Source organism: Vibrio sp. 2092 (assembly GCF_033339635.1).
In the GTDB taxonomy this organism is placed as follows: Bacteria; Pseudomonadota; Gammaproteobacteria; order Enterobacterales; family Vibrionaceae; genus Vibrio; species Vibrio alginolyticus.
Window position 1 is genome coordinate 1 of record NZ_JAWOUY010000030.1, and the last position, 48,329, is coordinate 48,329.

A 48,329-nucleotide genomic window follows, 5' to 3' on the forward strand; every position below is an offset into this window, starting at 1 on the left:
AGTGAGTTTAAAAGCGAGGGAGTAATCGCGCTGAGTTCTTTTAGTTGTTGATTTCATAACACTCTCCAATTTTGGGGTGGAAAGTGTCAACCTTATTTAGGACGGCACATCAAATACAAAAAAAGCGAGCTCAATGGCTCGCTTTTTTTATTTGATTCGTTTGCTTATTCCGCAGAAGTCTTCTTACTGACAAAACCTAGCTTCTTACCAATCCATGCGAGTAAGATCATTGAAACCATGATCGCAAAGAAGTTTGAGCCTGCTTCTGGGTATTGCGCTTTAATAAACGCAGAGTGACCAAACGCACCTACGAAGAAGCACGCCAAGCCAACTAATGGGATATCTTCTGATACCGGATTATTTAGGTACTCTTGGTAAAGAGCTTGTACAGCCAGTACGAGTGCAATCAATGGGAAGATTGAAAAAGACACTTCACTCATGGTCAACCATGACAACAAAGCATCACCACACATACCTGCAACCAGTGCCAAAATCAGCGTTTTCTTTTCAGATTTATTTCCATTCGACATTATTCTATCCCGCCTTTTAATCGGTTACGTTCACGTTCTTTGCGATACCAATAGGCCCCTTTGGCTATCATTCGCAATTGCATGATCAATCGCTCGGCGAGTTCATCGCGCTCACGTCGATCTAAATCTAAAGCTTCAGCCCCCGAACTGAAAACCAAAGTCACAGACGCTTCTGCTTGAGTATACGCCTCTTCTCTGGTCACGCCGGTGCTCATTAAATACTCGGTTAATTCTGCCGCAAAATGCTGGATTTCTCGAGCAACAGCGGTACGAAATTCAGCAGAAGTGCCGGAGCGCTCACGCAACAACAAACGAAAAACGTTCGGACTACTTTCAATGAATTCCATAAAGGTTTCGACCGAGGTACGAATTACGCTACCTTCTTTCACAATACGTTGACGCGCCTGACGCATCAGTTGACGTAGTAGCAAACCGCCTTCATCGACCATGGTTAAGCCTAGCTCATCCATATCTTTGAAGTGACGGTAAAAAGAAGTCGGTGCAATCCCTGCCTCTCGGGCGACTTCTCGCAAGCTAAGGCTGGAAAAGCTGCGATCCGCACTTAACTGACTAAATGCCGCATCGATCAATGATCGACGTGTCTTCTCTTTTTGCTGTGCGCGGATTCCCATCGATTTCATTCTTAACTTGCTCTTTTTCTGTAGGGTACAAGAGCCTCAATATAACGCAATTTGCTCCTACGGAGAAAGATATGTTGCTTCGCTCGCTCTGAGCGCCGAGAACGTTACTATTGGCATGCATCTAATTGCAATGCTCTCGATGCAATTTATAGACATACAACATACCAAATCACCCTTTTGGTCGATTCTGCGTGATCACTTCCACTCTCTAACAGGCATTACGTGTACCAATAGAGTAAATGAGTTAAAATCGCGCTAAAGCAATGTTAAGCAAATATAACAAGGAAGGCATCATGGCGCATGTTAATCACTATGACGTGATCGTAATCGGTAGTGGCCCTGGCGGAGAAGGGGCTGCAATGGGATTAACCAAAGCGGGACTGAATGTTGCCATTGTCGAGAAAGAAAGCAGTGTCGGCGGCGGTTGTACTCACTGGGGTACCATTCCATCAAAAGCACTGCGTCATGCCGTTAGCCGCATCATCGAATTTAATAGCAACCCGCTATTTTGTCGAAACAACACCAGCGTTCATGCAACATTTTCTGACATTTTAGGTCATGCTAAATCGGTCATTGATAAGCAAACTCGACTTCGTCAGGGCTTTTATGACCGTAACTCATGCACACTTTTGTTCGGAACCGCGCGATTTATCGATAACTACTCAATTGCAGTGATGCAAAGCGACGGTACAGAAGAAATCTATTCTGCGGATAAGTTTGTCATCGCGACGGGTTCTCGCCCGTATCAGCCTAACGACGTAGATTTCTTGCATGAGCGCATCTACGACAGTGATTCCATTTTGAGCCTGAAACACGACCCTCGCCATATCATCATTTACGGTGCGGGCGTTATCGGTTGTGAATACGCTTCTATCTTCCGCGGCCTTGGAGTGAAAACCGACCTTATCAATACCCGCGACCGCTTGTTGGAGTTTTTGGATAACGAAGTGTCAGATGCGCTGTCTTACCACTTCTGGAACAGCGGTGTAGTAATTCGTAATGATGAGACCTATGAAAAAATCGAAGGCACAGAAGATGGCGTGATTATTCACCTACAATCTGGCAAGAAGATGAAGGCAGACTGCTTGTTGTATGCGAATGGTCGAACAGGTAACACCGATAAGTTGAATTTGGGTGCAGTGGGTCTGGAAGCGGACTCTCGCGGACAACTAAAAGTAAACCGTAACTACCAAACCGATATCGAACACATTTACGCTGTAGGCGATGTCATCGGTTACCCTAGCCTTGCAAGCGCCGCTTATGACCAAGGGCGATTTGTCGCACAAGCCATTACGAAAGGTCAGGCAGAAAACTACCTGATTGATGATATTCCAACGGGTATCTACACCATCCCAGAGATTAGCTCTGTGGGTAAAACCGAGCAAGAGCTAACAGCTGCGAAAGTACCGTATGAAGTAGGACGCTCTTCGTTCAAGCATCTAGCTCGTGCACAGATCGCAGGGAAAGACATCGGCAGCTTGAAGATATTGTTCCATCGTGAAACCAAAGAAATTTTAGGGATTCACTGCTTTGGCGAACGTGCTGCGGAAATTATCCACATCGGTCAAGCCATTATGGAGCAAAAAGGCTCAGCGAATACCATCGAGTATTTCGTCAATACCACCTTCAACTATCCAACAATGGCCGAAGCGTATCGTGTCGCTGCGTTGAATGGTTTGAACCGCTTGTTCTAATCTATGCTTCTTGATAGCAGACAGAAAAACAGCAGGCTTGGACCTGCTGTTTTTATATCAACATTGTGTTAGGAAGGTATCCTTGTGCCATTGGTAGAGAAAGATAACCCCTAAACCAATACCCCGCATCAACATAAAGCTCATCATTGCAAACCACAGCGCGTGATTTTCCCACTCGGCGAATAAGTAAAAGACAACGAAGAAACTGCTGGTCGCGACAAACATACTATTGCGCATGTCTTTGCCTTTGGTTGCACCGACAAAAATGCCATCCAATAGAAAGCACCACATCGACGCAAGTGGCATCACCACCAGCCAAGGTAGATACACCGCTGCTTGCTGTTGTACCACCTCAATTGAAGTGATCATGGCGATCAACTGCGATCCCGCCAAACCAAAGAGCGCGGTCAGTCCTAAGCAAATAACCAAACTCCAAAAGAAAGTGCCGACAAGCGATGCACTCAATTGTTGCCTATCTTTGGCACCAATCGCCTTCCCGACCATGGCCTCGATTGCGTAAGCAAAGCCATCCATGCCATACGAGATAATCATCAGGAAGCTCATCAGAACCGCATTTGCAGCGACAACCTCATCACCAAAGCTCGCACCTTGGAACGTCATAAAGCTAAAAGCCGCTTGCAGACACAAAGAGCGCAAGAAAATATCGCGATTCAATTTCACGAAGCGCCCTAACCCATGCTGAGTGTCAGCAAGTAATTGCTTGGGTGACGGCAACTGACGTGCTTGCCATGTCTTCCACACGCAGACCAAACCAAACGCCATGCCTGAGTAATCAGCAATCACGGATGCAAGCGCAGCACCTTCAACTTTCCAACCTAAGCCCATCACAAATAACAAATCGAGAGCGATGTTGGTGACATTGGTGATGATCACCATCCACATTGGTGCTTTGGAATTTTGCGTTCCGAGCAGCCACCCCAACAACACAAAATTCATTAGGGCTGCGGGGGCACTCCACACACGGATAGAGAAATATTGCATGCCGTAGTGTTTTACCTCTGCGCTGGCGTCACTCCAGCCAAAGATCAAATCAGCTATCGGGGTATGGGCAATAAGGAAGACTAACGCAAACAGCAGCGCCATAAGTGAGCCTTGCATAAACACCAAGGCAAGTTGCTTTCGGTCTTCACCCCCATAGGACTGCGCCGCCAACCCAGTAGTCGACATACGCAAAAAACCAAGCAGCCAAAACGTCACGCTGATCATGGTGCTGCCCAACGCAACACCACCCAAATACCAAGCGTGGTCTAGATGACCAATCACCGCAGCATCGACCAAACCGAGCAATGGAACAGTAATATTCGACAGCACCATAGGTATCGCTAAAGCTAAGACTTGGCGATGAACTTTTGGGTTAGATAAAGGAGAGAAGATTGAATTTGTCACAGGCACCTCATCAGTAAGATCGACGAGTGTACCTGAGCGCTTAACGACTAGCCAATTACCACTTGATGTGAACGAGGACTGGCGTGAGGCGATGCTTCAACATTGGAATCTTATTAAGCCAACGCTGCCAAGCTTTCCAACGAGAACAGAATCTATCGAATGGCGAGAAAGCTTTCACCCATTGTGCCCATGGTAACCATTGCAATATCTGTGCTGCAGGCGCTTCAAAGCCATGAGCATAACGATCAGAGCCAAGCTTTTGCCCCCACTTGGTTTCCGTTAAATCTCCTGCCAGCACCATACACAGTTCAGCAGAAACAAAATGTCGACCCAAGGTTTGAATAAATTTCGCGACTTGGCGCTCTGTGCAATCGAGCAGTGCCATTTCACATAAAATGAGTACTGGTGCTTGCTCTGGAATGGCTAACGTCTCTAGCCACGACATTTCATCCACACTGCCACAGCGATGTTCATAGCGTTCATTTTTGTGGAACAAGCGCTGACGCCATACCAAATTTTCCGTCACATCCAACTCTATCCAATGGCAGCGTCCATTATCCAAACGATAAAAGCGGGTATCCAGCCCCGCTCCGACATTGATTATCCAAGCATCGGGATACTGCTGTAAGAAGTGACTAACCTGCTGGTCACAAAGCTGAGTCAGCGTCACGTGCAGCAATTGCTTCTGCGCAATATCACCACTCAAACAGTCCGGCGCCATCTTACAGCTCAAACACGCTTTAGCAGCTATCGGATCGTACACCAAGCCATTGTCGACCATGCTTTCACGGCTACGCAATAACAGTGGCTTTAATAAATGGTTAGGAACTTGATGTTTAGACTGAGACATGGGCATTTCCTGCGCCAGAGAGAAAACATAGACATTAATAAAGATGATAATGAATATCAATTACATTATCAAGCTTATAAATTGGTCAAAAAAAACAAGGTTAAGATGATGAGCAAGCTTTTGGAGGAAGTAGAAAAAGAGAAAAGACAAAACAGCCCAGATCAACTGGGCTGCTTAAATACACTTACATCCAATCGGTATTACGAATAATACCAACGGCTAAACCTTCAATCGTAAGGTGCTGAGACGTTAAGTCCACTTGAATTGGGGCAAACTCTTCATTCTCAGCATGCAGTAATATGGTTGAACCTTTGCGCTCCAAACGCTTCACAGTCACATCATCATCAACACGCGCAACGACAACTTGACCGTCTCTCACGTCTTGGGTTTTATGCACCGCGAGCAAATCGCCATCCATAATCCCGATGTCTTTCATACTCTCGCCATTTACACGAAGTAAGAAATCCGCTTGCGGTTTGAACATCGCAGGATCGACTTGGTAGTGCGCCTCTACGTGCTCTTGAGCCAGAATTGGCTCACCCGCTGCAACTTGACCAATCAATGGCAAACCCTGCTCATCATTGGCTGCGTCTTCAAGCAGGATACGAATCCCACGAGAAGCGCCTGGAATAATTTCAATTGCTTGCTTACGAGCAAGCGCTTTTAGGTGTTCCTCTGCGGCATTCGCAGAGCGGAAGCCAAGCTCACGCGCAATCTCTGCACGAGTTGGTGGCATTCCGGTGTCATCGATTTTACTTTTAATCAAATCGAAGACTTGTTGTTGGCGTGGCGTTAACGGCTTCATGTCTCACCTGTCTTTTTATACAGTTAACTGTGAGTATATCCAGTAAATGCTCAAATGAAAACCCAATTGGTTGTTTTTTAATTTATTTGTGGAGAGCTTTCAGCTTACCGATTAAGTTCATTCTTTATTCGTTTAAAACACCGACTTTTCAGTTAATCAAGTCAAAGCAATAACTTAGGGGTTCGACTAATTTACAGCCAATAAAATTAAAAGGTTTGACCAGTTTCTGGTATCCTTGCAGCGCTTAAATTTTATCGCCTAGGCTTATTTCTATTGCCGTACTCATCTCTTTTTATAGAGAAGACATGCAAAGCGGAAACTGAAATAAGGTTAGGCCTGTTTGAATACCTATTGAGGCTGTGAACTTTATGTCTTCTGGACAATCATTTTCACGTTCATTACTAAAACTACCTTTATCGGTACTGGTAAAGGGCACCACAATCCCGTCGAACCCGATTGAAGATCTGAACATCGACCTAACTAAACCGATTGTATATGCCCTGCCGTTCCGCTCGAACGTGGATTTGCTGACACTGCAAAAACAAGCCATGAGCCTTGGTCTACCCGACCCGCTCAGCCCGCTGGAAATCAATGGCAAAACGCTGAACCGTTTCGTCTTTATCGCTGCGCGTCCAACTGTGATGAACAACGATAATGATGTCCCAACCGATTCTGTTTCTCTGTTCACTGACTTACTGGAACTGCACAAGCTGGATAGTGAGTTGGATGTTCAAATGATCCCTGCAACCGTGCTTTGGGGTCGTAAGCCAGGTAAAGAAGAGAACCAAAAGCCTTACCTTCAACCGATGAATGGTCCGCAAAAAGCCAAAGCAGTAATGGCGGCGGGACGCGACTGCTTAGTTCGCTTTAGTCCCGTGGTATCTCTGCGTTATATGGCAGACTCTCACGGTACCGACAGCGCAATTGCGCACAAACTGGCTCGCGTGGCGCGTATCCACTTCTCACGCCAGAAACTGGCTGCTTCAGGCCCAAACCTGCCACAACGCCAAGTGTTGTTTGCTCGTTTACTAAAATCTCCAGCTATTGAACTGGCGATTGCTGACGAAGCCAAGAGCAAAAACATCTCGATTGATAAGGCACGTAAAGAAGCCCACGACATCATGGATGAAATCGCTGCCGACTTCTCCTATAGTCTGGTGAAAAACGGCGACCGCATCCTGAGTTGGTTATGGACAAGACTATACCAAGGTTTGCACATCAATAACGCCTCGACTGTGCGTCGTTTAGCGCAAGACGGCCACGAAATTGTGTACGTTCCGTGTCACCGTAGTCACATGGACTACCTGCTGTTGTCTTATGTTTTATACCATGAAGGCATGGTGCCTCCGCACATTGCGGCAGGCATTAACTTGAACTTCTTCCCGGCCGGTCCGCTTTTCCGTCGTGGTGGGGCGTTCTTTATTCGTCGTAGTTTTAAAGGCAACAAACTGTACTCAACCATTTTCCGTGAGTATCTAGCTGAGCTGTTTGCCAAAGGCTATTCAGTCGAGTACTTCAGTGAGGGTGGTCGTTCACGTACAGGTCGCTTACTGCAAGCGAAAACGGGTATGCTGGCTATGACCATCCAAGCAATGCTACGTGGTTTAAACCGCCCAGTAACGCTAGTGCCGGTCTACATCGGCTACGAGCACGTAATGGAAGTGGGCACTTACGCGAAAGAGCTGCGTGGCAAACGCAAAGAGAAAGAAAACGCAGGGCTTGTACTGCGTACTCTGCGTAAACTGCGTAACTTTGGTTTGGGCTATGTGAACTTCGGTGAGCCAATTCAGCTCAACCAGTACTTGAACGAGCATGCTCCTGAGTGGACGAAAGACATCGACAGCATGGGTGGTAACAAACCACAATGGATGAATCCTGTGGTGAACGACCTTGCTAATAAGATGATGACGCACATCAACGATGCGGCGGCGGCAAACGCGTTGACCTTGTGTGCAACCGCACTGCTTGCTTCTCGTCAACGTGCACTTTCTCGTGACTCGCTGATCAATCAGATTGAGTGTTACTTAAAGCTACTCAAAAATAACCCGTACTCAAGCACCTCCACTATCCCTATCGAAAGTGCTGAGGAGTTGGTCGATCATGCAATTTCGCTTGATAAGTTCGTGATTGAAAGCGATAGCATGGGTGACATCATTTCGCTGGACCGTAGCCAATCGATCCTGATGACTTACTATCGCAACAACATCATTCACTTGTTCGCTCTGCCGTCATTAATTGCCCAAATGCTCATTCGTCAGCGCAACCTTTCGGTAGCCAAGATTCAAGCGAATGTCGCGCAAATCTACCCATTCTTGAAGAAAGAGCTGTTCTTAAGTTACCAAGAAGACGAGTTGGATGAATTGGTCGTTAAAACACTGCATGAATTTGCCGATCAGAAAATGATTAGTCTTGATGGTGATAAGCTGGAAATCAATCAATCGAACAACCAGCCTTTGGTTCTGCTAGGTCGTACGATAACTGAAACGCTGCAACGCTACTCTATCGCGATGAACTTGCTTGTTGCTTACCCTGAGCTGGGTAAATCGGACCTAGAGCAGAAGAGCCAAGATATTGCTCAGCGCCTAGGGCGTTTGCACGGTATTAATGCGCCAGAATTCTTCGATAAAGGTGTGTTTACCGCCATGTTCAATACGCTCAAACAGCAAAAATACCTCGATAACGATGGTAACTGTGACACGAAGAAAACGCAGCAATTTGCACGACTACTGTTCACTCTGCTTTATCCAGAAGTGAAACTGACGATCGAAGAGAGTATTCACCAACTTCGGTCGTAACCGTTTTACCTTCTTCCAATAAGAAAAAAGGCATCCAATCGGATGCCTTTTTCTATTTCTTCGCTTACCAAAATGCGACCAGTAACCCTATCGCTATCACCATGCCAACATAATTGTTGTTAAGGAAAGCCTTAAAGCACAACTCACGCTCACGGTGACGAATTAAGTGCTGCTGATAAACAAACAACGACGCTGCAATCAAAAGGGTCCAGTAGTAACTTTGTCCCAATTGGTAGAACAGCCCTAACCAAACCAACATCGCGAGTGTAATCAGTTGCAACACACCAATAATAAGCTTGTCATGACGACCAAACAGAATTGCCGTCGATTTAATGCCAATCTTTAGATCATCATCTCGGTCTACCATCGCATATTGAGTGTCGTACGCAATGGTCCACAAAGCGTTAATGAGGAACAAAAACCAAACAATCAATGGTAATTCCCCAGTTTGTGCAGCCCACGCCATTGGAATCGCCCAGCTAAAAGCCAAGCCTAAAAATAGCTGTGGAATATGAGTGTAACGCTTCATAAATGGATAGATGAACGCCAACACAATGCCAGCGAAGGATAGCTGAATCGTCAGCGGGTTCATGGTCAGCACTAACAAAAACGAGCTGATACCCAAAACCAAAAATAATCCAATCGCTTCTTTTGCTGTCACTTTCCCTGATGGCAGTGGACGTTGCTTAGTACGCTTTACATGGCCGTCGACTTTGCGATCTGCAAAATCATTAATCACGCACCCCGCACTACGCATTAGGAATACCCCCAATACAAATACGATGAATACATCCCAACTTGGCATCCCTTGGGCTGAGATAATTAGCGCCCAAATCGTTGGCCACATCAGTAACAGTGAACCAATCGGGCGATCCATGCGCATCAGTTGCCAATATGCTTTGGCTTTTTCTGCGGACATTTACACTGTCTCCTTAGCGTAAACTGGTGAATTAGATAAGAATAACTCGGCGACTAGCATCGGTTTGTGATTCATCCACAACCTTGAGCGTCGCGCTAACAAACGTCCTTCTGGTACGGCTACCCATCCCATTTGCAAAGAGTCCCGCTCAACGTTATCTGCGCTGAACACAGTTAGTCCTAATGGGATATCCCCTTGTTGAGCCAAATCATACTGCTGATCAACTAAGGTTGAGCGAGGAATCAATGTCCGCCCAATAACCCAGTTATTATTGTCACCGCACAAAATTACCTCTCTCAGTAAGCAATCTTGTTCGGACAATAACTGGCTTTCGTCCTGTTTTAATGTCGCTGCAGTGACGATCTGATTTTGTAGCAATTCTACCGTTAACGCTTGGCAGTGCTGTTTTAAACGACGTGACAAAGACCCTTGCTCTTCAAGCCAGTGCTTGGCAAATTCATTTGGAAATTCGAATTCTTCGGGGTTTTGCCACTCTACTTCCAATAAAGAAGCAAGATAGAGTGATGTTGGCTGATTCATACTAGTATTCAATTGGAGGCTTTATGCGTACAATAAAGCAACAACTTACCGTCCATAGTAATGTATGTAACCGTAAGTTCCGTTATTTGTTATAGACGGCCCATTGTATCAAGACTGAAGCGATTCGAATATCGCGATCCAGAGAAAGAAAAGTTAGAAATATGTACAAACGTTATATAGCCCAAATTATTTTTGCGTTAACCATACTATTCGCCGCACCAAGTTGGGCTGAAACGGAAGAAGCTGGACCTAAGTTGGCATACTTTACCCTAGAGCCTGACCTCACTACTAACTTTTACACCAAAGGCAAAAAGTTAGGTTATGTGCAAGTGCGCATCGACATCATGGTAATGAGTCAACAAGATTTATCAGTTGTTGAGCATCACCAACCTTTGATTCGCGATGCAGTGATTGAATTATTGGGTAAGCAAACAGAAGATACGATTAAGTCCCTGTCTGGCCGAGAAGATCTGCGCAAAACCTTAGTGACGACCCTCAACGAAACGCTTTTGCCTGAAACAGGTAAAACCATCATTGCCGATTTGTTGTTTACAAAATACCTTTATCAATAAACCCAAATCCGTTTGAACATAAAAAAGACCGCTCTTGAGCGGTCTTTTCATTTCATCTGCTTTAGGCTTGCTGTTGGTATTTCATCTTGCCTGAATCAAACAGCGCAATCGCCATCCCCGACAGTAGCCCAACTAAGTGAGCGGTGTTTGCAATCGCCATAAATGGCTGCACAAAACCAAGAACTAACCATACCAACATAAAGACGATGATTGGCTTGGGTAGCGTAAGGCCTAAATGTGGCAAGCGGTAACCCAATATCCACAAATAACCAAGCAGTGCATAGACCACGCCAGACAAACCGCCGAAGTTAGCCCCTTCAACATAGAACTGGCCTGCCCCTGAAAACGCTGCCGACACCACAAAGAGTTGCAATAGCTTACCGGAACCGAGACGACGTTCGATGTCGCCACCCAACTGCCACCACCATAGTAAGTTAAACACGATGTGAGTTACTGAAAAGTGCAGTAACGCATGACTTAGCCATCGCCACACTTGCCATTGTTGCCCCTCAAAAGCCGGGAAGTGCAACAACTTAAACACGCCATTGCCAAAGCCAAACATTTGTAACAAGTAGATGATGATACAGACTGTCATGATCAGCAAAGTCATGGGGCCAGCTTTCGCTTTGACCATGCTCATGATACTCGGGCTGGAATAATGAAATGTGCTCTTACGAGTATCGGCAACGTCCCACGAGGCGGCGCTGTATTTTGAATCAGACGGGTTAGCAAGGAACTGCTTAAGTTCGGCTTCCGCTTCTATTTCATGCTGGCTATCAGTCAGCCACAGCGCAAATTGCCCATCCCCTTCTGGCATCATTTCGATGTCAATTTGGCGAGAGGCCATATAATCAATAAAGGCTTGCGCCATACGTGGATTATTTAACGTTACCAATCTCTTCATTAACTTCTCACTATCGGTAGTTCTGCTCGATGCCAGGCTTCAAAGCCACCATCTACACTGTACACCTGTTCAAAGCCTTGGTTAACCAAATATTGCGCCGCACCTTGGCTACTAATACCGTGGTAACACATCACTAGAATAGGTTGTTCGAACTCCACTTCATCCATAAACGCAACGATCGTATCGTTAGTTAAATGATACGCGGACTCCGCATGCGCAACGGCAAACGATTGAGGGTCACGGATATCTACAAGCTTCGCATCACCCTGCTCGAGCAGCGCTTGCGCACCTTGTACATCGATATGCTTAAACTGATCCATTTACTTTCTCATTGTCTTATTAATATACCCAAGCAACCTCGAACCTAACGTACTAATCAGCGCCCGTGGTACAGCATAAAATCCATATTTGAAGCTGCTTGGGTATACTGCCGCTATTGTAACCTATCCAACGGCAAACTTAGACACATGGATAATCAGGGTTTTCAAAAGTGTACACATTCCAACCATTTGTGGATAAAGCTGTGAATTGCGTTGATAAAGTGTATTTGGATCTTTTGATCCACAATATGTAGTGATGATCCTGATCTAACTGTGTGTATATCTATAACTATCCCCAGATGGAAAAGTGCTTGAATCCCTTATTTTGTCCGGGTTTCGAACAGTTGATAAATAATTACTTCACAGAGTTATACACAGGTAGCACATAAAATCCAGATCGCAAACGCTATCGATTTTCGATCGACAATAAAAAAGCCGAGATCACATGATCTCGGCTTTCTATGAAAATCTTACTTTCAATTAGCAGTGGAAATTAAAATTCACCCACGGCCAATTTTAGTTTCTTCATTGCATTTTTTTCTAGCTGGCGAATACGCTCGGCAGAAACACCGAACTCATCAGCTAAGTCTTGCAATGTTGCTTTCTCATCATCTAACCAACGAGAACGCACGATGCGCTGACTACGCTCATCCAAACTCGCTAATGCATGACCCAAGCGATTGTTGGTGTGCATTTCCCAGTTGGCGGCTTCAATGTTGTCGGCCACATCAGACGATTTGTCTTCTAGGTATAGCATCGGCGCTGTGTAAGCGTTTGAACTGTCGTCTTCATCAGTTGGCATATCAAAGGTTGAATCCACCGCCGCTAAGCGTGATTCCATCTCGCGAACTTCAGAAGGCTCAACACCTAACTCGCGCGCAACGGTTTCCACTTCACCGTTGTTAAACCAACCCAAGCGCTTTTTCGACTTACGCAGGTTGAAGAACAATTTACGTTGCGCTTTAGTGGTCGCAATTTTCACGATACGCCAGTTACGTAGCACGTATTCGTGGATCTCTGCTTTGATCCAGTGGACAGCAAAAGAAACCAAGCGAACCCCTACTTCTGGGTTAAAACGCTTAACGGCTTTCATTAGACCGATGTTACCCTCTTGCACAAGATCCGCCATTGGCAAACCGTAGCCAGAGTAACCACGAGCAACGTGAACAACGAATCGTAGGTGCGAAAGAATTAGACCTTTTGCAGCCTCAATCTCACCTTTATAGTGTAATCGTTCTGCCAGCTCACGCTCTTCGTCTGCAGTCAGCATTGGGTAGCTGTTTACTGAGCGAATATAGCTATCAAGGCTATCTTGCGTGACTAGAGCCATCGGATACGCTTCTTTTGTCATTCAATTCCTCATCAATCTCTGATCTGGAGCATTACATTGCAATTTAGCTTCGATATCTTGAACTCAAAATGAACAAGTTTCAAGAAGGGGAAGCAATTATCCATAAACATTTGGTCTAAGCAAGGGTTCAAAATTAGCTAGTGCTAATGAAATCCAAGTAATAAGACCGCCATCACTTAAACTGGTTCAATTTCTTTTAAATGTCGTTGCGCAGAAAAGCGCGCCGCAATACATCCCAAAAGACTCCCAATGATGATTAATAACAAAGATTCATCCCAACTTAGACCAATCAGGCGGAACTGGCTATCGTACAACGCAGCAAGATCTTCCACCGCACTGTTCATGACAATGGTCACTAAAGCCGTTACCAACCACGCAATAGTGGCACCTAACACGCCAAACCACATACCTGTGTACAAGTAAGGGCGCAGAATAAAACTGTCCGTCGCACCGATCAGTTTCATGGTTTGAATCTCTTCTTTATTCGCCAACACATTAAATCGCAATGTATTGCCAACGATTAAAAATACCGCACCGAGCATCAGCACTGTCAGGGTAATGACAATAATACTCGCGAGAGTTTTGATGGCATCAAGACGCGCCAGCCAGTCTTCGTCAAGTCTCACGTCGGTCACATCTTGTTGCTCTCGAACGTCTTTGGCTAATGACTGAATATCACTTTTTAGCTCCGAATCTGGCGTAATCACCAACACACCAGGAAGCGCATAGCCACTTAAAAGACTGATAGCTTGGTCGAACCCTGCATATTGGCTTAAATCAGATAGACCTTGTTGCGGTGAAATATATTCTACCTCTTTTACCAAAGGCCAAGTTTCAATTTGATCTTTGAGAACCATCACTCGCGCATCCGGCATGCCTTCAACTAAGTAAGCACTAACTTGTGAAGGAGAAGCGACATCTTCCGCTGCCCCTGCAACGTTTTTCCCCAATAGATACAAACAAGCTGGCATGGCAAGTGCCATGGAGATGACCGCTAGGGTCAGAATGTTGCCTAGTGGTCGTTGCCATAAGGCGCTAAAAGAGGATTTAGCTTGTTTTACGTGGACAGAGAAAAAACCATCGGTATTCGCACGCTTGGCACTACGGCCTTTCCCCTTCTTTTGGGAGTGCTTGTTACCTGCCATAGTCTTCTACCTCACTTAGGAAGCCTTGATTCAATTCAAAATGACGATACTGTGGGCGAGTGTTTACTAACCCCACATCGTGCGTGGCAAGTAAGATTGTCACGCCCGCACGGTTAAATTCTTCGAATAGACGCAACACACGGTTGGATAATTCTGGGTCAAGGTTACCCGTAGGCTCATCAGCCACCAGCAACGTTGGTCGATTAACCACAGCACGGGCAATACCGACGCGCTGTTGCTCACCACCAGAAAGTTGACTAGGTAGACAACGAGCTTTATCGAGTAAGCCCGTTTTATCTAACGCCGCAGAAACACGTCGTTTGATTTCGTTTTCAGAAATCGATTCGATACGCATTGGCAGAGCGACATTGTCGTACACACTGCGATCCATCAATAGGCGATGATCTTGAAAAACAATCCCAATATTGCGGCGCAAAAAAGGGATGTCTTTGCCTGGAATACGCGTGATGTCGTGGCCATTAAAATGGATTTTGCCATCGGTTGGTCGCTCTATCGCGCAGATCAATTTCAGCAAGGTACTTTTACCAGCCCCGGAATGTCCGCCTAAAAACGCCATTTCACCGCGCCTCAGGTGAAAATCGACTTTTTGCAGTGCTTGTCGACCACCTCGGTAAGCTTTGCTTACTTGCTGAAATTTGATCACCGTTGATTTCCTCTAACTCTTTTTATTCTTCACGACTAAACAGTGCGTCAATAAACTCTTGAGTTTCAAATGGACGCAAGTCTTCGATACCTTCACCCACACCAATGTAACGAATTGGAATACCGAACTGATCAGCAATAGCGAAAATTACGCCGCCCTTGGCTGTACCATCCAGCTTAGTCAAAGTAATCCCGGTTAGAGGGGCAACATCACTGAAAAGTTTCGCTTGGCTAATGGCATTTTGTCCTGTACCTGCGTCAAGCGTTAGCATGATCTCATGTGGTGCAGATTCATCAATTTTCTTCATCACACGTACAATCTTACGCAGCTCTTCCATTAGGTTCGCTTTGTTCTGTAGACGACCTGCTGTATCAGCAATCACCACATCCACACCACGTGCTTTTGCCGCTTCAATCGCATCATAGATAACAGAGGCACTGTCTGCGCCAGTATGTTGAGCAATCACAGGAACATTATTACGTTCACCCCACACTTGTAGCTGCTCAACCGCTGCGGCACGGAAAGTATCGCCCGCTGCAAGCATCACTTTTTTGCCTTGAGTTTGGAACTGCTTCGCTAGCTTACCGATGGTCGTGGTTTTACCCACGCCATTTACACCCACCATCAAGATGACGTAAGGCGTTTTGTTGCTATCGATTTCTAGTGGCTGTTCGACTTTAGAAAGAATCTCAGCCATTTCTTCTTTCAACAAACCATAAAGGGCTTCGCCGTCTTTCAGATCGCCACGTGTGGCTTTTTCTGTCAGGTTGTTGATGATTTTTGTTGTGGTATTCATGCCCACATCAGCAATAAGCAGTTGCTCTTCTAGCTCTTCAAATAAGTCTTCATCGATTTTCTTACCGCTGAACAGACCGAAGAAGCCAGCACCAATATTTGCTTTTGTTCGGCTTAGGCTGCGTTTAAGACGAGCAAAAAAGCTTTCTGTTGGCTTTTCTTGTTCTTGAACACGAGGCGCGGCCGATACGACTTCTGGCTCCTCTGCTTCTGCTTCTGCTTCTGCTTCTGCTTCTGCTTCTGCTTCTGCTTCTGCTTCTGCTGGGGCAGTCTCTGATTGTTTCGCTTCTTCTTCAAGTTCTGGCGTAGCTTCCGCTTGCTCAGCAACCGCTTCGGTTTGCTGCTCTTCAGAAGGCGCTTCCACTGCTTCTTCTTTTACTGTTTCTTCAGTTTTTGGTTTTGGGCTTTGTTCTTCGTCACCAAAACCTAGCCACGAAAGTAATCCGCGCTTCTTTTTTTCCGTCATCTGGGGCTATCCTAGATTGTTCTTTTATCTATTAATGACTCTTTTTTGACAAGATTATTATCTGTCTAAAAAAGGCTAATGACAAAGTTCTGAAAACTTTCCGATTAGGTAATTCTAATCTTATTAGTGTTACACTCTGTCATCTTGAATATTCTGGGCTGTATCCAAGCTCCAAGCTCATTGCTTGGGCGATTAGATATAGTATCACTTTATTAGCGGTCAAAAAATCTATGGTAAGACGTCGCCAGCAAAACTCATCACAAAAAAAGCCAACAACGGGCTTTGTTCGCATTATTAGTGGCTTATGGAGAGGCAGAAAACTTCCTGTACACGATGCTGAAGGCTTACGCCCCACGACAGATCGCGTCAAAGAAACGCTGTTTAACTGGTTAGCTCAAGATGTACCACAGGCAAAATGTCTCGACTTATTTGCTGGCTCTGGCGGCTTGGGATTTGAGTCAGCTTCGCGCCAAGCAGAGCAAGTGACCATGGTTGAGCTAAACCCACAAGCTTTCCAACAGTTACAAAAGAATGTTGCCTCTCTTAACGCGAACAACATCCAAGTGGTAAATACCGACGCACTGAGTTTTTTGAAGCAACCGGGTTCTGCTCACCATGTGGTGTTTATTGACCCACCGTTTCGCAAAGGTCTATTGGATGAGACCGTGGCTCTGCTAGAACAAAATGGCTGGCTCGCGGAAGATGCGATGATTTATATTGAAACAGAAAAAGAACTCAATATTGCCGACTTACCAGAAAACTGGCAATTACATCGAGAAAAAACAGCAGGCCAAGTGAGCTATCGTCTGTACGAACGTACCTCCGCATAACGCCTCGATTTAAAAGGATACTTAAATGAAAGCACTAATTATGCTGGCCAAAGCGGCTATCGCCTTTGTTTGGTTAGTATTAATCCTAAATATTTTTATGCCCTTTCCCGGCAATGCCGCGATTGCGCTATACATCATGACCGCTTTTTTGTTCATCATGCACGGTTTACAAATGGCCATCTTCATTGGTGCATTTGGCGACAAAATAAAAATGAGCAGTTGGGAAAAATATTCAATCCTGATTTTTGGTATTTTTGCCCTACTCGATATTCGTCGTAAACACATGATGTAATCGCTCAGATACGAAAAAGCCGCTCTTGTGAGCGGCTTTTTTTCTGCGTTTCGTTCGTCACCCAATGTAACTTTTTACACCATCCAAGAACATTTGAGTGGAGATCATCACCAGTAACAAGCCCATTAAGCGTTCTACCGCCTTCAAGCCACGTTCACCCAACAAGCGATTAAAGAAGCCATAAAACATCAGTATAAAAAATGTTGCGCCCCACGCAATTACGACTGATGCTGACATTTCCAACATTTTCTCTGGATGTTGCGAAGACAGTAAAAGCAAGGCTGCAATCACTGAAGGGCCCGCGATCATAGGAATGGCCATCGGAACAATAAAGGGCTCCTCGCCTGCTGCCAGTCCAGTAATGCTGCCAGCACTCGGGAAAATCATCTTAATCGCAATAATGAAGAGAATAATGCCACCTGAAATGCTGAGCGTTTCTGGCTGGACATGCAAAAAACTTAAGATGCTTTGTCCTGCAAACAGAAATAGCATCAAGATCAGTAAGGCAAACAGTAGTTCACGAATCAATACCTTACGACGACGCTTGGGATCGATATGTTTGAGAATAGACAACACAATCGGCAAGTTACCGAGAGGGTCCATGATTAGAAACAGCATGGTCGCTGCAGAAAGAATGTCCATATTCTGGCCTCACCTAAAAAATGGCGGCCAGTGTATAGCAAACTGACAACATGAGTATATGACTGAGGGCGAAAACACCATATTCACCCTCGATCTTAGCCGCCGTTTAGTGATTGCAAACTCGCGCCATATTGACCACAAACTTACCTTCAAGCTCACGAATTTTGTCGCGCTTGAGCAAAAATGCTAGTAATGCATCTAAGTCTAGATCATTCAGTTTACAGGTGTGAAAGCGAACGCTAGCGCCAAAGTGCTGTGTGAGGGCTTCGCGATCCATTGGTGTTTCTCTAAGTAGGTTTAGCAGCTCGTGAGCATGGATTTCACTCATTATTGACTCCAGTTATCAAGAACAATGCGTTCAGTTTACTGAAATCCTCAAGAGCTGCTTTGACTTAAATTAGTAAATGATTGAGGCAACAATGAGGGCATGAGCAAAAAAGTAACTACCACTCACCCACAAATAGGCGTGTTTCATCGGTTTTCGATAACCGTGTATCGCGTATGCCAGCGCCGAATAGATCAGAACTAAGGTTCCGCTAAAGCCGATAGCATTGGCGTAACTCGGCACTTGTAACCAAACTTCACCGGCTGCCCAAGCAAGTTGAACCAGCATCATCCCCATGATCACAACAGGGAATACCAGAGAGTCGAGTTGAGGCAGCAACAAAAAGAACGCCACGATACTCGCTGCAAGCAGCAGGGCCAACAGCCACCAGACAATCTCACCATTAAGCTGCACCCAAAATGACTTGCTGTAGCATACCTGGGCAACCAGATAAGCCGTAAAATAGATTAGCTTACGAGTTTTAAACGAGTGCAGCGTATCTGCCACCATAGACACAATAAGCCCACCCGCAATCCAGTAGGTATATGTTGCGGATGCACCTTGAGTTAACACCAACACAAGAAGAAGTAGCAGAGTAAAGATTTTAAACACGAGGGATTGTGTCGGGTTAGCTTGCTTTGCTCCCAACACGGAATACACACCTGATAGCCCTATCGCCAGCCAACTCCACATGCAGTATACACCTTTTACTTAAACTCGCCGCTAGTCTAGGTAGACCAGTTTTGATGTAAAGACACAATCTACGAAAGTTGGATCTCGCTAGCGATTCGAAACATTTTGTAACCCTCAGCCTACGTAATAATAAAGCCGATGAGCCAGAATGATGCCACTAAACATTGGGGCCAAGCTTTGCTCATCAGCCGAACCCATCAAATCACACGACACAATAACCAACGCTTTCTAAAACTATTTAACTGAAAAACAGATAAGTGCTCCAGGTAAGCCGCCATTTCACAAACTGACGATTAAACCACCAGGATGTATGTAATGCAGGCAACAAGAATAAATAACAGACACAAAATAGAAAATAGTCTTGGTAGCGCCTTAAGAGAGGATAAACTACTGATGACTAGGGGTAAAAACTAAGAAAACCGACCTTAATTCAGTAAAAAAAACATCAGACAAGAAAAGTAAGTCAATGATAAATAAAACCATAATTTCAATAACAGATAAAAGTGCAGACTTCATAAACCATAAAATCACTAAACACTTTTGAAGCCCATATTTTCTCATAAGGTAAGAAAATCTCACTCCATGCTTTCGATTTGACGATGCAACCTCATAGCACATTTTTTAATTTTCTCAATTTTTGAGAAATACAGACAAAATAAACACCCAACATACCATTCGAAACAAAAAACAATTACAAAGCCAACATCACAAACCATTTAGTATTATAAAATCATACACTTAAAACAAAAAAGAATAGAAATAAAACAATGTGAACACTTTAAATACAGCACAAAAAACATAGTTTCATTAGTCAGAATCACGTAAAACCAGACAAGTTAAGTGTGGTTTTTGAAAAGATTAACTAGCATATGTTGATCAAACCCCAAAAACAGTGCTATATTAAATTCATCGAGTTCATCAAAGATTAAGGGGTAGTGTTATGATTTCATCTTCTCAAAAACAAGGGCTGGTTATGATTGCAGTGGTTGTGGGTTTAATGACACTGCCAATGATGTACTAACCCAATGATTTAAAATAAAAAAGGACGCAAATGCGTCCTTTTTTATTTATCTGTATAGCTCTACTGAATGTGCTTAGACAAAATATCCCAGTGCATATAGTAGAAACCAAGAGCGGCCAGCGTAATCAACGTCATTAGCAAAATTGCTGTACGCCAAATAAAGCGAGAGCTTCTTGGTGTCAGCTCTTTTTCACAAGCATCACATGCCGCCATAAAGCCTTTACGATCATCCAGCTTGTAATCGTCTTCGTGCACCACTTTGTTACGCACGGTTGCGATGAATCGAAGCTTTGCTATCACGTCATGCGGTAAACGTTCTTCACAACTATTAATAAGTTGGTGCAACCCTTTCCCTTCTGCATGGTACTGAGTACGCAAAAGTTTTTCGATCGTTCGGGTACGCATGACTACTTTTTCAATATCTGACATCGTAACCCTCCTTACCAGACCCTTCCTATGTTCATTATTTTTATTCTTCTATAAATTTAGAGCTTTTTCGAGCCGTTAAGTGCAATTTTACTTTCAATTTGTGCCCTTGAGCTCATATAGCCTAACAAGTGAAAGCCGCTTCGTTCAGCTTTAGTGACTTCGCTTGCAGATGAAGCGACGATTTCATCGTGCATCATTAAGATAAATCGTGAAGTGCGCCGAATAATCTCCATATCCCTTTCATTAGATTATGAATAAGTTACCTCAACTCATCGTTTCGTCAGCGAGTTCTGTAGAATGGGACCCGATAAAACATTGGAGGTTAATATGCCAATCTCACTTATTGTCGCCCTATTCGCCCTTATTGCCTTGGGCGCGTGGGTGTTTTTCCGTTTTTATAGTAAGCACTATGTGGGCGAAGACGCTCCAGAGCAAAGCGCGCAGGTAACGGTTCTAGATAAACAAGCGATAGACATCCCAAACGCACCACCAGGTCAAGACGATCAAGAGTATTGGATTTACGTTCAACGTGGTTCTATCGGTCCAAAGCGTGAATTCCAAATTGGAGTGCATTACTACCATGCACTTAACCCTGGAGATAAGGGAACACTGACCTATCGCGGCAACAAGTTCCTTCACTTCGCTATCAAACGTTAAGGCAGTAACCAACGGGTCTTGGCAGAACGAGAAAAGAGATAGCTCATCGCCAAGGCTCCAGCTCCACTTAGAACGATCCAGACTGGAATCACCCACGCAGGATGTCCTGTGTACCAACCGAACTCTTTCATCGGCCATAAGAAAATAGGGTGAAGTAAGTAAATCCCCAAGCTGTGCTGACTGATCACACTTACCACTTTTTGTACTTTTGTTGATAAGCCTTCACCAAAGTAACGCCCGATCATAAAAATCATCGAAGCCGCTAGAATCACATTCAGTGTTTTATAAGAGAGCCAGCGCCCAACCGTATACTTCTCCGCCTCTAAGCTATTTGTCACAACCATAGTAAAAGTCACTGCCAACGCCACGAGTCCTAGCCCAACAAATAAGGTCACCATAGAGCGATTCAAAGGTACCTTTTGAAATAAAACATACCCCAGTGGAAGGTAACCCATATAAAGCCACATCTGATTACTCCAAGGGCCATCAATCTTGAACAAGAACAGAGTGCTGGTGAAAAGCCAAAATGCGAGATAGGTATACAAGACGTTGTCATCCACGTTGCGTACCATCCATTGAAACAGCGGAATCACAAAATACAGTGGTATAAAGTAATAGAAAAAGCCGAGATGGTAATACGTTGCGTGGAATGGGCTATTGCTTAATACCTCTTTTACGGTTTCAAAATCAAAGCCTTGAGAAGTCCAACCTGAAAGGTATGCATAAAACATCGACCAAATAAGAAATGGAACTAAAACTTTGCCCAAACGCCTTTTGATATAATACTTACCGTCAAATGGTCGAGTGTCACTGAGCATTAGCGCTCCGGTGATCAAAATAAAAACTGGCACTGCCCAGCGGGTTACGCTATTCACGCCTACCGCTGTCAGCCATTGGTCAAATGGAATCACTCCTAACTCATTTCGATACGGTGCCAAGACGTGAATGGCGATCACTGCTACCGCTGCGAAGCAGCGCAATAAATCAAAAAACAGAACCCTTTCTCTCATACCTTTCCCTACTTTGAGTCGCTTATCGTTTATAGCATAGGGTAAATCTCAACCAGTGAAATAGTTAACAATCTGTTTTTGCTTATTTTTAACTCAACAATGACCTACAACGGGGATTTCATCACCACTCTAATCACTTAACGAGAACCAAAAACCAAGCATCAGTATTCACTCTCGATGCCAAACCGACACAATCTGATTACAGCAAACGGCGCATAAGAAACAAAAATGGCTCCGATTTGGAGCCATTTATACCATCTACAGATAGCGATACTGGGGATAGTTACGCAGTAGCAACATCAGCTTTTGGCAACTTAATTGAAATCAGCGTCGTCAGTGCCAAGAAAGCAAAAGAAACCCATAAGCACGCTGCAAGACCAGCCTCTTGGTAGATCCAACCCGATAATACCGTGCCAATCAAACGTCCCATCGCATTGGCCATGTAGTAAAAACCGACATCCAACGAGACGCCATCGCCTTTAGCGTAGCTCACTATCAAGTACGAGTGCAGCGAAGAGTTAATGGCAAACACAGCGCCAAAAATCATCAAACCTACCACAATCACCAATTCAGGCTGCCAACCGATTTGCACACCATAAGCAATACCAGCCGTAATTAACGCTAGGATTCCTGCCCACACCAATGCTGCACTACCATCAGGCACACGACCTTGCGCTTTGCCAGTAATACGCGGCGCAAAGCCTTGCACAAACCCATAAGCAATGACCCACGCTGCGAGAAAGCTACCAACCCACAAGTGATCCCAGCCAAACACGCTACCAAGATAAATAGGCAGAGCAACGACAAACCACACATCACGAGCACCAAACAAGAACATGCGTGCTGCGGATAAAATGTTTATCGATTCAGACTTGGAGAATATTTGGCGAAACTTAGGTTTACTCTTTGCTTTACCCATGTCCGCTTCTAGCCAGATCATGCTGCAAACAAACACTAATGTAAGTACACCCGCCATAATAAACATCGAGTTTTGAAAACCCACCCAAGACAGCAGCAAGCCACCAACAAAAAAGCCCGCTCCTTTGAGTGCATTCTTCGAGCCAGTCAAAATCGCTACCCATTTGTAGAGCGCACCTTGCTGTTCGTCTGGTACTAGCGTTTTAATCGCGCTCTTAGCACTCATTTTGTTCAGATCTTTGGCAATCCCCGACAGAGCTTGCGCTGCCATCACCCAAGGAATGGTCAGCCATGCATTTGGTACTGCGAGCATCAGCAACGCAAACACTTGCATCGCTAAACCAATGTTCATGGTTTTATTTAGGCCTAACCTTGCGCCCAACCAACCACCAACCAGGTTTGTCACCACACCAAAAAATTCATAGAAAAGAAACAGTGAGGCAATAGCTAACGTGGAATAACCTAAGTCATGAAAATAGAGCACCACCAGCATACGCAGTGCGCCATCGGTCACCGTAAAGTTCCAATAGTTAAACGTCACTAACATGTACTGACGAATACTTTTGCTTAATTGAGAAATCATATTGACCTCATATGTACAGCGATAGAAGCATTTAGATCATCATGTTCTAAATACTTCCTAACCTGTACAGCAACATTGACCAATACAGTGTTGCTGTGATTTTCAAAAAATGCCCCAACATCAATAAAAAGCAAAATACACCTTAAAAACAATGCATTAGTTAATATTAATGGCTTTTCTTGTAAACAGTCGTATCCTGAAGAAGCTCGAATTTAGCTTTTGGATCATAATGAACCAAAAGCTATTTAAGCTGATCAAGCGTCTTGAGCCACGCGTTCGATATACTCAACTTGCACAGGTTTTGTAAATGCACCAGGGCGCAATGCCTGCACTTCTCGCACGATATCTTCTAACTGCCATTCCTTTTCTAGGAGTAGGTGAGCAGCGAACAAACCTGTGCGCCCCGAACCACCCATACAATGCATCGCAACTTTGCCACCTTGAGCAAGAATCGCGTGCAGTTCCGGACTGGCTTGTTGCCACTTCGTCGCAAATTCTTCATTTGGTGCGCAGTCGTCTTCAATCTCGATCTGGAACCATTTCATACCCAGTTGCTGAGTGGCTTCACCCAATGCAGAGACATTCTTCGCAGCTAATTCACTATCATCTAATGCAGTAACGACCGCTTGAACACCCTGCTCTTTCAACTGTTCTAACGACGCATGCAAATCGACACCTTTCGTTCCTGGGCACGGTGTTAAGATTAAAGCACCGGAGTCCAAATCTAATTGCCATGTAGGATGAGACATTGTGACCCCCTTTTAAGCCAAACCAACGTTACGAACCAGCTCTGCTGTGCGCGTTGCATAACCCATTTCGTTATCGTACCAAGCATAAATCTTAACCATACGAGAACCCACAACCATGGTTGATTGCGCATCAACGATGGTTGAACGTTGGTCGCCTTTATAATCGATAGAAACTAAAGGACGCTCTTCGAAGCCAAGGATGCCTTTCAAATCACCTTCAGATGCTTCTTTTAACAGTGCATTCACTTCTTCTGCTGTGGTATCACGCTTCACATCAAAAATGATGTCTGTTAACGATGCGTTTGCTAGAGGTACGCGAACCGCATGACCATTAATTTTGTCTTTTAATTCTGGGAAAATTTCGACAATCGCCTTCGCGCTACCCGTCGTAGTCGGGATAAGGCTCATGCCGCATGCTCTTGCACGGCGTAGATCTTTGTGTGGCGCATCCAAAATAGTTTGCGTATTCGTCAGGTCGTGAATGGTCGTAAAAGAAGATTGTTCGATACCCAATTTCTCATGAATGACTTTAACCACAGGTGCGATACAGTTAGTCGTACACGAAGCTGCTGTCACGATACGATGTTTTTCAGGGTCGAAAATATGGTCGTTCACGCCCACCACAATGTTCGCGATACCTTCTTCTTTCACAGGTGCGCTTACCACGACACGTTTCACGCCTTGCTCTAGGTATTTGTTTAGGAATGATGTTTTGCGATGTACGCCTGTCGCTTCAATCACAACATCACAATCAGACCAGTTCACCGCATCGATATCGCGTTGTTGAGTCGTGGCGACACGCTTGCCGTTGATGACGAGCTCACTGCCTTCGACCTGAACTCCATGATGCCAACGACCTTGCACTGAATCGAATTCTAATAAGTGACCAAGCGTAGCGGCGTCACCTGCGACATCGTTGATTAACACAAACTCCAATTCTGGCCAATCAAATGCCGCTCGCAGCGCTAAGCGACCAATTCGGCCAAAGCCATTAATTCCTACTTTAATTGTCATAGTTTTACCCTCTAATCTTCTACCTTGAATCTCTATTCGCTGTTAACAGCAAGCCTCACGACTTTTATCGTGTAAGCGTGTGATGTCGTCTTGGTATTCCTGCTTCAAACAGTTTGATGCCACTAAGTCTTCAATTAACTTTCGCATCCAACCTGGCAATTGCTGTGATAACTCGTAATACACCCATTGCCCTTGGCGTTTATCCACCAAGATGCCACTGGACCGTAACTGAGCAAGATGACGAGAAACTTTCGGCTGGCTCTCTTGCAGAGCAAACGCCAAATCACCAACGCAAGTTTCACCTTCACGGGCCACGAGCATTAAACAACGTACGCGTGTTTCATCGGATAACAGCTTAAAAAACTGATGTGGAAGCATAATGAACATACCTATATATGGATATGCGTATATGTTTATTTAATTAAGATATATCGTCAAGAGGAAACCGTCCATCGTCATAAAAGTTTCACATCTAACGAACAGCTTGATTGTAAAGAGAGAGATTCAAAGAGATAAAAGATAAGACACGAAATTATGCAGTCGCGATGCTTTGACTCCAGCGAACCGCTTCACCTAAGGAGAGCTTCACTTCCTCTAAAGGCAACCCCAATTGCATCGTGATTTTTTCAACCCCTGACCAATCGGCACGCTCGTAGCACTCTTCGAGGGAAATAAGTGCACCATAAACCCCTTTGCGATGTAATAGCGCTTGTTGTACTGAATGACTAAGCGGTAACTGCCTAACTAAAGATTCCACCGAAAGATCCAACAGCGCATCTAGAATCGACAGCAAACCAACCATAAAACCTTGTTCGTTGAGGTGAGAGAAGGGCTGATAGCGCGACATCAATTGGCAAAATTGAGCTCGTTGCAATGAAAGGTGATACAGCTCTCGAGGCTTGTTACTGGAGATATACGATGCCACAACCAAAGAGACAAACTGCTTAAGGTTATCCTGGCCAAGATAAATCAATGCCTGACGAAAAGAGCTGATTTCGACAGCCAAATTCGGCGCTTGCGTATTTACAAAACGCAATAATTTATATGACAACGCGACATCTTGCGTAATGATGGACTCGATACGAGTAAAGTCAGGCTCAGGAGCACAAACTTCACGAAACAGTTGCAATGCCAACACTTGCTCAGGACTGACGTATTTAGTCTGCGAGACGAGTGGCTTGCTAAAAAAATAACCTTGGAAAAATTTAAAGCCAGCCGCTTTCGCTTGCTCAAACTCTTCTGCGGTTTCAACACGTTCTGCTAAAAAGTGGTATTTGACGCGTTTGGCAAGGTGTGTTGTGACAAGTTCACAGGCCTTTTCGAGCCCCATCGCCATAATGTCGAGCTTCACAATATGCACATATGGCAAAAAACGGCGCCATTCTGGTGTTAGGGTGAAGTCATCCAAAGCGATCAAGTAACCTTCTCGATAAAACTCACGAATCGCATCAAGAAGCTCATCCGTAGGTTGGCACGTTTCCAACACTTCGATGACAATTTTGTTTTTCGGCAAACTGCGCGGCAAACGTCGCACCAAACTTTGATGAGGAAAGTTAATAAAGCATCTTGAAGAGGCAATCACTGGGTTAGTACCCAGTGATAGGAAGTTTTCGACGATCAGTCGGTATGTCGCTCGATTTGAATCAATATGTGAAGGGTATGCGTTACTCTCCCCGTCTCGAAACAACAATTCATAACCCAGCGTCTGTCTTTTTCGGTTAAAGATCGGCTGGCGAGCGACATACGTTGTATTCATGCTAAAGAAGGACCTATAAATGGCTTATGACTTTGCAGCTGCTAATAATGCACCACAACCCATGAACATTGAACCGAATACTTTGTTTATTTTTCCCATGATTTTATCGGAGCGAATAAAGCGTCCCATTTGTGCTGCCAAGCTCGTGTAACCCAACATTACACACGCATCAATCACGACCGTAGTGACGCCAAGCACCAACAGTTGCGTGATTTGGTCTTTTGCCGGGTCAATAAACTGCGGGAACAACGCCACCAGAAAAACAATCGATTTAGGGTTGGTGAGGTTAATTAACACTGCCTTGTACAACAGCGCCGTGCCTGACATCTCGTTGTGGTTTTCAGCTGCGACTAAGCTTGATGTGTCGCGCCATTTCTGAATCCCCAACCAAACCAGATAAGCGGCACCAACCCATTTAATGACAGAAAAGGCGGTTGCTGACTGCGCGACAAGCGCACCAATACCCGCCCCCACCAGCGCGATGTGGATAACTAAACCAATTTGTAAGCCAATAATGGCACCCAGTGATTTACGGGTACCGTAACTCAAACCATTACTGATTGAGTTCACCGTGCCAGAGCCCGGAGCCAAACTAAAAACGATTGCTGTTACTACATAAGCTAACCAGACATGGGTATCCATTGCATTTCCTCACTAATTCTTCGATGATACATCGCGTAAACAACGTATCTTCAGGTAATCAACTAATGGCGACTAACCATTCACCTTTGACTTATACTCAAGAGACATTATTTGAGCAAGCAATTGGTGGTCCGATCGCAGCACTTTGGCAAACTCGCCAAGAGGGCTTTGTTAAAGGGACTGAGAAAAAGAACATTTACTGGTGCAAGCTAACCAACCCAGAGCATAAAAAAGCCGTGCTGATTGTAAATGGACGCATTGAGTCTTCCTGGAAATACCAAGAGCTGTTTTACGATCTCTACCGCCAAGGTTTCGATGTCTATTCCTTTGACCACCGCGGTCAAGGTTTATCAGATCGTTTATTATCTGACTCAGATATGGGTCACGTCTATGACTTTACTGATTATATTGATGATATGGACATCGTCGTAAAAAAACACGACCTTAGCGAATATCAACAATGCTTCATCATCGCGCACTCTATGGGCGGCGCGATCGCCACACGTTACCTGCAAACTCACCCAGAACACCCTTTTACTGGTTTGATTCTAAGTGCGCCCATGTTTGGCATTAACCTGCCATGGTACCTATCACCAATAGCGATTCCGGTCACACAAATTATGTCAGCGGTATCGACTTTGCCACGCTATGCACCAGGACATCAGGCCTACTTCCCTAAGCCCTTTGAAGATAACCCACTTAGCCAAAGTTACGGCCGCTACCAATGGTTCCGAAACCTATATACGGAAAAACCGGAACTGCAAGTCGGTGGGCCAAGCACTCGCTGGGTTTGGCAAGGGCTCATGGCCGCTAAGCAGTGCTTTTTATTAACTCGCCAAGTCAAAATACCAGTAATCCTAATCCAAGCCGGAAACGATCGGATTGTTAGCAACCTCGCGCAAAAGCGTTTTATTGATAAATTGCGGAAAACCAACCCGCACGCGGAGCTGCTTTCCATCGAAGGCGCACAGCATGAAATCTTATTCGAGACCGACAAGTATCGTAATCAAGCGCTCGATGCGATTTTCCGCTTTATGAATGACCCTAAATCGCCATCAAACAAACAAGCACAATAAGAACTCTAGGCGACCATTTCACGACTAAGATTAAAGAGGAAATGTCTACACATCGATTTACCCTCTTTTTCATCCTCATTTTGGCGTACACTGCTTGAACTTGGCTACTTTGACACTGTGTTTAACCGCATAGTGCTATGAGCCCAAGTTCCCCCGCATTCGGAGCAGTACGATCTAGTCAGTCTGCTGTACTCCGTTTGCAATTCACCTGTTCCACACTATCCAAACCGTTTACGAGGACTTCATGAGCACATCGCTACCTTGCAAAGAGATCACCAAAATCGTTGCCTCTGATCTGGATGGCACGTTACTCGCACCAAACCATCAGCTCAGTGCTTACTCAAAAGAGACGCTAAAAGCGCTGCATGAAAAGGGTTATACCTTTGTCTTTGCAACCGGCCGTCACCACGTAGACGTTGCGAGCATCCGTCGCCAAGTTGGCATTCCAGCTTATATGATCACGTCGAATGGTGCCCGAGTGCATGACCAGGAAGATCAGCTAATGTACAGCGAGAATGTCCCTGCGGAACTGGTACAAGGCGTGATCGACACGATCAAACATGATCAAGAAATACTTATTCACATGTATCAAAATGATAGCTGGTTGATGAACAAGGATGATGAAACGTTACGTGACTTCCACGATGAATTCACTTACGTCTTATTTGATGAAGACCACGCCCCAACTGACGGTATTGCGAAAGTTTTCTTCACGCATCCAGGAGAAGACCACGAACGTTTGGTCGTATTTGAAAACAAACTACGTGAGCAGTTTGGTGATAAGCTGAACATCGCATTTTCAACGCCTTGGTGTTTGGAAGTAATGAGCGCTGGCGTATCTAAAGGCCATGCTCTTGAAGCGGTAGCGAAAAAACTCGACCTCACGTTAGAAAACTGCGTAGCATTTGGCGATGGCATGAATGACGTAGAAATGCTGTCGATGGCAGGTAAAGGGCTAGTTATGGGTACATCACACGAAAAAGTGATGAAAGCTCTACCAAATAATGAAGTGATTGGCAGCAATGCGGAAGATGCGGTTGCACACTACCTACAAGAACACTTGCTGTAAGCTTCAATACTCCAAATAATGAAGGGCTGCACATTCGCAGCCCTTTTCTTTTATCGCTGACTTGGCAGCTTCTCTTTGCCAAGAATCGCGTCCCATTCTTCTTCTGTCACGGGCATAATCGACAAGCGATTTCCACGTTTCACCAACGGCATGTTCTCAAGTTCTGGCATCGCTTTCATCACCGACAACGGAATCACTCGCGCCGTTTTACGTACAAACTCTACATCCACCATAATCCAACGCGGGTTGTCTGGGTCTGACTTTGGATCGTAATAATCGCTTTCGGGATCGAATTGGAAATGATCGGGATAGGCTTCTCTCACAACTTTAGCAATACCTGCCACGCCAACATGTTTACAAGAAGAGTGGTAAATCAGGACTAAATCGCCCACCTTCACTTGGTCACGCATCATATTGCGCGCCTGATAATTACGAACTCCCTCCCAACATGAAACCTTTTGGGTTCGAAGCGTGTCAATAGAAAAGGTATCTGGTTCAGTTTTAAATAACCAATATGCCATAATGCCATCCGATGCCGATTGAGTAACAATAATGAGGAAGATATAACATGAAGGCTTTGAAAAACCCAGTGGCGCTTGCCACCCTGCTGGTTCTGCAAGCATGTAGTTCACAGCCGCCACAATCTGGTGCTGCTGACCCAACCTCTCCACCAGCAACCTTAGATAAGCCTGAAACCATTCAACCTCAAACTTTTATGCTACGCGGAAAAGTGATCGTCGGTCACGAGAGCCAATACATCATGCCTTGTGGCAGCGACAAGCAATATTGGTTGCAACTATCACCACAGCAAATGCAACGAGCAATTCAGTTAAATAACGAGCCTTACCAGACTATGTATGGCGAGGTTATCGGCCACCTCAACCCACCGGGCATCGATGGGTTTTCTGCTGATTTCGATGCTAACTTTGTAGTGGAACAAGTGAACTTCCTCACAACGGAAAACCCAAACCGTTGTCAGCAACCAAACAAACCAACTCGCGTGTTTGGTAATGAGCCTTCTTGGTCGGCAAGCTTTGAGGCTAATGGACTAACATTCCAGCAAATCGGCAAACAAACCACAAAATTAGCGATTAACAGCAGTCAGCTTCAACCTCGCCAGCGCACTTATCAACTGCAAGGTGGTGAGCTTCGCTTAACAGAAAACCTCTGCTCAGACACAATGAGCGATTCTTTATATGGCTGGAAAGCAACACTAAAACATGATGGCGAGACGTATCAAGGTTGTGGTATGGCTGCAAACGTCGATGCAACGCTTGGCTGGGCTAATACCTATGTCGCGACCTCAACCCAATCACAAGGCTTTGAAGTACAAATGACCTTAAACCCAGACCACAGCGCCACAACAAAATACCGTTACGCCAATGGACAAGCACCATTAATCGAGCGTGGTTACTGGCAACAGTTAAGTCCGTCTCAGGTTCAAGTTGTCATGACGCATCATCAACAGCAAAGGCTAATGTCAGAGCGACTGTTTACTCGAGAAGGCAATCAGCTCAAAGCGACCAAAGAAAAAGTCGGTAACTTGGTATACCCAATCGCCGATGGTGGTTTAGTCCTTTATCCTGCCACCGTTCGTGATGAAGGCATCATGCAACTAGCCGAAAAACGCACCAACAACCCCATCGGTAGTGCTGACGTCCCTTCTAGTGCAGAGTTTGATTCAAAAGTAGATGCCGCGGTGCGCAACTACTTCTTTATCCATCAAACCACCCCCAACAATAACCAATACCGTTGGCTAACTTACGACCTCAACAGCGATGGTAACGAAGAGCTATTGGTACAGTTGGATTGGTGTGGTTCCGGAGGCTGTACATTGCTGATATTTGAACATCACGAAAAGGAATGGCGATTTAATAGCCGCATTACACTAGTGCAAAGCCCGATTATGCTCGGCCAACAAACCTCTCATGGTTGGCGAGATCTGATTTTTAATGTCAGCGGTGGCGGAGCTAAAGCGGCTCAACACGTGATGCAATACACTGGGGTTAGCTACCCACTCAACCCAAGCATGGCGCCAACGGCAACGCCGAACCAAGTCAGTGGCGTGCGTCTGTTCTCTGATGGGATAAGCCCGGTGCGAGAAGGAGTTCGTCTGTAATGTCACAACCGTGTCCAACCTGCGGTTTTCAATTCAATTGTATGTGCTCGCTAATGCCGAAACTTAACAGTGAGCACAACATCCTGCTGTTAATGCATCCGAATGAACTGAAGCGTGATACTAATACCGGCCAGCTACTAGAGCAGTGCCAACTCAGCATTGAGCGAGTAATCTGGGATCGCAAACAGCCACCAGCAGAATTGCTCACTCTATTAGCTGATCCATCGCGGTATCCGGTGTTGCTCTTCCCCTGTGAAGAAAGTATCACACTCGAACATGTGGTACTCCAAAGCCAGCAACAAACCAAAACTCCGCTGTTTATTATTTTAGATGCCACCTGGCAAGAGGCGCGCAAGATGATCAATAAGAGCCGTTGGTTAGAAGGTATCCCTACTATGGGATTGTCTGCGTCGGCGGACTCACAATATCAGCTGCGACGCAACCAACAACAAGGTAATTTGTGTACGTTTGAAGTCGCTGCACATTTGCTCGGGCAACTTGGAGAACAAAACAACCAACAACAAATGCAGCGCTTTTTTGCCCATTACCTCGCTCTGTTCCAAGCTGAAAAGAGTGGACACGCTCTTAAGCGTTAACCATTAAGCTCAGTAGAAGAACCAAACAAAAAACGCAGCCTACGCTGCGTTTTTTACGACAAGAAGTTTCACGTGAAACATCATTAAAACAGTCGAGTCGGCTCGCCAAGATAGTAACCCTGCAAATAATCCACCCCCATGTCTTGTGCAATGGTACACACCTCCTGATTGTGGACAAACTCCGCCACCGTCTCCGCGTTAAACACCTGGCACAAACGCACCAACTGGGAAGCGATCTTGCGCTGTTTTAAGTCTTTATCAATATCACGAATCAAGCTGCCATCGAGCTTTATGACTTCTGGCTCCAACTTCAGGATTTCATCGATATTCGAATAGCCGGACCCAAAGTCATCAACAATGATACGCGCCCCTAAGCTTCTAAAATGACTGCACACTTCTATCATTCGGCCGTAGTCTTTGATCTGCTCAGATTCCAGCACTTCTAAACCAATTCGCCTTGGGTCATTTAGCTGGCTAATTTCATGCTCTAAAAGCATTAAAGTTTTATCACTGAGCAAATCTTGCGGCGATAAGTTTATAGAAAAGTCACCTTGCTTATCTCGCATATAATGCAACGTAGAATGAATCATGTGCCGACTTAGTCGAGTGTAAAGATGCGTATCAGAGATAATTGGCAGAAAACGCCCTGGCGCAATCACCGTTCCATCGGCTTCCAGAATACGAACCAAACATTCTTGGCTTGCCAATTTGTGGCTACCCGCATGCACAATAGGTTGGCTATAAGTGATGATATTCTGTTTGAGAATGGCTCTACTGACGCAACTTAGCCATCCAAGTTGCTCTTTACGCACATCCTCACTGACTTCAATATCTTTCGCATTACAGATATGGGTATTACTGCGTACACCGGAGCGCCTCGCTTCGATGCCTTTGAGTAAGAGCTCATCTACTGAAGCGGATGGAAAATCTCGACGACTCACTAAGCCGCCGCATAGCGAGATAGAAAGATAATCTATTTCACGTAGGCCAATTGGCTCAAAATTAGTTTGTTCTACCGCGTCAGCAAAACGCGTAAAGTGCTGTTTGATGGTCTCGCTGCTTTGATCAGCTTTAAATATGAACGCCCATTCACCAACCCCAATACTATAAAGCTGCAAAGCCGTTGGCATGCCGAAACGCTTTCGTAGTCGATTCGTAAAGTGCATTGAGAGATCTTTGAGTAATTGATCTCCCACTCGGTAGCCGTATTTTTCGTTGATATGACTAAAGTTAAGTAGCTTTAGAGTCAACAAATGCTCATCCAAATCGATGTTACTCAGCCGCTCTTGCAATGCGACCCGGTTTTGTAATCCCGTGCGACTGTCGCGTCGATAGCTTTCTTGTAACTTGCGCGTTTGGCGATCGAGTTGATATCCCATATGCGCGTTCATATGGTTGAGATCGCCGATCGCATTTCGAATCAAGCTAAACAGCGGTGAAATAGAGGAGCTAACGGGCGACTTAGGCAAGTTCAATGTTTGCACTTCGTCTCCCTCTCGCATCGCTAAATACGTCAGGCTGTGATGAAGAATTTCGGGCTGACCAATACCACCATGCAGCTCCCCCATACAGTAACTACCAAACGTCGTCGCAATATCTTTGAATGCTTGGACTTCGTCGCTGCTGTCAATAAAGTCTAACCGTGACGCGCAGTTAAAAATCATCACGACTTCAGGTTGGTGCATGGCTAACTCAACCACACCATGCCGCACTTGCTCGAGCGTTAACGAGGGATGGTTATAGCAAAATTGCACTTCGTCACCAAGACACCAGGGCCTGTCGAAGCTCATACTGCCATCAGCGTGTAGCTCCGTTACCGTACAAACTTCCTTTCGCCCTAAGCTTTCTCGATACAAAGGAAAGCTGAGCAGTTGACTCAGCGTCACGTCATGGCCATCCGCCAAGTAACGCTTGTATACGTCCAGCGCTTTCTTCTCACCTAAACAATACAAGCGCGTTCCTTTTGCATGAGTGACTTTGTGTGGCATGCCAATCGGGTTCCACTCCGAATACGCATCAGTCCATAGCTTCAAAGTATCACTGTGCAAAGCTACGGCAACCACAGCGTTATCGTAAACTCGGTTTTGATATAGCACCCAGCAGCCATCGTCAATACTCTGCGCCAACCCTCCAGAAATCACTACTTCTTCACTGGCGAAGGTTTGAAACAAGGGATAGTCACGTCGTTCAATTTGCACAGCAAAGCTGAGGATCACCTGTGAATTATGCTGCATTAGAAGAGAGCGCTTGAGCTCCCCGCCATCAATGTCAGGGGAGTAAGAGTATGTTTGTACCGCAGAAGTCAGCGTGGTTTGCTCAAATTCAATCACACTCACTAGGCAACCAGAGGTAAATATCTCCCCTTCCAGAATTACATTACGCGTACTATGCCCCATAACATGAGCATTCGGCAGCGACGACAAAACGGCGTCTGCAAGTGTGGTCGTAATTTCGCGCGATTGCGTCGACAATATTTGTACTAAATATTGTTTATCTGAGGAAGTCGGAAAAGTGACTAAAAAGTCATTCAGTTGACTGACATCGTGAACCAGTTTTGAAAAAGCTCGCATGGACCTACCACTGCCGTAACACTATCTTCACCACGACGTGTGGCGTTACTATTTTTATTTAATAGAGAATAATTTACGTGGCTTTGCGCTGCTTTTCTAGACACAAAATGAGATTAGAATGGATTAATGCGAAAGCAATTAAAAAAGTGTGAGTAACGGCTGCAAACTATTGATTTCAATATCAGGTAAAGTACGTGTTTTTGAATGGTTAATGACATTTTTATTCATATCATTAAACCAACAGGCTGCAAAACCAGCCAACTTTGCACCATGCACATCCGTGGTTAGGTGATCACCGACATGCAGAATATTCTCCGCAGGAATATCCAAGAATCGCTTCGCTTTAGTAAACATATCGGTTGCGGGTTTCGCCAATCCATCTGGTCCTGCTTTAAGTACCTGTTGGAAATAAGGCGTAAGACCGATGCGGTCTAAATCCACATTACCGTTGGTGATTGCCACCAACGGGATGTGCTGCGCGAGTTCCTCCAGTACATCGAGGCTTTGCTGCGGCACTTCAAAACGGCTACGCCAGTCCAACGCAACGTCTACTGCGGCTTTCGCGGCGGCATGTGCTGCGTCTTCGTCGTAGCCTACTTGGGAGAAGGCTTGCTGAAGTTGCACTAAACGCCATAAAGTGACATCGCTCTTCAGCTCGGGTTGTTGCTGCACAACTCGCTGTTTGAGAGCAAACCAATCCGCTTTGTTCATATGAGCAACCGCTGGATGATGGTGCTTGAGCCAAGATAGCAACTCACGCTCCATGCGAACGATCACAGGATAGTTGTCATAGAGGGTATCATCTAGGTCAAAGGTCATTGCCTTAATAGGCTCGATACGGCGATAAAATTTCATACTTCGGCTCACTCCCCGTTCTTTTTGCGTGCGCGTGGGTGGGCTTGGTCGTAGGCTTGCGCCAAATGTTGGAAATCCAAGTGCGTGTAGATTTGGGTCGTCGAAATGTTCTCGTGCCCTAAAAGCTCCTGCACCGCACGTAAGTTATTGCTTGATTCGAGCATATGTGTCGCAAATGAGTGACGCAATTTATGCGGACTAATATGGCTTGCGACAGACTGTTTCTGCCCCCATTCAGCCATGCGCTTTTGCACGCTACGATGCGAAATACGCGTTCCGAGCTTAGATACAAACAAGGCGGGCTCACCTGGAGCGGCTAAATCACCACGAACGCGTAACCACTTCCCGACCCACTCGGTTGCCATCCCAGAGAACGGCACTTTACGTTCTTTATCGCCTTTACCAATAACACGAAGCTCACCACTACGCAGTTGTACATCACGTACATCCACACCCACCAACTCAGCCAAACGTAAACCGGCGCCGTACATCAGCTCCATCATGGCACGATCGCGCACAGCCAACGGGTCGTCCTCGTTGACTTCAAGTAATTGGCTCACTTCGTCAACATCGAGGTTTTTGGGCAACGGGCGTTTTTTGCGAGGTGCTGAAACCCCTTTGGCTGGGTTAGCCGACATCTCGCCACGCAGAATAAGGAAATCGAAAAAGCTACGCAGCGATGAGAGTCGCGTTGCCAAACTGCTGGCTTTCATGCCTTCTCGCATGCCCTTACCTGCTAATTGGCGCACCCAACCAGCATCCACTTGAGACCAATCTTTGAGTCCCATTTCAGCTAAGTGCTGCGCCATTGTTTCTAGCTGCTGTTTGTAATTGCGCTGAGTATGTAGGCTAAGCCCCTTTTCGCTTCGTAAGAATTCATAGAAGCGCTCAAGAGGCTTTTGCAGACTATTTGGCAGAGGAGTGTTGGGAGTTGTCGTCATCGTAACTTTGCCATACCAGTGTTTGAGCGAGATGTGCCACTACTAATGATAGGTGACGCAAAAACAAGGTATCCATATCTGGCTGAAAATGGCCGCCATCTTCACTAGAAAAAGCAAGCACGCCCAGTGTTTGCTGTTTCACGAGCGGCAGTACCACATAGGACCCCATTTCCGGCACTTCCATGTTGCCAAACAAAGCTTCACGATCTACTTTGCGAAGACGTCCTAAGTACGCATCTTTGCCATTTAAGTGAGTGGTCGCAAAGCGTTGATAACTTTCCTTACTCAATTGAATCGATGCGTCGCATTGACTAAACAATCGAACAAACGCACGTAAGCCCAGCGCCTTGGCTTTCGCTTCGATAGAATGAATGACTTGTTTAAAGTCACCACACTTTAGAATCTGCCCCTGCAAATCCATAAATTCGTAAAAGGTGCGATCATTGTTCGCCGCAAGCGACATTAGTGTAGTGATCTCTTCCTCTAACTCTTCAATGCGCTGACGTTGGCGATTCATTTGGATGTGCACCAAAGATACCGCGCCTAAGTCTGAGTGTGGGAAAGATAAGCGATCCACAAGCTCCGGACGTTGCACAAAAAAGTCTGGATGATCTTTGAGGTACTCGGCCACTACTTCAGCCGTTAAGGCATCTGCTTCTACTTGAGACAAACCGTTTCCTTTTTCTTCAACTAGCAAGACAATTGACCATCAAATACATGCGTTGTAGGTCCGGTCATAAACAACGGCTTGCCAGGACCTTGCCATGCAATTCGCAATTCACCACCAGGTAGAGAAACCTTAACGTTTTCATCCAACAAGCCCTGCAGAATCCCAACCGCGACTGCCGCGCATGCACCACTACCACAAGCTTGTGTTTCTCCTGCGCCTCGCTCGTAAACTCGGAGACGAATATGGTCACGACTCATCACCTGCATAAAGCCAGCGTTGACGCGCTCTGGGAAACGCTCATGCGACTCAAGCAGCGGACCGAGAGTTTCCACTTCTGCCGTATCCACATCGTCGACCACGGTCACTACGTGCGGGTTACCCATGCTCACAGCACCACAAAACAAGGTATTGTCGCCTGCTCGCATGATGTAAGTTTTCTCTTTTTGCTTCGCTTTGAAAGGAATTTTGTTCGGTTCAAACTCTGGCACGCCCATGTTGACCGTCACTTCCCCATCATCTTCGATGTTGAGAATCATCTTTCCTTTCTTGGTGCTCACGCTGATGCTGTATTTATTGGTCAGCCCCTTCAAGCGAACAAAGCGGGCAAAACAGCGTGCACCGTTACCACACTGTTCAACTTCACTACCATCGGCATTAAAAATCCGATAATGGAAGTCGGTTTCAGGGTCGTAAGGGGCCTCTACCACAAGCAATTGGTCAAAACCAACGCCAGTATGACGATCCGCCAAGCGGCGGATCAGGTCTTGCGAGAAAAACACGTTCTGGGTAATACAGTCGACGACCATAAAGTCGTTGCCCAAACCGTGCATTTTGGAAAAGTGGAAATGCATTTGTTGTGTGTTACTCCGGTAGAATCTGTTCCAGCTGCCACAAACTGGTCAGCTCCTCACGCTGGCGAACTAAGTGGCTTTGTTTACCGTCCACCATCACTTCTGCTGCTCGGGTACGAGTATTGTAGTTCGAAGACATCACAAAACCATAGGCACCTGCTGAACGAACCGCGAGTAGATCACCTTCTTGCAAAACGAGTGCGCGATCTTTACCCAAGAAGTCGCCGGTTTCACAAATAGGACCAACCAAGTCGTAAGTCTGAGCTTCACCCTTTCGCGGTGAAACTGGCACAATATCTTGCCATGCTTGGTATAGCGCAGGACGCATCAAGTCGTTCATTGCAGCGTCGATAATCGCAAAGTTTTTATGCTCAGTATGTTTTAAAAACTCAACACGCGTTAGCAATATACCTGCGTTCGCAGCAATTGCACGGCCTGGCTCAAAGATCAGCTCCAAGTCTTGGTGATTTTCAAGACGGCCTAGTAACGCTTTGGCGTAATCAGAAGGCTGAGGTGGTAATTCATCACGATAGACCACACCCAAACCACCGCCGACGTCAAGGTGACGAATGTTAATGCCTTGCGCTTTTAAATCATCAATCAGGGCTAATAAACGGTCTGTCGCGTCGATAAATGGGTCTATATTGGTCAGCTGAGAACCAATGTGGCAGTCGATACCTTGCACATTCAAGTTCGGCAGGCTTTGCGCGAATTTATAAACATCTGGCGCACGATCAAACGCAATGCCGAATTTATTGTCGCGAAGACCAGTCGAAATGTAAGGGTGTGTTTTCGCGTCGACATCTGGATTGATACGCAGAGAAATTGGCGCAATCACACCAAGCTCACCCGCAACCTTGTTCAAACGTTCTAGCTCTGGCTCAGATTCAACGTTGAAACATTTGATACCTAGCTCAAGAGCGCGCTTCATCTCTGCCGGTGTTTTACCAACACCAGAGAAAACGACTTTTTTCGGATCACCGCCTGCGGCAATCACACGCTCAAGTTCACCACCCGACACGATGTCAAAACCCGATCCCAAACGCGCTAGCGTGTTCAATACGCCTAAGTTTGAGTTGGCTTTCACCGCGTAGCAAACCAGGTGAGGATGCTGACCCACAGCACTATCAAACGCCTTCCAATGGCGCTCTAGCGTGGCTCGAGAATATACATAAAGAGGAGTGCCATATTGCTCTGCAAGAGCTTGAAGTGGGACGTCTTCGGCCCAAAGCTGGCCATCATCCTGATAGTTGAAGTAATCCAAAATTCGCTTCCCTTATTTTATTCGACTGCTGAACCCTAATTTCACCCTAAGGTGCGGTTATTTATTGTGATTGCTCATTCTGTTGAGTGTCATCTGGAATGTATAGTGAGCCAGACTGACCACACCCCGCTAAGGTCGCGGCAACCATCACAAACAACACAGTAACTAATTTTTTCATTTCGCATATCGTGATTATTGAATCAATGCCCCCTATAATCGCACCACACTCAGGAAAAGCAATAGGATAGACGGATGAACGATACTGAATTTCATCAACTGGTGGATGCGCAGATGCAAATCATCGAAGAATCCATCGATGATTCAGGCGCAGACATTGATTACGAAGTCACTGGCAACGTAATGACATTGGAATTTGAAGACCGCAGCCAAATCATCATTAATCGCCAAGAGCCGATGCATGAGATCTGGCTAGCGTCCAAATCTGGTGGTTTCCACTTCAAGCTTATTGAAGGTAAATGGACCTGCTCAAAAACGGGTATGGAGCTATTTGAAATGGTGAAGAAAGAGTGTGAAAAGCACGCAGGCGAAGCCATTGATTGGGCATAATTCTGGTCAATCGTCACCAAAACAAAAAGAGCACCGAAGTGCTCTTTTTGTTTATTGATACGGGTTTAATTACGCGTTCACAGTTTTGGTCGGGCGACTCGGTGAACAACCGTCATTACGGTAAGGAATGATATACGCATTCCCCTCTTCAGGGTGAATAATTTGATAGTACTGAGGCAGGTTAAAATTAATAAACTTCGACGCGACGCGACTATCGTCTTTTACCGACGTGTAGAAACTGTTTACAGACGAAATCATTTCATCTTTGGAGCCACTAAATTGGTGATACACTTCTACTTGATTTGACTCATCCAACACATAAATATTGAAGCCATCTTCGTTATCTTCAAAGAAGAACTGCACCAGACCTTCACTGGCAAACCCATCCACCGCTTCCGGCATTTGATATTCTTGCTCACGATCGAGCATTAACAGCGGCGAGCCTTTGAGTTTGTTAGTAGAAATGCTGCGGTAGAAATCGATGGAATTTTCTAGCTTCTGCACCGACACACCACGACGTTCAAAGAACAACCCATAAGTCTGGTTACCAAGACGCATCGCTTTAAAGCGGCGGCGTTTCTCTTGCTCTACTGGTTTCAAGCGTAAGTCGATACATTCAGCTAAAAGCTGGTAAACCATATTACGCATCACACCACGCATGTTCTTCGCATAGCAGAACACATCCACTGATTCTGGTGGCAACGCATCTTGGTGCATTTTGCCCAAAATGGTTTTCAGTGCATCCAGCATCGCCGTTTCCCCTTTGAAATGCAGCGTACGCACTTCATGCCAAGAGTTACGGTAAACAAGGTCAACACTGCCGACTAAATTTTTATGTTCTGGACCAAAGCTAAAAATATCGGTGTTCTTAACATCCACTTTCAACGAACGACCAGAAAGTTCAGACGTCGGATCATTTTCGAAGTTGATGAACATCGCAAGCTGGCTTATTTCACAAGGACTCGCTAGCGCCTGCATAGATGGACGACGCTTACGCAACGCAAAAGTATTTCGTAAGTCACTCACCATTTGGTAAAACTTATCAATATCTAGCTGCGCTTCACGTACCACGGCATGTAAACGAGTCGATTCAGTGATCAAGCCATTGAAGAATGCCCAAGCAACCAACTTACTCAAGTATTCATGATGCTCTAGATATGGTTGCCCCAAAATGCGGTGCGCAATAAGCGGTTGTTTATAGAGGTACCAACCAGACTTGTTTACCCCCCCTTTTTTCACTTCGATAAAGCTCAAGTCAGGCTCGTGCAGATCAGGTGAAATCTGTGGGTTTAGTAACGTTACTTTGCCCGGCAATACTTCAAAAGCAGCGTAGAGTTTACGGGCCAAAATACTGATGTCTTGCGGACTGATAGCAGAAGTGATGTCGTTACGACGCGCAAATTGAATCAAGTTACGGTAGCTTTGCATCAACGCATCCAGCAATGCATGATGTACCACCTTTACTTGTTCAACCTTCCAATTACGGCGGTCATCGAGCTCTGCAACGACACTGGCATCCCAATTCCATTTTGCAATCATATCGCTCAGCGCTTCACGACGCCAAGCTACTGAGCCAACATTCGGCTCACGAGATAGTTTTTCATGGGTTTTGAGATAGAAACAGCGACGCACTAAATCCAAACGTGTATCGTCTTGAATTCGCTCTAAGTAACGGGTTACTTTTTCCAACATTAAGTAGTACGCATCCATGCCATAGAGATCTGGCTCATGGGCAAAGAAACGACGTTTAGTGTCAATGCTTAACAATTGAGTATGCGGGTATTCCCACGAGTAAGCTTCTAGCAAGATGGCTTTTAATACCGATTTGTAGGGAGAGTCGATGCTTTTGTATAACTGCCACAAGTTCGATCCGAAGTATTCTTCAGCAGGAATGCAGTTCAATTTACCAAAGTCGATCCATTCACTACAGTCGATGTAACCATCACTGCAAAGTTGAGAAACGTACTCGTCGTAACACTCTTCCATTTCTGGCGGCACGATTTGCCATAACAAACGCTGTCCGGCGATACGCACCGCACTACGATAGAATTCATCTAGCAAAAGTAAGTGCTGAGATGAACCACAGTTATCACCTGTCATCTCCTCAGAATGATTGCTTCTAAAGCGCTCTTTATCCATTAAGAAAAAGTTCGCTTCCACGCCTTTGCTTTGTGCCCAATCCGTGATGAGTAGGCATTTATTGGTCAATAACTCGCGTTCGTCACAATCCATCTCTGGTGAGATACACACCCAAATATCCAAATCACTGGAAGTACTTTGACCAATCGAGGAGGTACTGCCCATGGTGTACAAACCCAATATAGCGGGCTTTTCTACCGTCTTGAGCGGCTGACCAATGGCAAGTTGAATATCATCTATGAATTGTTGCTGAATGCTATTTAGTTCAAGCCCATGTACACCAAACGGGACATCGGCATCATAATAGCCAGGAATTACAGGATGGTTGTAGTTCAACAAGGCAGGAATCAAATGGAAGACTTGCTGGCTTTGCGAATCCATAAGCGCCAGCGCGCGATCAACTCGCTGCTGATTCAAATTATCTAGTCGCTGGATGATTTTTTGGGTGTAAGCCTGCAAGGGGAATTCCTTGGTTGAACAATCACGAAAATCTGCTGACGTTTTAAACCAAAATGGCTTAAAAACGTGATCAATTTAACACTTTTATTGGTGCGGGTAAAGCTTCACGCCCGCGTATCACTCTGGATACAAAACCATACTTTAGTCACAAAATTAATCGCGCGGTAGTGTCGCTCTTATTACCTATTACTAATAATAGTCCTTAGTCTAATTGAGAATCCAGTCACACTATTTTCATAACATCATGTAATTCCATTCATAGCCTTCAGAGATAACGAACTAACAGTAAGCATTTCTTGATGAGAATGGTAGGATAAACCCAAATCCAAACAGCATTGAGAAGATCATGACACAATCCACACCGATTCGCATTGCAACTCGAAAAAGCCCTCTTGCTTTATGGCAAGCTTACTTTGTTAAAGACGCCCTTCAAGCCGCTCACCCAGGCTTGGAAGTCGAGTTAGTAACCATGGTGACCAAAGGTGACGTGATTTTAGATACACCACTAGCAAAAGTTGGCGGCAAAGGCTTGTTCGTAAAAGAGCTTGAAGTCGCGATGCTAGAAGGACGTGCAGACCTCGCCGTTCACTCAATGAAAGACGTGCCCGTCGATTTCCCAGAAGGCCTTGGCCTCGTGACCATTTGTGAGCGTGAAGATCCTCGTGATGCCTTCGTCTCTAATACCTATAGCCACATTGATGAGCTCCCTCAAGGTGCCGTGGTTGGTACTTGCAGTTTGCGTCGTCAATGCCAACTGAAAGAATATCGTCCGGACATCATCATCAAAGAGCTTCGCGGTAATGTGGGCACTCGCCTTGGTAAGTTAGATGCGGGTGAGTATGATGCAATCATTCTTGCTGCGGCAGGCCTTAAACGATTGAAGCTTGAAGAGCGCATTCGTAGCTTTATCGAACCAGAGCAATCACTACCAGCGGTAGGCCAAGGTGCTGTCGGTATTGAGTGCCGCCTTGACGATGAAAGACTGCTTAAGCTGCTTGAGCCACTTAACCACCAAGACACCGTAGACCGCGTTTTGTGTGAGCGCGCAATGAACCTTACGCTAGAAGGCGGCTGTCAGGTACCGATCGGCAGCTATGCCCTGCTAGACGGCGACAACATTTGGCTACGCGCATTAGTTGGCGAACCAGATGGCAGCGAAATTGTGCGTGGTGAAATTCGTGGCCATCGTAAAGACGGCGAAGGATTAGGAGTGCAGCTAGCCAATGAGCTGTTAGATAACGGCGCTCGTGAAATCCTAACTAAGCTGTACGCAGATCACGAATAATCATGGCAGTGTTGGTCACTCGGCCGGGAGAGCAAGGCAGCGCGCTTTGCTCTCTGCTCGAAAGGCACGGCATTTCCGCATATCACCATCCTCTGATCGACATTGTCGCCGATCTCACGGACACGCACCTCTCTAAACACCTGCATCAAGCTCAAATTGTTATCGCTGTTAGTCGACATGCCGTGCAATGTGCACAGCAAATCATAGCCAGCAACGAGACATCATGGCCGAAACAAGCCATTTACCTTGCCGTTGGTCAAAAAACAGCACACTATTTAAGCAAATGTACCCAACAGAAAGTACACTATCCCCAAGTCAGTGATAGTGAACATTTATTGCGACTGCCAGAGCTCAACAATGTGGCACAACAACAAGTTCTTATCCTTCGTGGTAACGGCGGAAGAGAGCTGATCAAAGATGCATTGGTGAGGCGTGGCGCAAAAGTTCACTATAGTGAGACTTACAAGAGAGAATTCATCCCATTCGATCCAGTAAGCTGTATCTCACTATGGAAAAACCTACAAATTAACCAGATTATTGTCACCAGTGGTGAACAACTGGATTATTTGTGCAGCCAATTGACCTCGGAGCAATTGACTTGGCTTAATCAACAAGAGTTGTATATCCCCAGTCAGCGTATCGCTGACATCGCAATTCAAAGGGGGTTCACTCGCGTGAGATGCACGGGAAGCGCATCCAACCAAGAATTACTGGCGGCTCTCCAGCCCTAGCTACACAGGATATAGGCATGACAAGTAAAAATAACGACCAAAAAAATAACGATAAAAACCTTTCCGAAGAAACCTCATCGGCACCGCTAGTCGAAAAAACCACATCGCAGCAGGATGCGGACCTTAAAAAAGAGCAACCACAAGCGGCCGAGCCCCCAAAAACAGCAGAGCCAACCAAAGTCGAGTTTGAAGAAAAACAAGGTAAACGCGGTGTCAAACTAGGCACGGTCGCTATCATCTTATCGATTATTTTTGGCGGTGGCCTCGCGTACAAGCTGCATCAACAGCAAGCCGATTACCAAGCGCAGATCGCCCAACTAAAAAGTCAGCTAGAAAGCACTCAAGCTTCCATGAAGCAAGAGCTCAGCCGGGTACAAGAAGAAACCATCGAGAAAGCAACAACCGTGACACACAAAGCGGAAGTGGTACTTGGACAGCAACAGAAGAGCATTGAAAGCTTACAGCTCGCCGTTGCCGATGTGAAAGGTCGTCGACCAAACGACTGGCTATTGGCGGAAGCCGATTACCTCGTCAAATTAGCCGGCCGTAAATTGTTCTTAGAGCACGATGTAGAAAGCGCGACTCAACTGATGGAAAGTGCAGACCAACGCATTGCAGCGCTGAATGACCCTAGTCTCGTCAAACTACGTAAAGCAATGGCAAACGATATCACCAAACTTCGCACTATCCCGCTAATTGACCGTGATGGATTGGTATTACGCTTAACTGCCCTGCAACAGCAAGTAGACAAGCTCCCTCTCGCCAATGCACTGCTACCTGAAGCTGAAGCCGTAGAAAACACTGAAGTGTCTGAAGATATCGCAAACTGGCAAGATAACTTAATGACCTCTTTGAAGGACTTTTCGGAAAACTTCATTACCTTCCGCACGCGCGATGGTAACGTCATTCCACTGCTTTCTCCTGAGCAACACTTTTACCTGAAAGAAAACATCAAAGCCAAATTGGAAACGGCAATAAAAGCGGTGTACCAAGAACAAGGTGAAATTTACACCACATCTCTAAAAACAGCCGACAAATGGGCATTAGCTTTCTTCAACCAAGACGATAATTCCGTTAAAGAGTTCAACAAAACGGTTAACCTGCTAAGTCAGCAAAATATTCAAGTGGAATACCCAACAAAACTGCAAAGTCAGTCTCAACTATCAGATGTCATCCGTGAACGCCTACGTCGTGAAGTCACAACGATGACAGGCATGGAGGATAAGTAATGTTTCGTCTTATTTTCCTATTTGTTGTACTAGGCGCAGGACTATTTGTTGGCACCCAGTTTTCTGGTCAGCAAGGCTATGTACTCATCTCCATTGCCGAGAAAACGATCGAGATGAGCGTAACGACATTAGTGGTTTTCGTTATCGCTGCACTCGCAGGTCTTTTTCTGCTTGAGTACCTGATTAAGAAGTTAGTTTATGCTAGTTCTACAACATGGAACTACTTCAGTGTTCGCAAAATGCGCCATTCCCGCCGATACACCAATGAAGGCATTATTAAACTGCTAGAAGGTGACTGGAAAGGTGCTGAGAAGAAAGTAACTCGCTGGGCAAATCATCACGATATGCCGCTGCTTTGCTACTTGGTTGCGTCTGAAGCCGCACAAGGCCAAGGTGATAAAGCAAAACGAGATCACTATCTAGAGCTAGCGAGCCAACAAGAGAACGCCCATCTCGCAGTAGAACTGACTCGAGCGAAACAATTTATCCGCGACAACGAGTTCGAGTCCGCTTTCGATACCTTGCAATCGTTAAAAAGTCAGTATGCGAGTAACTCTATTGTATTGAACTTGCTGAAAACAACGTACATGCAGCTAAAGTTGTGGCAACCTCTTATTGACCTCTTGCCACAACTAACCAAAGCAAAACTCATCACGGAAGAAGAACATGCAGAGCTGATTCAAAAGGCGCAGTGCGGCTTACTCCATGAAGTAGCGCAACAACAAGGTAGCGAAGGGCTTATCTCTCATTGGAATAGTCTCTCACGTAAAGTGAAACAAGACACACACCTCGTTGCCTGTTTTGCTCGAGAACTCATCACACGAAAAGCTGATGCAGAAGCCTTTACCCTGCTAAAAGAAGCATTAAAAAAACAACCTGCCCCAGAGCTTTATCAACTACTGCCAGATCTAAATCTGCCAGATACCCACCCTGTCGTGGTCTTCTTAGAGGGAGTAGTGAAGAAAGAACCGGATAACGCCGCTGCCCATAGCGCATTAGCACACTTCTATTTCCGTCAAGAGAAGTGGCAAGAAGCCCAGGATCACTTTGAGATCGCCTTAAAGCTTCGCTCTGACGTCTCTGACTATGCATTCCTAGCAGACACACTAGAGAAGCAAAATCTAACCAAAGCTGCTCACGAAGTCTCTCGTAAAGCTCTCACGCTCGTCCAGAATGACTAACTTAAGATGACCTAACTAAGCCGACAGCTTACCTGTCGGCTTTTTTATTGCCTGCTATTAACCCTTTAGTCCTTACATCAATATGTTTATCAAATTCATTGGTTCCCAAGTAATTTCCAACTTCCTAGCAACTCACTATCGTTTCACTTTCACTCTTCTCTTTTGACTACTCTGATCCTGTCATTCCAGCAGAATCCAAAACAATTTTAAAAGATACAGGAATACGTAACTTTAGCCTGTTGATGTATGGTTTTAAGACGTAGCTAGATTTAGGCAATAGAGCACACGCATCGCTAGACTGAGCAAAACAAAAAGATACATCAGTGAAACAGTGGCTATTTGAGTATGCTTATTTGTTCGGTCTATCCAGTAAAAGGGGCTAGAGAAGCAATGGTAGTGCTTTAAGAGAACGATAAGGCAATAGATGGTTCAACACCTTAACAAAGCATCTCCAACAACCTTATCGGGACAGCATGCAGTGATGAGGATGAACAGCTTTAGAGGCAACTGCACTTCTTAGCAAAAATCAAAACATCACAACCAATACCGATACCGATACCGATACCGATACCAATATTACTTTGTCGAAAAGTAGATCGCATATGGAATTGATTTTTGGCAAGCACAGATAGAGTAATAAAGATGTACGGAAATGAAAAAAGCCTCGCTATTTCTAGCGAGGCTTCTTAATAGTGGCGGAGAGATAGGGATTTGAACCCTAGATACGCTATTAACGTATGCCGGTTTTCAAGACCGGTGCTTTCAACC

At 45.4% G+C, this 48,329-nt stretch carries 49 protein-coding genes; 15 read left to right on the forward strand and 34 right to left on the reverse strand.

Going from position 1 to position 48,329, the window contains the following annotated elements:
• Window positions 1–164: 164 nt before the first annotated feature.
• Together R7P80_RS27950 and fabR are read right to left on the reverse strand one after the other, a co-directional pair.
• Window positions 165–530 (reverse strand): YijD family membrane protein, encoded by a 366-nt coding sequence (locus R7P80_RS27950; protein WP_005378634.1) that lies wholly within the window; start codon window positions 528–530, stop codon window positions 165–167.
• Window positions 530–1,171: an HTH-type transcriptional repressor FabR gene (fabR, locus tag R7P80_RS27955; RefSeq protein ID WP_005378632.1), complete on the reverse strand. Its 642-nt coding sequence runs from the start codon at window positions 1,169–1,171 to the stop codon at window positions 530–532. The genes R7P80_RS27950 and fabR overlap by 1 nt, the downstream gene beginning before the upstream one ends.
• Before the next feature lie 263 nt (window positions 1,172–1,434).
• Between fabR and sthA the strand changes: the two genes are divergently transcribed.
• Window positions 1,435–2,865 (forward strand): Si-specific NAD(P)(+) transhydrogenase, encoded by a 1,431-nt coding sequence (gene sthA / locus R7P80_RS27960; protein ID WP_005389689.1) that lies wholly within the window; start codon window positions 1,435–1,437, stop codon window positions 2,863–2,865.
• A gap of 57 nt (window positions 2,866–2,922) precedes the next feature.
• Here sthA and dinF read toward each other — a convergent pair whose 3' ends face one another.
• From dinF to lexA, 3 genes are all read right to left on the reverse strand, one after another.
• Complete coding sequence (gene dinF / locus R7P80_RS27965) at window positions 2,923–4,272, reverse strand: MATE family efflux transporter DinF (protein ID WP_017821292.1); 1,350 nt, start codon at window positions 4,270–4,272, stop codon at window positions 2,923–2,925.
• 55 nt (window positions 4,273–4,327) lie between these two features.
• Window positions 4,328–5,122: a class I SAM-dependent methyltransferase gene (locus R7P80_RS27970; protein WP_005378679.1), complete on the reverse strand. Its 795-nt coding sequence runs from the start codon at window positions 5,120–5,122 to the stop codon at window positions 4,328–4,330.
• A 184-nt stretch (window positions 5,123–5,306) separates the two neighbouring features.
• Window positions 5,307–5,927: a transcriptional repressor LexA gene (lexA, locus tag R7P80_RS27975; RefSeq protein WP_005378682.1), complete on the reverse strand. Its 621-nt coding sequence runs from the start codon at window positions 5,925–5,927 to the stop codon at window positions 5,307–5,309.
• A gap of 368 nt (window positions 5,928–6,295) precedes the next feature.
• Here lexA and plsB point away from each other — a divergent pair, with 368 nt between their 5' ends.
• Window positions 6,296–8,722, forward strand: a complete 2,427-nt coding sequence (gene plsB, locus R7P80_RS27980) for a glycerol-3-phosphate 1-O-acyltransferase PlsB (protein ID WP_017636074.1) — start codon at window positions 6,296–6,298, stop codon at window positions 8,720–8,722.
• 64 nt (window positions 8,723–8,786) lie between these two features.
• On the opposite strand, the gene ubiA is transcribed toward plsB, so the two are convergent.
• On the reverse strand, window positions 8,787–9,641 hold the full coding sequence (gene ubiA / locus R7P80_RS27985; RefSeq protein WP_025768169.1) for a 4-hydroxybenzoate octaprenyltransferase: 855 nt from the start codon (window positions 9,639–9,641) through the stop codon (window positions 8,787–8,789).
• Window positions 9,642–10,181 (reverse strand): chorismate lyase, encoded by a 540-nt coding sequence (locus R7P80_RS27990; protein WP_005378686.1) that lies wholly within the window; start codon window positions 10,179–10,181, stop codon window positions 9,642–9,644. It abuts the gene before it with no gap.
• 161 nt (window positions 10,182–10,342) lie between these two features.
• Here R7P80_RS27990 and R7P80_RS27995 point away from each other — a divergent pair, with 161 nt between their 5' ends.
• Window positions 10,343–10,753: a flagellar basal body-associated protein FliL gene (locus R7P80_RS27995; RefSeq protein ID WP_005378687.1), complete on the forward strand. Its 411-nt coding sequence runs from the start codon at window positions 10,343–10,345 to the stop codon at window positions 10,751–10,753.
• Window positions 10,754–10,814: 61 nt separating this feature from the next.
• Here the strand turns inward: R7P80_RS27995 and glpG are convergent, their stop codons facing one another.
• From glpG to ftsY, 6 genes are all read right to left on the reverse strand, one after another.
• Window positions 10,815–11,657 (reverse strand): rhomboid family intramembrane serine protease GlpG, encoded by an 843-nt coding sequence (gene glpG / locus R7P80_RS28000; RefSeq protein WP_213880868.1) that lies wholly within the window; start codon window positions 11,655–11,657, stop codon window positions 10,815–10,817.
• Window positions 11,657–11,977 (reverse strand): thiosulfate sulfurtransferase GlpE, encoded by a 321-nt coding sequence (gene glpE, locus R7P80_RS28005; protein WP_005378691.1) that lies wholly within the window; start codon window positions 11,975–11,977, stop codon window positions 11,657–11,659. Before glpE ends, glpG begins: the two co-directional genes overlap by 1 nt.
• Window positions 11,978–12,470: 493 nt before the next feature.
• The gene (rpoH, locus tag R7P80_RS28010; protein WP_005378693.1) at window positions 12,471–13,328 is read right to left on the reverse strand and encodes an RNA polymerase sigma factor RpoH; all 858 of its coding nucleotides are present in this window, start codon (window positions 13,326–13,328) and stop codon (window positions 12,471–12,473) included.
• 176 nt (window positions 13,329–13,504) lie between these two features.
• Window positions 13,505–14,473, reverse strand: a complete 969-nt coding sequence (gene ftsX, locus R7P80_RS28015) for a permease-like cell division protein FtsX (RefSeq protein WP_225492184.1) — start codon at window positions 14,471–14,473, stop codon at window positions 13,505–13,507.
• On the reverse strand, window positions 14,463–15,137 hold the full coding sequence (gene ftsE, locus R7P80_RS28020) for a cell division ATP-binding protein FtsE (protein ID WP_005378697.1): 675 nt from the start codon (window positions 15,135–15,137) through the stop codon (window positions 14,463–14,465). The genes ftsX and ftsE overlap by 11 nt, the downstream gene beginning before the upstream one ends.
• A 22-nt stretch (window positions 15,138–15,159) precedes the next feature.
• A complete protein-coding gene (gene ftsY / locus R7P80_RS28025) occupies window positions 15,160–16,398 on the reverse strand; it encodes a signal recognition particle-docking protein FtsY (RefSeq protein ID WP_225492182.1) in 1,239 nt (412 codons plus the stop codon).
• 230 nt (window positions 16,399–16,628) lie between these two features.
• Here ftsY and rsmD point away from each other — a divergent pair, with 230 nt between their 5' ends.
• Complete coding sequence (rsmD, locus tag R7P80_RS28030; RefSeq protein WP_005378702.1) at window positions 16,629–17,228, forward strand: 16S rRNA (guanine(966)-N(2))-methyltransferase RsmD; 600 nt, start codon at window positions 16,629–16,631, stop codon at window positions 17,226–17,228.
• A 25-nt stretch (window positions 17,229–17,253) separates the two neighbouring features.
• Window positions 17,254–17,520 carry a DUF1145 domain-containing protein gene (locus tag R7P80_RS28035; RefSeq protein ID WP_005378704.1) on the forward strand — a complete coding sequence of 89 codons (267 nt, stop codon included), beginning with the start codon at window positions 17,254–17,256 and terminating at the stop codon, window positions 17,518–17,520.
• Window positions 17,521–17,577: 57 nt separating this feature from the next.
• On the opposite strand, the gene R7P80_RS28040 is transcribed toward R7P80_RS28035, so the two are convergent.
• From R7P80_RS28040 to R7P80_RS28060, 5 genes are all read right to left on the reverse strand, one after another.
• Entirely contained in the window at window positions 17,578–18,162 is a 585-nt protein-coding gene (locus tag R7P80_RS28040) for a YhgN family NAAT transporter (protein WP_005389671.1), read from the reverse strand.
• A gap of 106 nt (window positions 18,163–18,268) precedes the next feature.
• The gene (locus R7P80_RS28045; protein WP_005378711.1) at window positions 18,269–18,490 is read right to left on the reverse strand and encodes a YecH family metal-binding protein; all 222 of its coding nucleotides are present in this window, start codon (window positions 18,488–18,490) and stop codon (window positions 18,269–18,271) included.
• A gap of 69 nt (window positions 18,491–18,559) precedes the next feature.
• Window positions 18,560–19,180, reverse strand: coding sequence for a lysoplasmalogenase (locus R7P80_RS28050; RefSeq protein WP_005389670.1), 621 nt, complete (start codon window positions 19,178–19,180; stop codon window positions 18,560–18,562).
• Window positions 19,181–20,261: 1,081 nt separating this feature from the next.
• Window positions 20,262–20,630 carry a hypothetical protein gene (locus R7P80_RS28055; RefSeq protein ID WP_005378717.1) on the reverse strand — a complete coding sequence of 123 codons (369 nt, stop codon included), beginning with the start codon at window positions 20,628–20,630 and terminating at the stop codon, window positions 20,262–20,264.
• Window positions 20,631–20,686: 56 nt separating this feature from the next.
• Window positions 20,687–20,863, reverse strand: coding sequence for a hypothetical protein (locus R7P80_RS28060; protein ID WP_155490590.1), 177 nt, complete (start codon window positions 20,861–20,863; stop codon window positions 20,687–20,689).
• Between the two features lie 94 nt (window positions 20,864–20,957).
• Between R7P80_RS28060 and R7P80_RS28065 the strand changes: the two genes are divergently transcribed.
• Window positions 20,958–21,287 (forward strand): DUF2500 domain-containing protein, encoded by a 330-nt coding sequence (locus R7P80_RS28065; protein ID WP_005389668.1) that lies wholly within the window; start codon window positions 20,958–20,960, stop codon window positions 21,285–21,287.
• Here the strand turns inward: R7P80_RS28065 and R7P80_RS28070 are convergent.
• The 7 genes from R7P80_RS28070 to rhtB form a co-directional block, all read right to left on the reverse strand.
• Window positions 21,284–22,297, reverse strand: coding sequence for an acyltransferase (locus R7P80_RS28070; protein ID WP_213967236.1), 1,014 nt, complete (start codon window positions 22,295–22,297; stop codon window positions 21,284–21,286). The genes R7P80_RS28065 and R7P80_RS28070 overlap by 4 nt on opposite strands.
• A 283-nt stretch (window positions 22,298–22,580) precedes the next feature.
• Window positions 22,581–23,798: an organoarsenical effux MFS transporter ArsJ gene (gene arsJ, locus R7P80_RS28075; RefSeq protein ID WP_005383628.1), complete on the reverse strand. Its 1,218-nt coding sequence runs from the start codon at window positions 23,796–23,798 to the stop codon at window positions 22,581–22,583.
• Between the two features lie 254 nt (window positions 23,799–24,052).
• Window positions 24,053–24,547 (reverse strand): cyclin-dependent kinase inhibitor 3 family protein, encoded by a 495-nt coding sequence (locus tag R7P80_RS28080; RefSeq protein WP_005383629.1) that lies wholly within the window; start codon window positions 24,545–24,547, stop codon window positions 24,053–24,055.
• A 12-nt stretch (window positions 24,548–24,559) separates the two neighbouring features.
• A complete protein-coding gene (locus tag R7P80_RS28085) occupies window positions 24,560–25,561 on the reverse strand; it encodes an ArsJ-associated glyceraldehyde-3-phosphate dehydrogenase (protein WP_005383630.1) in 1,002 nt (333 codons plus the stop codon).
• Between the two features lie 42 nt (window positions 25,562–25,603).
• On the reverse strand, window positions 25,604–25,939 hold the full coding sequence (locus R7P80_RS28090; RefSeq protein ID WP_005378730.1) for a metalloregulator ArsR/SmtB family transcription factor: 336 nt from the start codon (window positions 25,937–25,939) through the stop codon (window positions 25,604–25,606).
• A gap of 154 nt (window positions 25,940–26,093) precedes the next feature.
• Entirely contained in the window at window positions 26,094–27,317 is a 1,224-nt protein-coding gene (locus R7P80_RS28095) for an EAL and HDOD domain-containing protein (protein ID WP_017636082.1), read from the reverse strand.
• A 24-nt stretch (window positions 27,318–27,341) separates the two neighbouring features.
• On the reverse strand, window positions 27,342–27,959 hold the full coding sequence (gene rhtB / locus R7P80_RS28100) for a homoserine/homoserine lactone efflux protein (protein WP_005378732.1): 618 nt from the start codon (window positions 27,957–27,959) through the stop codon (window positions 27,342–27,344).
• A gap of 65 nt (window positions 27,960–28,024) precedes the next feature.
• On the opposite strand from rhtB, the gene R7P80_RS28105 reads away from it, so the two are divergent.
• Together R7P80_RS28105 and R7P80_RS28110 are read left to right on the forward strand one after the other, a co-directional pair.
• Window positions 28,025–29,035 carry an alpha/beta fold hydrolase gene (locus R7P80_RS28105; RefSeq protein ID WP_225492179.1) on the forward strand — a complete coding sequence of 337 codons (1,011 nt, stop codon included), beginning with the start codon at window positions 28,025–28,027 and terminating at the stop codon, window positions 29,033–29,035.
• 244 nt (window positions 29,036–29,279) lie between these two features.
• On the forward strand, window positions 29,280–30,104 hold the full coding sequence (locus R7P80_RS28110) for a Cof-type HAD-IIB family hydrolase (protein WP_017636084.1): 825 nt from the start codon (window positions 29,280–29,282) through the stop codon (window positions 30,102–30,104).
• A gap of 50 nt (window positions 30,105–30,154) precedes the next feature.
• Here R7P80_RS28110 and R7P80_RS28115 read toward each other — a convergent pair whose 3' ends face one another.
• A complete protein-coding gene (locus R7P80_RS28115; protein WP_005378735.1) occupies window positions 30,155–30,625 on the reverse strand; it encodes an EVE domain-containing protein in 471 nt (156 codons plus the stop codon).
• A 47-nt stretch (window positions 30,626–30,672) separates the two neighbouring features.
• Here R7P80_RS28115 and R7P80_RS28120 point away from each other — a divergent pair, with 47 nt between their 5' ends.
• Together R7P80_RS28120 and R7P80_RS28125 are read left to right on the forward strand one after the other, a co-directional pair.
• Window positions 30,673–32,223, forward strand: coding sequence for a COG3650 family protein (locus tag R7P80_RS28120; protein WP_191116406.1), 1,551 nt, complete (start codon window positions 30,673–30,675; stop codon window positions 32,221–32,223).
• A complete protein-coding gene (locus R7P80_RS28125; protein ID WP_031780839.1) occupies window positions 32,223–32,819 on the forward strand; it encodes a tRNA-uridine aminocarboxypropyltransferase in 597 nt (198 codons plus the stop codon). The genes R7P80_RS28120 and R7P80_RS28125 overlap by 1 nt, the downstream gene beginning before the upstream one ends.
• Window positions 32,820–32,902: 83 nt before the next feature.
• Here the strand turns inward: R7P80_RS28125 and R7P80_RS28130 are convergent, their stop codons facing one another.
• From R7P80_RS28130 to lptM, 7 genes are all read right to left on the reverse strand, one after another.
• The gene (locus R7P80_RS28130) at window positions 32,903–35,389 is read right to left on the reverse strand and encodes an EAL domain-containing protein (protein WP_005383644.1); all 2,487 of its coding nucleotides are present in this window, start codon (window positions 35,387–35,389) and stop codon (window positions 32,903–32,905) included.
• Window positions 35,390–35,527: 138 nt separating this feature from the next.
• Complete coding sequence (gene yigB, locus R7P80_RS28135; RefSeq protein ID WP_005378741.1) at window positions 35,528–36,244, reverse strand: 5-amino-6-(5-phospho-D-ribitylamino)uracil phosphatase YigB; 717 nt, start codon at window positions 36,242–36,244, stop codon at window positions 35,528–35,530.
• Window positions 36,245–36,252: 8 nt separating this feature from the next.
• Window positions 36,253–37,185, reverse strand: coding sequence for a tyrosine recombinase XerC (gene xerC / locus R7P80_RS28140; protein WP_005378742.1), 933 nt, complete (start codon window positions 37,183–37,185; stop codon window positions 36,253–36,255).
• The gene (locus R7P80_RS28145; RefSeq protein ID WP_005378743.1) at window positions 37,151–37,882 is read right to left on the reverse strand and encodes a DUF484 family protein; all 732 of its coding nucleotides are present in this window, start codon (window positions 37,880–37,882) and stop codon (window positions 37,151–37,153) included. Before R7P80_RS28145 ends, xerC begins: the two co-directional genes overlap by 35 nt.
• Window positions 37,876–38,706: a diaminopimelate epimerase gene (gene dapF / locus R7P80_RS28150; protein ID WP_005378744.1), complete on the reverse strand. Its 831-nt coding sequence runs from the start codon at window positions 38,704–38,706 to the stop codon at window positions 37,876–37,878. The genes R7P80_RS28145 and dapF overlap by 7 nt, the downstream gene beginning before the upstream one ends.
• A 10-nt stretch (window positions 38,707–38,716) precedes the next feature.
• Window positions 38,717–39,970, reverse strand: a complete 1,254-nt coding sequence (lysA, locus tag R7P80_RS28155; protein WP_005378745.1) for a diaminopimelate decarboxylase — start codon at window positions 39,968–39,970, stop codon at window positions 38,717–38,719.
• A gap of 61 nt (window positions 39,971–40,031) precedes the next feature.
• Window positions 40,032–40,148, reverse strand: a complete 117-nt coding sequence (lptM, locus tag R7P80_RS29435; RefSeq protein WP_005378746.1) for an LPS translocon maturation chaperone LptM — start codon at window positions 40,146–40,148, stop codon at window positions 40,032–40,034.
• A 74-nt stretch (window positions 40,149–40,222) separates the two neighbouring features.
• On the opposite strand from lptM, the gene cyaY reads away from it, so the two are divergent.
• A complete protein-coding gene (gene cyaY / locus R7P80_RS28165) occupies window positions 40,223–40,537 on the forward strand; it encodes an iron donor protein CyaY (RefSeq protein WP_005378747.1) in 315 nt (104 codons plus the stop codon).
• Between the two features lie 69 nt (window positions 40,538–40,606).
• Here cyaY and R7P80_RS28170 read toward each other — a convergent pair whose 3' ends face one another.
• Window positions 40,607–43,135 carry a class I adenylate cyclase gene (locus R7P80_RS28170; RefSeq protein ID WP_053350817.1) on the reverse strand — a complete coding sequence of 843 codons (2,529 nt, stop codon included), beginning with the start codon at window positions 43,133–43,135 and terminating at the stop codon, window positions 40,607–40,609.
• 346 nt (window positions 43,136–43,481) lie between these two features.
• Between R7P80_RS28170 and hemC the strand changes: the two genes are divergently transcribed.
• Genes hemC through R7P80_RS28190 form a run of 4 tightly spaced genes read left to right on the forward strand, consistent with a single transcriptional unit; the run spans window position 43,482 to window position 47,561 of the window.
• Window positions 43,482–44,420 (forward strand): hydroxymethylbilane synthase, encoded by a 939-nt coding sequence (gene hemC / locus R7P80_RS28175; protein ID WP_225492177.1) that lies wholly within the window; start codon window positions 43,482–43,484, stop codon window positions 44,418–44,420.
• A 2-nt stretch (window positions 44,421–44,422) separates the two neighbouring features.
• Window positions 44,423–45,151, forward strand: a complete 729-nt coding sequence (locus R7P80_RS28180) for a uroporphyrinogen-III synthase (protein ID WP_186584590.1) — start codon at window positions 44,423–44,425, stop codon at window positions 45,149–45,151.
• A gap of 17 nt (window positions 45,152–45,168) precedes the next feature.
• A complete protein-coding gene (locus tag R7P80_RS28185) occupies window positions 45,169–46,380 on the forward strand; it encodes a uroporphyrinogen-III C-methyltransferase (RefSeq protein WP_005378751.1) in 1,212 nt (403 codons plus the stop codon).
• Window positions 46,380–47,561 (forward strand): heme biosynthesis protein HemY, encoded by a 1,182-nt coding sequence (locus tag R7P80_RS28190; protein ID WP_053350814.1) that lies wholly within the window; start codon window positions 46,380–46,382, stop codon window positions 47,559–47,561. Before R7P80_RS28185 ends, R7P80_RS28190 begins: the two co-directional genes overlap by 1 nt.
• Window positions 47,562–48,329 lie beyond the last annotated feature (768 nt).

What these genes read in the sequence shown, in the direction of transcription:
- R7P80_RS27950 (WP_005378634.1), bottom strand. Translation starts at nt 530, where the DNA reads ATGTCGAATGGAAATAAATCTGAAAAGAAAACGCTGATTTTGGCACTG.
- fabR (WP_005378632.1), bottom strand. Translation starts at nt 1,171, where the DNA reads ATGAAATCGATGGGAATCCGCGCACAGCAAAAAGAGAAGACACGTCGA.
- sthA (WP_005389689.1), top strand. Translation starts at nt 1,435, where the DNA reads ATGTTAAGCAAATATAACAAGGAAGGCATCATGGCGCATGTTAATCAC.
- R7P80_RS27970 (WP_005378679.1), bottom strand. Translation starts at nt 5,122, where the DNA reads ATGTCTCAGTCTAAACATCAAGTTCCTAACCATTTATTAAAGCCACTG.
- lexA (WP_005378682.1), bottom strand. Translation starts at nt 5,927, where the DNA reads ATGAAGCCGTTAACGCCACGCCAACAACAAGTCTTCGATTTGATTAAA.
- plsB (WP_017636074.1), top strand. Translation starts at nt 6,296, where the DNA reads ATGTCTTCTGGACAATCATTTTCACGTTCATTACTAAAACTACCTTTA.
- ubiA (WP_025768169.1), bottom strand. Translation starts at nt 9,641, where the DNA reads ATGTCCGCAGAAAAAGCCAAAGCATATTGGCAACTGATGCGCATGGAT.
- R7P80_RS27990 (WP_005378686.1), bottom strand. Translation starts at nt 10,181, where the DNA reads ATGAATCAGCCAACATCACTCTATCTTGCTTCTTTATTGGAAGTAGAG.
- R7P80_RS27995 (WP_005378687.1), top strand. Translation starts at nt 10,343, where the DNA reads ATGTACAAACGTTATATAGCCCAAATTATTTTTGCGTTAACCATACTA.
- glpG (WP_213880868.1), bottom strand. Translation starts at nt 11,657, where the DNA reads ATGAAGAGATTGGTAACGTTAAATAATCCACGTATGGCGCAAGCCTTT.
- glpE (WP_005378691.1), bottom strand. Translation starts at nt 11,977, where the DNA reads ATGGATCAGTTTAAGCATATCGATGTACAAGGTGCGCAAGCGCTGCTC.
- rpoH (WP_005378693.1), bottom strand. Translation starts at nt 13,328, where the DNA reads ATGACAAAAGAAGCGTATCCGATGGCTCTAGTCACGCAAGATAGCCTT.
- ftsX (WP_225492184.1), bottom strand. Translation starts at nt 14,473, where the DNA reads ATGGCAGGTAACAAGCACTCCCAAAAGAAGGGGAAAGGCCGTAGTGCC.
- ftsY (WP_225492182.1), bottom strand. Translation starts at nt 16,398, where the DNA reads ATGACGGAAAAAAAGAAGCGCGGATTACTTTCGTGGCTAGGTTTTGGT.
- rsmD (WP_005378702.1), top strand. Translation starts at nt 16,629, where the DNA reads ATGGTAAGACGTCGCCAGCAAAACTCATCACAAAAAAAGCCAACAACG.
- R7P80_RS28035 (WP_005378704.1), top strand. Translation starts at nt 17,254, where the DNA reads ATGAAAGCACTAATTATGCTGGCCAAAGCGGCTATCGCCTTTGTTTGG.
- R7P80_RS28040 (WP_005389671.1), bottom strand. Translation starts at nt 18,162, where the DNA reads ATGGACATTCTTTCTGCAGCGACCATGCTGTTTCTAATCATGGACCCT.
- R7P80_RS28045 (WP_005378711.1), bottom strand. Translation starts at nt 18,490, where the DNA reads ATGAGTGAAATCCATGCTCACGAGCTGCTAAACCTACTTAGAGAAACA.
- R7P80_RS28050 (WP_005389670.1), bottom strand. Translation starts at nt 19,180, where the DNA reads ATGTGGAGTTGGCTGGCGATAGGGCTATCAGGTGTGTATTCCGTGTTG.
- R7P80_RS28055 (WP_005378717.1), bottom strand. Translation starts at nt 20,630, where the DNA reads ATGTCAGATATTGAAAAAGTAGTCATGCGTACCCGAACGATCGAAAAA.
- R7P80_RS28060 (WP_155490590.1), bottom strand. Translation starts at nt 20,863, where the DNA reads ATGGAGATTATTCGGCGCACTTCACGATTTATCTTAATGATGCACGAT.
- R7P80_RS28065 (WP_005389668.1), top strand. Translation starts at nt 20,958, where the DNA reads ATGCCAATCTCACTTATTGTCGCCCTATTCGCCCTTATTGCCTTGGGC.
- R7P80_RS28070 (WP_213967236.1), bottom strand. Translation starts at nt 22,297, where the DNA reads ATGAGAGAAAGGGTTCTGTTTTTTGATTTATTGCGCTGCTTCGCAGCG.
- arsJ (WP_005383628.1), bottom strand. Translation starts at nt 23,798, where the DNA reads ATGATTTCTCAATTAAGCAAAAGTATTCGTCAGTACATGTTAGTGACG.
- R7P80_RS28080 (WP_005383629.1), bottom strand. Translation starts at nt 24,547, where the DNA reads ATGTCTCATCCTACATGGCAATTAGATTTGGACTCCGGTGCTTTAATC.
- R7P80_RS28085 (WP_005383630.1), bottom strand. Translation starts at nt 25,561, where the DNA reads ATGACAATTAAAGTAGGAATTAATGGCTTTGGCCGAATTGGTCGCTTA.
- R7P80_RS28090 (WP_005378730.1), bottom strand. Translation starts at nt 25,939, where the DNA reads ATGCTTCCACATCAGTTTTTTAAGCTGTTATCCGATGAAACACGCGTA.
- R7P80_RS28095 (WP_017636082.1), bottom strand. Translation starts at nt 27,317, where the DNA reads ATGAATACAACGTATGTCGCTCGCCAGCCGATCTTTAACCGAAAAAGA.
- rhtB (WP_005378732.1), bottom strand. Translation starts at nt 27,959, where the DNA reads ATGGATACCCATGTCTGGTTAGCTTATGTAGTAACAGCAATCGTTTTT.
- R7P80_RS28105 (WP_225492179.1), top strand. Translation starts at nt 28,025, where the DNA reads ATGGCGACTAACCATTCACCTTTGACTTATACTCAAGAGACATTATTT.
- R7P80_RS28110 (WP_017636084.1), top strand. Translation starts at nt 29,280, where the DNA reads ATGAGCACATCGCTACCTTGCAAAGAGATCACCAAAATCGTTGCCTCT.
- R7P80_RS28115 (WP_005378735.1), bottom strand. Translation starts at nt 30,625, where the DNA reads ATGGCATATTGGTTATTTAAAACTGAACCAGATACCTTTTCTATTGAC.
- R7P80_RS28120 (WP_191116406.1), top strand. Translation starts at nt 30,673, where the DNA reads ATGAAGGCTTTGAAAAACCCAGTGGCGCTTGCCACCCTGCTGGTTCTG.
- R7P80_RS28125 (WP_031780839.1), top strand. Translation starts at nt 32,223, where the DNA reads ATGTCACAACCGTGTCCAACCTGCGGTTTTCAATTCAATTGTATGTGC.
- R7P80_RS28130 (WP_005383644.1), bottom strand. Translation starts at nt 35,389, where the DNA reads ATGCGAGCTTTTTCAAAACTGGTTCACGATGTCAGTCAACTGAATGAC.
- yigB (WP_005378741.1), bottom strand. Translation starts at nt 36,244, where the DNA reads ATGAAATTTTATCGCCGTATCGAGCCTATTAAGGCAATGACCTTTGAC.
- xerC (WP_005378742.1), bottom strand. Translation starts at nt 37,185, where the DNA reads ATGACGACAACTCCCAACACTCCTCTGCCAAATAGTCTGCAAAAGCCT.
- dapF (WP_005378744.1), bottom strand. Translation starts at nt 38,706, where the DNA reads ATGCATTTCCACTTTTCCAAAATGCACGGTTTGGGCAACGACTTTATG.
- lptM (WP_005378746.1), bottom strand. Translation starts at nt 40,148, where the DNA reads ATGAAAAAATTAGTTACTGTGTTGTTTGTGATGGTTGCCGCGACCTTA.
- cyaY (WP_005378747.1), top strand. Translation starts at nt 40,223, where the DNA reads ATGAACGATACTGAATTTCATCAACTGGTGGATGCGCAGATGCAAATC.
- hemC (WP_225492177.1), top strand. Translation starts at nt 43,482, where the DNA reads ATGACACAATCCACACCGATTCGCATTGCAACTCGAAAAAGCCCTCTT.
- R7P80_RS28180 (WP_186584590.1), top strand. Translation starts at nt 44,423, where the DNA reads ATGGCAGTGTTGGTCACTCGGCCGGGAGAGCAAGGCAGCGCGCTTTGC.
- R7P80_RS28185 (WP_005378751.1), top strand. Translation starts at nt 45,169, where the DNA reads ATGACAAGTAAAAATAACGACCAAAAAAATAACGATAAAAACCTTTCC.
- R7P80_RS28190 (WP_053350814.1), top strand. Translation starts at nt 46,380, where the DNA reads ATGTTTCGTCTTATTTTCCTATTTGTTGTACTAGGCGCAGGACTATTT.